A 56,882-nucleotide genomic window follows, 5' to 3' on the forward strand; every position below is an offset into this window, starting at 1 on the left:
TTCTCCACCGTCGCGCGCTTTGGTGGCGTCTCGCGCGCGGCGGAAGCGCTGCACCTCACGCAAAGTGCTGTGAGCAAGCAGATCCAGGAGCTGGAGAAGTGGGTGGGCGTGGGTTTGTTTGAGCGCAGCCGCAAGCGTCTGACCCTCACACCGGCGGGGGAGCGCTACGAGAAAGCCGTGCGCACACTACTGTCGCAACTGGAATCAGCCACGCTGGAGTTGATCACCAGCACCGACGGCGGCGGCGCCTTGCACCTGTCCAGCTTGCCCACCTTTGGCGCCAGCTGGCTCATTCCGCGCTTGCCGCAGTTCCAGCAGCAGCACCCCCAAGTCACGCTGCACTTTGAACCTTACAGCTACGACCCCGAAAGCCCCAACCTGGATTGCTCCATCCAATTTGGCGAAGGTCACTGGCCGGGCACCCGGGCGCACTATCTGGATGGCCAGGACGTCGCCCTGATTGCCCCGCCCGCCAGTTTGGGGGGGCCCGCCATTCACACCCCTGCCGACGTGGCCCAGTACACACGGCTGCGCCACCTGACCATTCCGCACGCTTGGATGACTTGGGCACAGGCGTGGGAGGTGCAAAACATTGACCCCTTGGCGGGCCTGCAGTTTGACCAGTTTCAAACCATCATCCAGGCCGTGATGGCAGGCATGGGCGTGGCCTTGGTGCCGCGCTGCCTGGTGGAAGGGCAAATTGCCAAGGGCTTGGTCCGTGAACCGCTGCCCGACCACGGGCTGGTGAGCAATCTGGGCTACTGGCTGTGCTACCCCGAATCGCGGGCCAATATTGCGCCGCTGGTGGCCTTTCGCAACTGGCTGCTGCAGCAGGCGCGCCCGTACAAAGAACCCACCTCCAACAACCTGGCAACACAACAAAAGCGTAGCAGGCAGCGCTCTATCAGCAACGAATAGCCCATCTATTCATTCTGAAAGCCTTATTTAATCTGCGCTAGCTGCTTGCGATGAGATAGCAGAGCGCATGGCAAGAAAGCGCACCGTAAACAGCGCGCCGGGTGGGTGGCGCTGCGGTTGGGCATCTTCCAGCACCACCTCGGCGCCGTGCTGGCGCGCAATTTCCTGCACGATGGGCAGCCCCAGCCCGGAGCCGTCCGCCTCCGAGCCCAGTGCGCGGTAAAACGGCTGAAACACCAGGTCGCGCTCGTCTTGGGGCACGCCCGGGCCGGTGTCCTCCACCTGCAGCAATACCACGCGCGCCAGCAAATCGGGCAGCACGCGCACCGTCACCACGGCGGGTTTTTCAGCGCTGGACGGGCTGTAGTTGATGGCGTTGGAGATCAAATTGCGCACCATTTCCTTGAGCAGCGTGGCATTGCCTTGCAGCCACACGCCAGCCGCTCCCGGCTCCGCCCCCTCATAGCCCATATCCACATGCTTATCCAGGGCCAGCGGCAGCAAGTCCTGCATCACCTCAATCACCAGCGCTGCCAAATCACAGGGTGTGCGCTGCAGCCCAGTGCCAGCCCCTTCGGCGCGCGCCAGCGACAGCAGTTGGTTGACGGTGTGTGTCGCCCGCATGCTGGAGCGCCCAATTTGCTCCAAGGAGCGCTTGAGCTCACCCGTGCTGGTGCCTTCGCGCTGCGCCAGATCAGCCTGCATGCGCAGCCCCGCCAGCGGGGTTTTGAGCTGGTGCGCCGCATCGGCCAAAAAACGCTTTTGCGTGGCCAGCGACTCATTGAGGCGGCGCAGCAAATCATTCACCGCATCCACCAGTGGCACCACTTCCATCGGCACCCCCCGGTGGTTCAAGGGCGACAAATCTTCGGGCTTGCGCGCACGAATGCGCTCTTCCAGGCGGCTGAGCGGCTTGATGCCGCGCGCCAGTGCCAGCCACACCAGTAGCACCGCCAGCGGCAAGATGACGAACTGCGGCAGCATCACCCCCTTGATGATTTCCGCTGCCAGCACGCTGCGCTTTTCGCGCGTTTCGGCCACCTGCACCAGCGCCAGGGCGTTGTCCGTGCTCAACGGCAGACGCACCCACATGGCCGCCACGCGAATGTCAATGCCGCGCAACTCATCATCGCGCAGCACCACCTCGCCAGCAGGCATGTTGTAGCGCGGGTGCGCAGCGGGAAAGTCGCGGTCACCCGCCAGGAATTCGCCCTGCGGGTCCAGCACCTGGTAGAACACCATGTCGGATTCGTCGGCGCGCAAAATCTCCGAGGCAGGCTGCGGCAGGTTGAACTGGATGCGCCCATCCGGCTCCACGATGATGAGCTGGGCCAGCGCATGCACGTTGTACTCCAGCGCGCGGTCAAAGGGCTTGTTGGCCAGCGACTGCGCCACCAGCCAGGTCAGCGCCAGGCTCACAGGCCACAGCAGCAGCAAGGGCGTGAGCATCCAGTCCAGAATTTCTCCGAACAAGGAACGCTGTTCACGCTGGAATATCTTCACAGTGCCGGCCCGTCTTTCAAGGCTTTTGGGCCTCTAGCGCTTACAGCACCAGCGCAGAAAGCTATGTTTTCAGAACCGCCAGCCCCCAGCAACTCGCCGGTTTGAGCCCCAAACGCAGCGCAACGCCGCAGGCAACCCCAGCGGTACGACAAGGCAAAGCTACGGTGCATCAGGGATGGGGAAAACGGCGCTCAGGACGGTATTTTTTCGAGGCAATACCCCAGCCCCCGCACCGTGGCGATGCGAATCGGGCCGCGTTCGATTTTTTTGCGCAGGCGGTGGATATACACCTCAATCGCATTGTTGCTCACCTCTTCGCCCCACTCGCACAGGCGCTCCACCAACTGGTCTTTGCTCACCAGCCGGCCAGCGCGCTGCAGCAGCACCTCCAGCAGGCCGAGTTCGCGCGCGCTCAACTCCACCATCTTGCCGTCAATGGTGGCCACCCGTCCGGCCTGGTCGTACACCAACGGGCCGTGTTTGATGGAGCTGCTCGTGCCCCCCATGCCACGGCGCGTCAAGGCGCGCACGCGCGCTTCCAGCTCTTGCAGGCTGAAAGGCTTGGCCATGTAGTCGTCGGCCCCAAAGTCCAGCCCTTGCACGCGCTCGTCCACGCTGTCTGCCGCCGTCAAAATCAGCACCGGCAAGCTGTCACCCCGGCCCCGCATGCGTTTGAGCACTTCCAGCCCGTGCATACGCGGCAGGCCTAAATCCAAAATCAGCAAATCAAACTGGTTGTTGGTGACAAGGGCGGTGTCGGCCTCAATGCCGTTGGCCACATGGTCCACCACGGCTCCGGCACCGCGCAGACTGCGCAGCAAACCATCGGCCAGTACTTGATCATCTTCTGCAATGAGGATGCGCATTGCTTGTCTCCTTGCTGCACCGCGCTCTGGGGTCGCTGGCTGCAGCGTGCCTGCCACTTCACACCGGATGCCCGTTCAGAGGCACCACCTGTCACCCAATTCTAGAAGTCGGTACGCACGCGCCCTACAGGTGTTTACGCGGGTGCTGCGCTGCAACACAAAGCGCAGCGACTGCCCGGAAAGAGGGCTGCTGGCCAAGCGCTGAAGCGCCGATGATCCCACCCGGCACATCGAAGAGGTGCGTTGGAAGCAAGGTGCGAAACCGCAGACTGCCTCAGCGTACGACAAGGCGCAGCAACGACGTATCACGGGCGGGATTGGCGGGTCTAAGCCACGCCACCTACCTCACTGCCGTAAGCCTCCAGACCAATGCGCACCACCGTGGCCACGTCTTGGCCCACCGCTTCCACAAACTCGGCCTCGGCCTGCTGCACCGCGCGCTGAAAGGCCGCATGCCACTCGCGCCCGGCGTCGGTATAGCGCACGCGCTTGGCACGGCGGTCATGTGGATCGGCCTCGCGAAGCACCAGCCCCCAGGCCTCACACTGGTCCACCACATCCATCATGGCCTGCTTGCTCATGCCCGCGCGCTCGGCCAGGTCGGTGATGCGGTCGCCCTGCAACGACAGGTGCCGCGTGATGTGAATGTGCGCCGCGCCCACCTTGTCGCGCACCGCCAGATTGGACAGCGCCAGCGGCGTTTCATCGTCTTGCGCCATCAAGCTGCGCACCCGTGCATCGAACTTGCGCAGGGCATGGCCCAGCAAGCGCCCGAAATGCGTTTGCCGCCACGCTTCATCGGCCTGCAAAGAAAGAGATTTAACAGACATAGTCAGTTTTACGAACAGTCATGTAACTTGACTATATATATTTTCAAAACCCCCTACACTACTGTTCAAGCATCCAGCCTGTGAACAACCACAGGGGGTGCACTTGTGAAGTCCACCCTCTCTTTCTTCAAGGAACCACCATGAACGCCGTCGCACGCAACACCCCTGACGCCAACAGCGAAAAATCCAAAGCACTGGCCGCCGCGCTGGCCCAAATTGAAAAGCAATTTGGCAAAGGCACCATCATGAAGCTGGGCGAAGGCGAAGCGATTGAAGACATCCAGGTGGTGTCCACAGGTTCGCTGGGGCTGGACATTGCCTTGGGCGTGGGCGGCCTGCCCCGTGGCCGTGTGATTGAAATCTACGGCCCAGAATCTTCGGGCAAGACCACGCTGACCCTGCAAGTGATTGCCGAGATGCAAAAGCTGGCCGGCACTTGCGCCTTCATCGACGCCGAGCACGCGCTGGACACCGGCTACGCCCAAAAGCTGGGCGTGAACCTGAACGACTTGCTGATCAGCCAGCCCGACACCGGCGAACAAGCGCTCGAAATTTGCGACAGCCTGGTGCGCTCGGGCGCGGTCGATCTGATCGTCATCGACTCGGTGGCCGCTTTGGTACCCAAGGCCGAAATTGAAGGCGACATGGGCGACAGCCTGCCCGGTTTGCAAGCGCGCTTGATGAGTCAAGCCCTGCGCAAGCTGACGGCCACCATCAAGAAGACCAATTGCACGGTCATCTTCATCAACCAAATCCGTATGAAGATTGGCGTGATGTTCGGCTCGCCCGAAACCACCACCGGCGGTAACGCGCTGAAGTTCTACGCCTCGGTGCGTCTGGACATTCGCCGCACCGGCACCATCAAAAAGGGTGACAACGCCATTGGTAACGAAACCAAGGTCAAGGTCGTCAAGAACAAGGTCTCGCCACCCTTCAAGACCGCCGAGTTCGACATTCTGTTTGGTGAAGGCATCAGCCGCGAAGGTGAAATTTTGGACATGGCCGTCGAAGCCAAGCTGCTGGAGAAATCTGGCGCCTGGTACGCCTACAACGGCGAAAAGATTGGCCAAGGCCGTGACAACGCCCGCGAGTTCCTCAAAGAAAACCGTGCGCTGGCCATCGAAATTGAAAACAAGGTGCGCGAAAGCCTGGGAATCAGCTTGGTAGCCACGGGTGAAGGCGATGCACCCAACAAACCAGCCAAGGGCAAAAAGGCCGACAAGACAGCCGCCAGCGCTGCCGACGAAGACGGCGTGATCGGCTAATCAAGTTCAGCATCAAAAAGGCTGCTGGCGCTTACCTATCAAGCACCAGCAGCTATTTTTTTAATACCATGGGTTTTCACAAGCTATCACTGACGGGCAGAGCCCTCAAACTCCTCTCACAGCGCGAACACTCGCGGCTGGAGTTGGAGCGCAAGCTGGCACCGCACGTGGAAGAAGGGGAAGACCTGGGTGCCGTACTGGACGCGCTGGAAGCCAAAAACTTCATCAACCCCGAGCGCGTAGCGCAATCCGTGCTGTACCGGCGCAGCAGCAAGCTGGGCACCAGCCGCGTGCTGCACGAACTGCGCAGCAAAGGGCTGGACGACGACACCGTGCGCGCTGCGGCCGAACAACTCAAAGACACCGAGCACGCCCGCGCCTGGGAGGTCTGGCAGCGCAAGTTTGGCGAGGTGCCCGCCACGCCGCAGGAACGCATGAAGCAGATGCGCTTCCTGGCCAGCCGAGGCTTTGGCGGCGAGGTGGTCAACAAGGTGGTGCGCGGCCAAGCGCCGCAAGCCGACTAAACGCCGCAGCCTCCCAAGCACCACTGCACACTCAGCCAGCCAGCAAACCCAGGCTGCCGCAGGCCACCATCACCAGCAAACCACAGGCCACCCAACCGCCATAGCGCCAGCCCCCGCTCACCAAGGCAAAAACGCCTTTGCTGATGCAACTGGCCGCCAGCACGGCCCCAATGCCCCAGCGCGCCACCTCCACTTGCATGCTGCCGTTGACAAACAATTGCGCCACCCCTGCGGCAGCGGCATGCACTTCGGCCAGCGCCACCATCACCGCCGCCGCCAGTGCGCCGGTCTGCCCAAACCTGTGCCCCAGCCACGCTGCCAGCAACGACACGCCGGCAATCAAGCTGGCAATGAGCAAGGCATGCGTCAGTTTGAAAGCCCCGGATTTTTCGGACGCCTGCACATACGAGGCATCGGCATGGGGATGGGAATGCGCCTTGGTCAGCAGCACCGCCGTCACCGCCAGCAAGCCCAGCACGGCCCCGGCAAAGCCCCATTGCACCGCTTGCAACAAGGCGGGCGACACCGTGGCAACCACGGCCACAAACAGCAGCAGTGAGGCCAAATTGGCCAGCAGTGCCGCAGCCGCGCACGGCAGGGTCAGGCGCTGGTCCGCTTGGGCTTGCTGCCCCAAGCTGGTGACCGCCGCTGTCGAAGACGCAAAACCCGCACAAAACCCGGCAATCGCCAGCCCCCAGCGCGCACCCAGAATGCGCTGGGCAAAGTGGCCCACCATGCCCACCGCCATCACCAGCACCACAATGCGCCACACCATCATGGGGCTCACGGCGCCCCAGGGGTCGATGGCTTCGCTGGGGAGCAAAGGCATCACCACCAGCGCGGCAGCGCCCAGCAGCAGGGCGTCTTGAATTTCTTTTTCACTGATCCATTCGCGGCTGATTTTTTGCAGCGGCGCCTTGGCCTGCAACAAAATCGCCACCACCACGCCCAAGGTGGCAGCCAGAGCGGGCTCTTTGGCCGCCAAGCCACCCAACACCATCACCATGAGCACGGCCACCTCTCCGGTCATGCCGGGGTCGTCCTTGGCGCTGAGCAGATAGGCAGCCAGCGTCAGCGCCGCCATCGCCACCAGTGCGGCAATGAACACCGGCACGCCCAGCTGCCAGCTGATACAGCCCAGCAACGCCACCAGCGCGTGCGTGCGTGTCCCCGCAGGCAACAGATGGGGCGGCTGGGTGCGCTCGCGCACCACACCAATCATCAAGCCCATGCCCAAGGCGGTCAGCAAGGCGGTGCTGGTGTGGCTCCAGTCCAAATCCATCACGTTTTTCAGATCCATGCAGACAGCCCCCGTGCGACCATGTAGCGCAGATTATGAGCGGCTGCGCGTTGCGGCCCAGCAGACCAAAGAACCCGACGTGACCAAGACCACGCCCTGCCAAAACGGCAGGCCCGGCTGCACCGCCAGCCACACGCTGGCCCACAGCGAAGACAGCACGGGCGTGAAATACGAGCCCGCTGCCATCACCGCCAAATTGCCGCGCTGAATGCCGTGCTCCCAGCAGCCGTAGCCCAGCGCGGTCAGCGCACCAATGGCCAGCACCTGCGCTGCGGTGCCCCAGCTCCAGCGCATGGGCACGGTGTCCAGCGCCAGCCACTGCACCCACAGCAGCGCCGCCGTGAGCAGCAAAAACAAACCCACGCCGTTGAACCCGCCGCCGTGCATGCGCGCCAGCACCGAATAAGTGGGCCACATCAGTGCCGCGCCAAAGGCCAGGGCGTAGGCCAGCGGGTTGGCGGCCATGTGCGCGACAAAGCTGTACCACCACGGCGCAGCAGCCCCCGCCGCCGCATTGCCATCAGCGCCCACCACCAGCACCAGGCCCCACAGGCACAGTGCCACGCCGGGCCACAGCCACCAGCGTGCGTGCTGCTGGCGGCACAACACGGCCAGCACAATCGTCAGGCAGGGCCAGAGGTAGTTGATCATGCCCAGCTCCATGGACTGGGGGCGGTCATGCGCCAGCCCAATCGCGACCGACAGGCAGATCTCATAGCACGCAAACAGCAGCCCGCACACCACCAGATACACGCGCGAGATGCTGCGCAGCTGCGCACGCGTGGGCAGCCCTTGGACCAGCAGCACTAAAACCGCGCTGACGCTGTAGAGCACCGCCGCGCCACCCAGGGCACCCAGCGCCTCAGCCACCGAGCGCATCAGGCCGACGGTGGCACTCCAGCACAGCACGGCCACCAACCCCACCAAGGTGGCGCGCTGTACGGCAGCCGGTGTGGCTGAAATGGGCGCCGCCGAAGCAGCGCCAGCAGAAGCAGGGATGGGGTCAGACATGCATTCAACCAAAGTAGTAAAAAAAGTAGCTGCCCGCGCTGGATAAACAACGGCTTCAATGCGTTATCCACCCATAAACCAAGCCACACAAGCGCAGCCAGCTATGTTTTTTCAAGGCGCACATTCGTAAAAAAGCGGCCCGCAGGCCGCTTTGCACACAGGGCAGACGCGCAGTTTACAAACCCAGCATCAGCTGCAAATTCTGTACTGCGGCGCCGCTGGCGCCCTTGCCCAGATTGTCCAGACGCGCAATCAGCACGGCCTGGCGGTATTGCTCATTGGCAAACACGCGCAGCTCCAGCTGGTTGGTGCCCGCCAGCGTGTCGGCGGCCAACTTGTTGTCGGCCGTGGGCGGCAGCACCTTGACCCAGTTGGCCGGGGTGTTGGTCTGGGCGTAGTGGCTGGCCAGGGCGTCGTGCAGGTCGGCGGCCTTGGGCGCGCCGGGCAGCAAATCCAAATGCAGGGGCAACTGCACCAGCATGCCCTGGGCGTAATTGCCCACGGCGGGGATAAACACGGGGCGGCGGGTCAGGCCGGTGTAGCGCAGGATTTCGGGGATGTGCTTGTGTGACAGGCCCAGCGCGTAGGCTTCGTAGGGCGCAGCGCCGCCCGCCTCATAGGCCTCAATCATGCTGCGGCCACCACCGCTGTAGCCGGACACGGAAGGCAGACTCAGGCCGTAGTCCGCCGGGATCAAGCCCGCATCCACCAGCGGGCGCAGCAGCGCAATCGCGCCCGTGGCGTAGCAGCCGGGGTTGGACACGCGGGTGGCCGTTTTCACGGCGTCCAGCTGGCCTTGGCACAGCTCGGGGAAACCATAGACCCAGCCCGGGGCCACGCGGTGCGCGGTCGAAGCGTCGATGATCTTGATGGCGCGGCCGGTCTCGGCGGTGATGCTGTCCACCAGGGCGGCCGTTTCCTGGGCCGCATCGTCGTGCAGACACAGAATCACCAAGTCCACGTCGGCGATTAGCGCGCGCTTGGCGGCCGGGTCTTTGCGCAGCTCGGGCGCAATGCTGACCAGCTCCACGCCAGCCATACCCTGCAAGCGGTCACGAATCTGCAGACCCGTGGTGCCGGCTTCGCCATCAATAAAGACTTTGGACATTACTCAATGCTCCCGCGCCCCTTGGCGCATATCTGTATCTGTGCCGCGTGCTGCGGCGCCATCAAAAAAACGGATTGTCGCTGCTGCGCCGACACTGCAGGCAAAAAAAATTCTTTGCGCCGGGAATATGCGGGTTAACCCTGATTTTTCACTGTTGACGAGCCCTGCTTTCTACGTGATGACTTACGTACAAACATACGTAGATCCCACTGGACAAAGCACTTTTTGGTTGCATTGCACCATGGTACATTCTTCGATTGCCATGTCATACGAGCCCGGCTCCGCATGTTTAGGCAGCAGGAAAACGGGCATTTCTCCCTCCGTTTCAGAGAGACAAGACTCATGAAGATTCATGAATACCAAGGCAAGGAAATCTTGCGTCAATTCGGCGTGCCCGTCCCCCGTGGCATTCCGGCATTCACCGTCCAAGAAGCTGTAGAGGCAGCACAAAAGCTTGGCGGCCCCGTGTGGGTGGTGAAGGCGCAAATCCATGCTGGTGGCCGCGGCAAGGGCGGCGGCGTGAAGGTGGCCAAGTCCATCGACGACGTCAAAGCACTGGCCGAACAAATTCTGGGCATGCAGCTGGTCACACACCAGACTGGCCCCGAAGGCCAAAAAGTGCGCCGCCTGTACATCGAAGACGGCGCCGACATCAAGAACGAACTGTATGTGTCCCTGGTGACCGACCGCGCTACCCAGAAGGTGGCCCTGATCGCTTCGAGCGAAGGCGGCATGGACATCGAGGAAGTGGCCCATTCCACCCCCGAGAAGATCATCACCGAGATGATCGACCCGCTGACCGGCATCACCGAAGCGCAATCGCGCAAGGTGGCCGCGGCCATCGGTCTGGAAGGCAAGTCCATCGACCAAGCCGTAGACATCTTCGCCAAGATCTACAAGTGCTACATGGACACCGACGCGTCGCTGGTGGAAATCAACCCCCTGAACTGCGACTCCAAGGGCGACCTGATGGCGCTGGACGCGAAGTTCAACTTTGACCCGAACGCCCTGTTCCGTCACCCAGAAATCGTGGCCTTCCGCGATCTGGACGAAGAAGACGCTGCAGAAGTGGAAGCCTCCAAGTTCGATCTGGCCTACATTTCGCTGGACGGCAACATTGGCTGCCTGGTCAACGGTGCTGGCTTGGCCATGGCCACCATGGACACCATCAAGCTGTTCGGCGGCGAGCCTGCCAACTTCTTGGACGTGGGCGGCGGCGCAACGGCCGAGAAGGTCACTGAAGCCTTCAAGATCATGCTCAAGAACCCTGAAGTCAAGGGCATCTTGGTCAACATCTTCGGCGGCATCATGAAGTGCGACACCATCGCCAACGGCGTGGTCACCGCTTGCAAGGCCGTGAACCTGAGCGTGCCACTGGTCGTGCGCATGAAGGGCACCAACGAAGAACTGGGCAAACAAATCCTCAAGGATTCTGGTCTGCCCATCATCGCTGCCGACACCATGGCCGAAGCAGCGGAAAAAATCGTTGCCGCCGTTAAGTAATACGCCCCGGAGATAAAAACATGTCGATCTTTATCAACAAAGACACCAAGGTCATCACCCAGGGCATTACCGGCAAGACCGGTCAGTTCCACACTGAAAAGTGCCAGGAATACGCGAACGGCAAGAACTGCTTCGTGGCCGGCGTGAACCCCAAGAAGGCGGGCGAGCGCATTTTTGACATCCCAATTTTTGGTTCCGTCAAAGACGCCGCCAAAGAAACCGGCGCCACCGTTTCCGTGATCTACGTGCCCCCAGCAGGCGCTGCTGCCGCCATCTGGGAAGCCGTAGAAGCCGACCTGGATCTGGCGATTTGCATCACCGAAGGCATCCCAGTGCGCGACATGCTGGAAGTGCGCAACAAGATGAAGGCCAAGGAAGCCGCTGGCGGCAAGAAGACTTTGCTGCTGGGCCCCAACTGCCCCGGCTTGATCACGCCTGACGAAATCAAGATCGGCATCATGCCCGGTCACATCCACAAAAAGGGCCGCATCGGCGTGGTCTCGCGCTCCGGCACGCTGACTTACGAAGCCGTGGCTCAGCTGACCGAACTGGGCATTGGCCAGTCGTCGGCTGTCGGTATTGGTGGTGACCCCATCAATGGCCTGAAGCACATCGATGTGATGCGCGCTTTCAACGACGACCCAGACACCGACGCAGTCATCATGATCGGTGAAATCGGCGGCCCCGACGAAGCCGAAGCTGCCATGTGGTGCAAGGCCAATATGACCAAGCCTATCGTCGGCTTCATCGCTGGCGTGACTGCGCCTCCCGGCAAGCGCATGGGCCACGCCGGCGCGCTGATCTCCGGCGGCGCCGACACGGCCGACGCCAAGCTGGCCATCATGGAAGAGTGCGGTTTCACCATCACCCGCAACCCCTCCGAAATGGGCCGCCTGCTGCAAGGTTTGCTGAAGAAGTAAGCCCGCAGCACACGCTGACCTGACCGCCAAGAGGCCGCACCGATCCGCTCGGGGCGGCCTTTTTCTTTGGGGCTTGCGTCTGCGCGCTTTACGTCGTTACGCAAAATTACGCACGCTCTGGTCAATCGCCAGGCGTAAACTGCCCACTCCCCAAAAAAGGATGCGCCAGCCTGTGCGAACCGGCTGGCGTTTTCCATTCATAACAGTGGAGTAAATATGGAGTTTTTGAACAGTGCCGATTTCTGGATCGGCTTGGTGAAGATCGTCTGGATCAACATCATTCTCTCTGGCGACAACGCCGTCGTCATCGCCCTCGCAGCGCGCTCGCTGCCCCCCGCGCAGCAAAAGCAAGCCATCATGTTTGGCTCTGGCGCTGCGGTGGTGCTACGCATTGTGTTGACGATTGTGGCCGCCAAGCTGCTGGAGCTGTCGTTCCTGCAAGTCGTGGGCGGCTGCCTGCTGCTGTGGATCGGCTACCAGTTGCTGACCGGTGAAGAAGACGGCGAAGGTGAATCCAAGGGCCATGGCTCCATGTTCGCCGCCATTCGCACCATCTTGATTGCCGACCTCGTCATGAGCCTGGACAACGTGATTGCCGTAGCCGCGACCGCCCAAGGCAATATGGTGCTGCTGATCCTCGGGCTGGCCATCAGCATTCCACTGGTGATCTTTGGCTCCACCCTGATGATCAAGCTCATGGAGCGCTTCCCGGTCATCATCACCCTGGGCGCGGCGCTGATCGGCTGGGTCGGCGGTGAAACCATCGTCAACGACAACCTGCTGCACGGCTACACCATGGCCCACCCTTGGCTGCATTACGCTGCCGCCGCTGCAGGTGCCACGCTGGTGGTGGCCGTTGGCAAGTGGATGCAAACCCGCCAATCGCACGCCAGCGCCTAAGCGCTGGGAACACCACCCAGGGCGCCGTTGGCGCCCTTTTGCTACAGCATTCGCGAACCGCGTGCTTCTCGCTCCCCCCGACTACCTCGCGCACCAAGCTGAGTAGCCCCCAGCCACAGCGCGAACGTTGCTCTTTAAAAACAAGAGCAGCTTGCGTTGGATAGAGAACGTTTTCGCCAAATTTTTGCGCTAAATCACCGGCAAATCCAGCGCGCAAAGCTACACTTTATGCAGCAAAACCTAGCCGCCGCACTGCAGATGACAAAAACGTCACCTTTTGACACGCAGCACGGCGGCAAAAGTGACATTCATCGTCAATTTGCAAGCAAATTTTGCAGACTTTGACGTTTGCGCTGTAGGACGGGGCTGGCACGCCGATTGCTCTCTAGAAGGCGTAATTTTCTTTTTCTTCACTCCAAGGAGCTTTTTTATGAAGCGTACGATGCAAAAGGGTTTTACCCTGATCGAACTGATGATCGTGGTGGCGATTATTGGTATTTTGGCTGCGGTGGCGTTGCCTGCTTATCAGGACTACACCGTGCGTGCACGTGTGACTGAAGGTCTGAGTCTGGCAACTGCGGCGAAGACTGCCGTTGCTGAAACTTTTGCAAACACTGCCTCTGGCGCTGTTGCACCTTATGCTGGTGTTGGCGCGCAGGCCGCTGTAGCTGCTAATACTGCGGCTTATGGGTATGAATACACCGCGGGCACCAATGTCACCCGTATTTCAATTGTTGGAATTGCAAACGTTGCGGCGCCTGTCGCTGGTGAAGGTGTCATTGGTATTACCTATGCTGGTCAAGTCGCAGGTGCATTTCAAGCTGCTGCTGCAGGTACCGCCCCAGTTTTGGTTCTTACTCCTGGCTCTGGTACTGTAACTAACACTGCAACACCTAGTGGCCTTCTCCTTCCTGGGTCTCCTGTGGTATGGGGCTGCGGTGTTCGCGCGACTGCTGTCTTTAAGTTTGTTCCTGCTAACTGCCGTTTTGTAACAGCCGCTGCGATTGCAGGCGCGTAATAATACGATTCCCCAAAAAAAGGTGCTATGCACCTTTTTTTAATTTATGCAAGTGATTTTTAATCAAATTGGTAGTCGTATAAGTACAGCACTCATTCATCTATTTTTTTCCATAGTTTCCATCGCTTTTATTATTTTATTTGTTGCGTACTTTTGGTTTCCATCGCCATTCTTTGATTTGCTAGAAATATCTGGCTTATTAATATTGATTATTGCAACTTACCTTCTTTCCGGGCCTTTTTTAACCCTTGTTGTTTGGAACAAGAATAAATCCTTCAAGGAGAGGCTGTTGGATGCAAGCATCGTCACTATTATTCAGTTCGCTGCGCTAGGCTATGGCTTGTGGATTTTGGCCCAAGTTCGACCAGTTTTCATCGTTTACGAAGTAGACCGTTTTAGAGTGATTACGCCAAATGAAATTGCGATTAATTTGTTGTCAAAAGAAAATAAAGCATGGCGTCATTCATTCTTCACCAAACCACAGTTTATTTCTATCCGCGAACCAATTAATAATACTGAATACTTAAACAGCATTGAATTATCTTTGTCTGGATTCGAACCTTCTACACGCCCTGACTGGTGGCAAAGCTACGAAAAAGGCAGAAGAATCCTCCAACAACGGATGCATCCAGCTGGCAAATTGCATCAACGCTCTAGCGTAAAAGTTAAGAGGAAACTTGAGCAATCACTCCAAGAAGTTGGTATGCCCATGGACAATGTTTTCTTTGTTCCTCTGGTCAGCGCACGTAATTTGGATAGCTGGGTAGTTCTGTTGGATGCGCAAGCCAATGTTATTGGTTATGCACCGGTCGGTGGATTTGAATAAAAAATTCAGATAACCAGCCACCAGATACAGCTCGTTATTTCAGAGGTGTTTGGGAGTCTCAATACTCCAGAACCCTGATTTGCCACCCTGTTTCTCCACAACTTTAACTCCCTCCATCACCATCCCCTTATCTACCGCCTTGCACATGTCATAAATGGTCAAAAGGCTGATCTGGACTGCGGTGAGCGCTTCCATTTCCACACCGGTCTTGCCATGCAGCTCCACGGTAGCTTCACAGCGCACGGCGTTCTCAGCGGGAAGCACTTCAAAATTCACCGCCACACGCGTTAATGCCAGGGGGTGGCACAGCGGGATCAGGTTACTGGTTTGCTTGGCGGCCAAGATGCCGGCGATGCGCGCCACGCCCAGCACATCGCCTTTTTTGGCGGTTCCCTTTTTAATGATTTCCAGCGTGGCTGGCTGCATAACGATGCGGCCTTCTGCCACGGCCACGCGGTGTGTTGGCGCCTTGCCGCCCACATCCACCATATGGGCCTGGCCGTGGGCGTCAAAGTGGGTCAGGCCGTCATTGGGGAGGTGGTTTTCGCTCATGGTCTTCGACATATTCAGGGCTAAAGGGTCTGCCATATCCTGGCCGATGCGGTTAGATGCATGTAAAGCTGGGAACACTGGCGCAATGCAGGCATCATAAGAGGCTCCTCTTGCCTCAGACGGCCTTGTGCCTTTTGCTTGCCCATGACTTCTGCACTGCTGCGCCTTGCTGCCCCTGTTCTTCGCTCCAGCGTACTGGTGCTGGCCTTGGGTGTTCCTATGTGGCACGCAGCGCCTGCGCAAGCGCAAATTGCGCTGCCCAGCATGGGGGATGGGGCCGATCTGACCACCAGCGAAGAGCGCCGCTTGGGCGACCGCATCATTCGCTCGCTGTACCGCGACCCAGACTACATTGACGACCCACAGCTGCACGCCTATGTGATGGGTATCTGGCAACCCCTGGTCCAGGCCTCCAAGGCGCGCGGTGATTTGTCTGCGGAGCTGCAAGAGCGCTTTGCCTGGCAGGTACTGCTGGGGCGCGATAAAAGCATCAACGCGTTTGCGCTGCCCGGTGGTTATCTGGGCGTGCATCTGGGGCTGATCGGTGCGGTATCCAGCAGCGATGAGTTAGCCACCGTCATGGCTCACGAGTTGACCCACGTCACGCAGCGCCACATTGCGCGCATGTTTGGTGAAGAGAAAAAGAACATGCCGCTCTTGATTGCAGGTATGGTGCTGGGCGCATTGGCAGCCAGCAAAAGCCCGGACGCGGCGAACGCAATGATCGTTGGCGGGCAAGCGGCGGCCATTCAAAACCAGCTGGGCTTTTCACGCAGCATGGAGCGCGAGGCCGACCGCATCGGCTACAGCCTGCTGGCGCCAGCAGGGTTCGCACCCCAAGGGGCCGTGAGCATGTTTGAAAAGCTGCAACACGCCAGCCGCCTGAATGACAACGGCAGCTGGCCCTACCTGCGCAGCCACCCGCTGACCACAGAGCGTATGGCCGACATGCAAACCCGCGTGCCGCACGGCCACACACAGCCCCCGGTACCCACCATGGAGCACGCCATGATGGCGGGCCGCGCTCGTGTGCTGAGCCGCCCCGGGATTGACACGCTGCGCCAGTGGACGCAACTGCCCCAAGCACCGGGGTTTGCCCAGCTCAACGCCAATGACCAGGCGGCACAACTCTATGTGGCCACGTTGAGCCAGATGGAGCTGAAAAACCTGGCCGATGCGCGCAAGGTATGGAACCAGCTGTCTACCCACGTACAGGCGCAGGGCGATGCAGCCGCCAAGCAGCAAGTGCGCTGGTTGGGTGCGGAGCTAGAGCTGGCCGCCCAGCAGCCGCAAGCCGCGCTGCAGTTGCTCGGCATTGCCGATTTGCGCGGCCCGCAGCCACGGCCCACGCTGGTGCTGGGTAGCCAAGCGTTGATTGCCACGGGCCAAGCCAGCAAAGTCTCCGACCGCCTGCAGTCGTGGGTGGTGGACCAGCCCAACGATGCCACGGCATGGCGCCTGCTGGCACAGGCGTGGCAGGTACAGAACCAGGGCTTGCGCGCCGTGCGCGCAGAAGCAGAAGCCCATGTGGCGCATTACGACTATGCCGCTGCCATCGATCGCTTTAAAGCCGCGCAAGACTTGGCGCGCCGTGGCCAAGGCGACCACATTGAAGCCTCGATTGTGGATACGCGCCTGCGCGCGGTAGAGGCGTTGTTACGGGAACAGGCGCGCGAGAAGTGACTCGATCGCCATGCCCAGCAGCGAATAAAGGATAGCGCCCCACACTGCGGCCCAAAAGCCGCTCACATGCAAGCCGCCCAACAGCCCTGAGGCGGCCCAGAGCATCAATCCATTGATCACAAAGAGGAACAGGCCCACGGTGACCACGGTGACCGGCAAGGTCAGCACCACCAAGAGGGGGCGCACCAGGGTGTTGAGCAAACTGATGACCACCACCGCCAGCAAGGCAGAGCCATAGCTTTGCACCTGGACACCACTGAACACGGCGGCGACCAGCAGCAAGGCACCCGCACTCAGCAACCATTTCAGTAAGAGTTTCATGGCAGCCAGCATAGCAGGCAGCCAAGGCACCGAAGCCACTGGATCACACTGCCACTAGTACCGCCCACGCACCCAGCATAGGTTCATGCAACAAAAAAAGGGAGCTTAAAGCTCCCTTTTATCTAGCAATCAGCGCTCTACCCATAAGGCTTAGGCGGCTAAAGTTTCACCAATCAGCACTGTCCACAGCGCGCCAATACCGGCCAGGGTGCCAGCCAGCTTGTGCAGCGGGGATGGCGCCACGGGCGCCGCAGCGTCTGGGGTCTGCAGTTTGGGGCGGCGCATATCCACCACTTGGGATTGCGCACCGTACTGCGCTTGCAAGGTCTGCAGCAGCTCAGGCAGCGGGCCACGCGCCAACACGGTGGTAACTTGCACGCCATGCGCATGCAGCACAGGTACGCAGTCTTGAAACAAGCGATCGGCCCATTTGTTGCGCCAATTCTCACGCGAGCGATTGCTCACAAACCGACTGACGCGATGGGTGATGCGCGGGGCGCAGCCGACCAACACCCAGTGCGCTTGGCTGGCATGGGGCGCCTGCACGGCGGTTTGCAGCAGCAATTGGGCGTAATCGGCGTCGTCCACGTACACGATGATGGTTTCCACGGCGTCTTTCCTAGATAGTCGAACAGATGGAGCGCAATGCCCACCCCTCAATACCCTGCTGAGACTGGCAACAAGAACGGTTAGTTCCTGCGCCTATCCAGCAGCAGGGCCAAGCATTGGCACACCAGGTGCCAATGCCTGCTTAGTGGGCAGTTTCCGGCTTTTTCTGCTTGGCAGCTGCCAGCTTGCCAATCGCCAGCACCAGCAACGCACCGCCGACGTGGGCCACCCAGTAGATAGGCATCGACGCATTGAAGATGGCCATCTTGGTTTCTGCGTCATAGGCCAGCAGCTTGGGTGCCCAGGTCCACTGGTCGGGGTTCACGAACAGCGGGTCGGTGATGAGCATGCCGCCAGCAATCCAGCCCAGCAGCATGCCGCCGGCCACAATGATCATCGGGAAGCGCTCCATCAGCTTGATCACCAGCTGTGAGCCCCAGACGATGATCGGGATGGAGATCAACAAGCCCAAAATGATCAGCAGCAGCTGGTGCTCGCCCGAGCTTTGGGCTGCGCCAGCGATGGCAATCACGTTGTCCACCGACATCACCAAGTCCGCCACGATGATGGTCTTGATGGCCGCAAACAGCTTGTCGCTGCCCTGGATGTTGTCGTGGCTCTCTTCTTCCGGCGCGATCAGCTTCATACCGATCCACACCAGCAGCAGCGCGCCCACGATCTTCAGGAACGGCAGCTGCAGCAGCACCATGGCGAACGCAATCAAAATCACGCGCAGCACGATGGCACCGGCGGTGCCGTAGATGATGCCCTTGGCACGCTGCGCAGGCGGCAGCTTGCGGCAGGCCAGCGCGATCACGACCGCGTTATCGCCACCCAGCAAGATGTCGATGATGATGATTTGCCCCAGTGCAATCCAGAACGGGGCATGGGTCAGGAAATCCAAATCCATATAAAAACCTCAGTAGAAGAGAACACACGCGCAACTGCGCGCCATGCAGCGGTTATTGACCAATGGGCACCGGGGGGAAGTCGTTCAGTGATGCAGGGCAAGCCTGCATACTTTGGGAGCTTCTTTGGGTGACCACCTGTAATCAGTCGCCCAAAGGTCTTGCCCGCAAGATTCATATTGAATCTCACCTGACAAGCCGGAAACCATGGTTTCGTACTGACGACTTGCCAATCCGCCTGGGTATGGCCGAATTGCGTACCCAGACGGGGAGCTACTCCCCTTTGAAGGATGCGATTTAAACACAAGTCAAAGTCCCGTGGGCACAAATGTGCATGTGGATTTTGCGGATGCCGCCAGCGGCCGACCTGTGCCTGGCGTACGCTGTAGCCGTCATGCAAAGCATTCACATCACGGATCTGGAGGCCGCCATCAACTACTGGCGGGATCGCAGCCCTGCGGGCGCAGGTGGGACGTTGGCGCCGGCCACGGCCCACCTGGCCGAGGTGTATGCCCACATGATTATGGAGCAGCGCACCCACATCGCCGCGCACGCCCTGCCCGATGCTGCGCTGCAAGCCTGGCTGCGCTGGTACGACACCACGCCCGATACGCCGTGTATTGCGATTTGTTCGACCAGCCAAGGTGACAGTCACTGCAAAGGCTGTGGCCGCACCTTTGCCGAAGTGCAGCAATGGCTGAGCCTGAGCCCGTATGCCAAACGTGCCGTCTGGCGGCGCATTCGCGAAGAAGGCCGGGCCCTGCGCTTTACGCGCTATGCCGAGCGGGCCGCCGAAAAGAATTCCTGAAAAAATAGCAGCTTGCGCTCGTTTTACCAACGTTTTAGCTGTAAAACATACCAAAACCATTGCAGGACAAGCGCGAGCTGCTTCTGTTTTTTACAGGTTTACCAGCCCAGTCCAATGTGCAGCGGCAAATACACCAGCATGCCGACCACGATGGTGCCCAAAATGCCGCGCTTGCAAAAGTAATACAGCGTGGCACAGAGTGCGGCGGGCAGGCGCGCATCGGCCAGCGAGGTAATCAGGGCTCCGTGGCTCATCAGCACCTCCGGTGCGATCACCGCGGCCAGCGCAGCCAACGGCGCGTACTTGAGGCCCCGCTTGAACCATTCAGGCATGGGGACTTCGCGCTCGGGAATCATGAAAAATGAGCGGGTAATCAGCGTCACGATCGCCAGCCCCACGCTGGCCACCCACGGCCAGATACCGGCGAGGTCTGCAGTCATGAGGTCTCCTTCTCGTTGGCGCGCTCTGGCAAGGGCAGTACCGGGTGCTTTTCACCCTTGCTCGGGTCGGGCGGGCGAATGACAGGCTGGGGCCGCAAGCGCGCGGCGCGTTGCTCGGCCGCTTCCATCAGCAGGCCCACCGTCACCGCAGCCGCAATCGCCACCAAAATATTCATCTTCAGCGGCAGCGCAAACGTGGCAATGGCCGCGCCGCTGGCCACCGCACAAGCCACCCAGGTGGCCCTGTCTTTGAGCATGGCGTACAGCACACCGAGCAAGGCCAGCACCCCCGCAAAGCCCAGCCCCCATTCCAGCGGGATCACGTTGGCCAGCAAAATACCGGCAATCGATGCCACTTGCCAAAACACCCAGTTGGCCAGGGCCGCGCCCCAGAAATAGGGCAGTTGCTCTGGCTTTTTCTCCGCCGTGGGAAAGCGCTGCATGAACGCGACAAAGATGATGTCGCCGCTGAAGTAGCCCAGCGTCATGCGGTGCGCCAGGCGCAAGTGGCCAAAGTAGGCGCGCCACATGCTGCTCAAAATCACAAAGCGCAGGTTCACGCAGGCGGCGGTAAACCACACCACCCACAGCGGCGCGCCCACCATCAGCAGCGGCAAGATAGCCAGTTGTGCGCTGCCGGCATACACAGTGAGCGACATGAAAATGGCCAGCGGCACCGACATGCCCGCTTTGACCATGGCCACACCGGTCACCAGCCCCCAGGCGCCCACGCCCAGCATGGGGGCCAGCAAGGCCCGGATACCTTCTTTGAAGGCAGGTTCTTGCGCAATGCCCAAGGCACGGCGCTGCAAAGCGCGAGCGTTCATGCCTCAGCCCTGCGTAGGGGATGCCAGGACCGCACCTGCCGGCAGCTCAAACCCGCGCAAGAAATCCCCTGCTGCCAGGCGTTTGCCGCCTGCACGCTGCAGTTGGGTCAAGCGCAGCGCCCCCTCTCCACACGCCACCAGCACGCCCTCGGCATCTGCGGCCAGCACCGTGCCAGGCTGGGCGGTGCCGGTGTACGCCAGGGGCACTGCCGTCCACAGCTTGATGACTTCGTCGCCCAGCTGCGTGGCGCCGCCGGGGAAGGGGTTGAACGCGCGTAGGCGGCGATCCAGCTGCTCGGCCCTCAGCGACCAATCCATCCAGCTCTCGGCTTTTTCAATTTTGTGCGCATAGGTGACGCCTTCAGCAGGCTGGGGCGTGCGCGGCAAGCCTGTGCCCGCGCTCATCTCCAGCGCTTGCACAATCATGCGGCCGCCCAAATCGGCCAGCTTGTCGTGCAGGCTGGCCGTGGTGTCGGCAGCGGTAATGGGCAGGCGCTCCAACAGGCACATATCGCCGGTGTCTAGGCCCGCATCCATCTGCATGATGGTGACGCCGGTTTCGGCATCACCGGCCTCAATCGCACGGTGAATCGGCGCCGCGCCGCGCCAGCGCGGCAAGAGCGAGGCATGGATGTTCAAGCAGCCCTTGGGGGGCACATCCAGCACCCACTGCGGCAGGATCAAGCCATACGCGGCCACCACCATCACGTCGGCACGCGCATCTCGCAGCGCCTGGCGGGCCGCCGCGGCATCTTCGGGGTATTTGCCATCCAGGCGCAGGCTCAAAGGCTGCTCCACACGAATGCCGTGCTCCAGGGCACATTGCTTGACCGGGGAGGCCTGCAGTTTCATGCCACGGCCCGCAGGGCGGTCTGGCTGGGTCAGCACCAGCGGTACTTCAAAACCTGCTTGCAGCAGACGTTCCAAGGCTACACGCGCAAAGTCGGGCGTGCCCGCAAAAATAACTCTCATGGTTTCCATCCGAGGGAAAGACTGCCATTGGCTGGGCAGTGACAGCTTCGGCCTACGCAGCGCAGTGCGCTGCAGCCAGATGCGCTATCGTCGCATCAACGGCCCCGATCGTCGTCCAGCCGAGGCTCGTCAGTAAACATGATGCGCTGCACCACCCCTTGCGGGTCGATAAAAACGTGGGCTTGCCGATCGATGCCATTTTGCTGGATACGGTAGGTCCAGATATCGCCTTTGAAGTTGCCCACGCCCTCCACCAGCGCAGGCTTGCCAAAGTAACGATGCACGCTTTCGCGGTTGTCATGCCCCGGGCGCAGGCGCTGGAAATGCGCTTCATCCAGCACTTGCTCGACGGATTGCAAGCGCTGCTGCGCATCGAACACCATGTGATAAACCTGCTGGCCCGCTGGCTGGCGGCTGTATACCCAGCGCTCACCGCCCCCTTCGAGTGGCACTTTGACATGCGGCTGCCCAATGCCTGCAACAATGGCCGACACGGGGGTGCCGGGCTTTTGCCACTGCGGCACCATGCAAGCCGTCAAAGCCAGAGACGCCGCAGCCACGGCTGCCCAGCGCCCCCACACTGCAAGCACTGGGCGGCGCAACATCAGCGTGCGGCCTCTTTTTGCATCTTGATCATCTTGGTCTTGATGCGGTTGCGCTTGAGGGGCGAGAGGTATTCCACAAACACCTTGCCCAGCAGGTGGTCCATCTCGTGCTGAATGCAAACCGCCAGCAAGCCTTCTGCCTCAATTTCACGGCTGTTGCCGTTTTCATCCAGGGCCCTGACTTTGACGGACGTCGAGCGCTCCACACCGTCATAAATGCCGGGTACGGACAAGCAGCCCTCTTCACCCACCTGCTTTTCCTCGCTGGCCCAGAGGATTTCTGGATTGATCAACACCAGCTTTTGATCGCGGTCTTGCGACACATCAATGACGATCAGGCGTTCATGGAAGTCCACTTGCGTGGCAGCCAGTCCGATGCCCTGGGCGTCGTACATGGTCTCGAACATATCCTCAATCTGCTGGCGAATGCGGTCATCCACCTGTTCCACAGGCTTGGCCACCTTGTGCAGGCGAGGGTCGGGAAAGCAAAGAATAGGAAGTAAGGCCATGGCAAATTTTGGGAAATATGTCGCTATTTTCGCCACTTTCACCCATTGGCGCAGCCTAAGTTAGCGATACGCATTGCCCAATCAAGGCCTTGGAATCAGAATCCACAGAGTTTTATCGACACAAGACAGCGCACCGAGCCTGTATCAGAGAGGGAAAAACATGAAGGGAAACGCCACCACTTGTGCATGGGCTATAGGCGCTTTGCTGTGCGGAGTTGTCAGCACAGCACACGCCCAAAACTATCCCATCACCGCTGGGCAGCGTGCGACAGCCCAGCAAGTCGCGCAACAAGGGGTGCCGCTGTCTGCGCTGAGCGCAACCGCGCCTGACAGCTACACAGTGCAGCGCGGGGATACCTTGTGGCGCATTTCAGGGCTTTTTCTGCGTCAACCCTGGCGCTGGCCGGAGTTGTGGGGCATGAATCTGCAGGCGATTGCCAACCCGCACCTGATTTATCCCGGCCAAGTGCTGTACCTGGAAAAAAGCGGGGGCTTTGCACGCCTGCGCACGGCCCGCCACGGCGGTACGCCCACGGTCAAACTATCCCCGCAGGTGCGCAGCGAAAGCCTGTCTGACCAGGCCTTGCCGACCTTGCAAATGCACATCATTGAGGCTTTTCTGAGCGAGCCTTTGGTGGTAGACAACAACACGCTGGCCAACGCTCCACGCATTATTGCGGGCGATGATGACCGCATGCTGCGCGCACCCGGTGACCGTGCCTATGTGCGCGCACCCGCTGCGGCACCGCTGCTGCGGCAGGCCGACGCATCGCGTGACTACCGCGTGTTCCGCCAGGCCGTGGCACTGCACGACCCCATCACCCGCGAAGTGCTGGGCTACGAAGCCCAATACCTGGGCCAAGCGACGCTGGAGCGCGGCGAAACGCCGGCAGCACCTAGCGCCGACAACCCCAATCCCATCAATTTACCCGCCACCATCACGATCACCAAGACCAAAGAGGAGCTGCAACCCGGCGACCGACTGGTGCCAGAGCCCCCCCGGCAATATGTCAACTTTGTGCCCCATGCGCCGCAAACAGACGTCACGGCCCATGTGGTGTCGATATACGGCAGCACCGCCGTACGCTACGGCACCCAGCACCAGATCGTGTCCATCAACCGAGGCAGCAAAGATGGCATGGCGCCAGGCATGGTGTTGTCCTTGATGACCCAAGGCCGGACGATCAAGGACAAAACAGACCCGCGGCGCCCCACCGTGAAGTTGCCGGACGAAGAGAACGGGCTGGCCATGGTGTTCCGCAGCTTTGATCGCGTTTCCTATGCACTGATCATGGACATTCAGCGGGGCGTCCAGGTAGGCGATCGGTTGAGCAACCCTCGCTAAGCCACCATGCGTGCAGCTATTGCGCCTTGGGAACGCGCAGAACTGCAGGCATGGTTGCGCCTGTCCCTCACGCCCAGCATAGGGAATGCGGCTGCTCGGCGCCTGCTGGCGCACTTTGGTTCGGCTTCCGCGATTTTTGAAGCCTGCGCCACCGAACTACTGGCCTGTGTCAGCGGGGCCCAAGCCGCCCAGCTGCGCCATCCCCCCGAAGGCTTTGAACAGGCCTTCGAGACCACGTGGCAGTGGCTGAACGCCGGCACACAAGAAGTCGCCCATGCACTGGTCACACTGGGCGATCCACGCTATCCCGAGGGCTTGCTGCATACCCCAGATCCACCCCTCATGCTGTATGTGCTGGGGGCTCCACGCTGGCTGAACCAAGCCTGTGCGTTGCTCGACTGGCAACGCAGTCTGGCCATCGTGGGCTCGCGCAATCCCACCCCGCAAGGCGCGGACAACGCCTTTGAATTCGCCCGGCACCTTGCCTGCCAAGGCTGGACCGTGGTATCTGGCATGGCGCTGGGCATTGATGCTGCGGCCCATGAAGGTGGTTTGGCGGCCGGCAGTTCGGTATTACCCACCGTTGCGGTCATCGGCACAGGCGTGGATCGTGTCTACCCACGCGCGCACAAGCAACTGGCGCACCGACTGGCCCAGCAAGGCTTGGTGATCAGTGAATTCCCCCTGGGCACCCCGCCAATTGCCAGCAACTTCCCCAAACGCAACCGCATCATCTCAGGCCTCACGCGTGGCACGCTGGTGGTCGAGGCAGCATTGGCTTCCGGATCACTGATTACGGCGCGCACCGCTTCAGAGCAAGGGCGCGAAGTCTTTGCCATTCCTGGCTCTATCCACAGCCCCCAGGCGCGTGGCTGCCATGCGCTCATTCGGCAAGGCGCCAAGCTGGTGGAGTCTGCCCAAGACATCTTGGAAGAGTTCAGTGACTACACGCCGGATGCACAGAGTGCGGGCGGTGAATCGACAGCAGGGCTAGCAGAACACCCGCTGCTGCAAGCCATGGGCTATGACCCGGTGCACGTGGAAATATTGAGCGACCGCACCGGCTGGAGTGCTGCCGATGTGCAAGCCCAACTGCTGGAGTTGGAGCTGGAAGGCCATGTCGGGCGCCTGCCCGGAGGGCTATACCAGCGCACGGGGCAAGCCTGATATTTTTAGGCAACCATGAAAAAAAGACACCTTGTGGTGCCTTTTTTTTTCATAGCAGCGAAGGTTTACACCACAGCGCCTGAGTTCGGATCGTTCGGGTCATGCTCCGTTTTGTTCGGAGCCTTGACCAAATCCTCGCGCTTGACGCCCAGCCACATCACAATGGCCGCGCCCACGAAGATGGACGAGTAAATACCAAACACGATGCCAATCGTGAGCGCCAGCGAGAAGTAATGCAAGCTAGGGCCACCAAAGAAGAACATGGCCAGCACCATCGCTTCCGTAGATGCATGGGTAATGATCGTGCGGCTCATCGTGGAAGTGATGGCGTGGTTGATGACGGTTTTGGTATCCATCTTGCGCTGCTTGCGGAAGGTTTCGCGGATACGGTCAAACACCACCACCGATTCGTTCACCGAATAGCCCAGCACTGCCAGCACCCCGGCCAGGACGGGCAGCGAGAACTCCCACTGGAAGAATGCGAAGAAACCCAGAATGATGACCACGTCGTGGAAGTTGGCAAAAGCTGCGGCCACGCCGAACTTCCATTCAAAGCGAAATGCCAAGTAGATGATGATGCCAGCCATCACCACGGCCAGTGCCAGCAAACCATTGGTCACCAACTCTTCACCCACGGAAGGGCCGACGAACTCGGTACGGCGCAAGGTCACTTCAGGGTCCGCCGCCTTCAGTGCCTGCAGCACATTCTCGCTTTGCTGTGCCGAGGTCACGCCTTGCTGCACGGGCATGCGAATCATCACATCGCGGGCGGTGCCAAAGTTTTGCACCGTCACATCGCTGTAGCCCTTGTCCTGGATGGTTTTACGCACCTTCTCCAAGTCTGCAGGCTGGCTATAGGCCACTTCCATGACCGTGCCACCCGTGAACTCCACCGACAGGTGCAAGCCCTTGGTGACAAGGAAGAACACGGCCAGCACAAAAGTGATGATGGAAATCGCGTTGAGAATCAACGCATATTTCATGAACGGAATATCTTTACGGATGCGGAAGAGTTCCATGTCTTCCTCCTTTACTTCGCTTCTTCAACGGCAGTGCCGTCGGGGCGCCAAATGGTGCCAATTGCCACGCTCTTGAGCTTCTTTTGGCGGCCGTACCACAGGTTCACCAGACCGCGCGAAAAGAACACGGCCGAGAACATGCTGGTTGCAATACCAATGCAGTGCACCACTGCAAAGCCACGCACCGCGCCCGAACCAAAAGCCAGCAGCGCCAAGCCAACGATCAGGGTGGTCAGGTTCGAGTCCAGAATCGTTGCCCATGCACGGTCATAGCCAGCATGGATGGCCGCTTGGGGCGACAGGCCCGCACGCAGCTCTTCGCGGATACGCTCATTGATCAGCACGTTGGAGTCAATCGCCACACCAATCGCCAAGGCCATCGCCGCAATACCCGGCAAGGTCAGCGTGGCTTGCAACATCGACAAGACCGCCATCAGCAGCAGCACATTCACCCCCAGCGCGATCGACGAGAACACGCCGAACAGGTGGTAGTAAATGCACATAAAGATGACGATGACGATGAAGCCCCACAGCACGGAGTCAATACCACGCTCGATGTTGTCGGCACCCAGGCTGGGGCCAATGGTGTATTCCTCGATGATTTCCATCGGGGCTGCCAGCGAGCCAGCGCGCAGCAGCAGCGAGGTGTCATTGGCTTCCACCGTGGTCATGCGACCGGAAATTTGCACGCGACCGCCACCAATTTCGGACCGGATCACCGGCGCAGTGACCACCTCACCCTTGCCCTTTTCGAACAAGATGATGGCCATGCGCTTGTTGATGTTCTCACGCGTGATGTCCTTGAAGATGCGGGCGCCCTTGGCGTCCAGCACCAGGTTCACGGTGGGCTCCTGCGTCTGGCTGTCAAAGCCGGGCTGGGCATCGGTCAGATTTTCACCGGTCAAGATCACTTGTTTTTTGACGATGACGGCGTTGCCATTGCGATCCAGATAACGCTCAGAACCGAAAGGCACGTTGGCAGTCCCCATCTCGGCCGCGCGACCTTCGGAGCTTTCGTCCACCAGACGCAGCTCCAGCGTGGCGGTACGGCCCAGAATGTCCTTGGCCTTGGCGGTATCTTGAACGCCAGGCAACTGCACCACAATGCGATCCAGCCCTTGCTGCTGAATCACAGGTTCTGCCACGCCCAGTTCGTTGATCCGGTTGTGCAGCGTGGTGATGTTTTGCTTGAGAGCCTGCTCCTGCACCTTGCGCAACGCTTCGGGCTTGATCGACGCGCGCAAGCGGCCATCGGCACCCGTGCCCGCTTCAGTCACTTGCAAATCAGGGAACTGGTCTGCAATCAGGTTGCGCGCCGCAGCCATCGCAGCTTCGTCGCGCAGACGAATCTCAATGGCCTGGCCATCGCGGTTGATACCACCGTGGCGAATGTTTTTGTCACGCATCATGGTGCGCAAGTCACCCGCCAGCGAGTCCGCACGTTTGGTCAGCGCAGCCTCCATATCCACCTGCAGCATGAAGTGCACGCCGCCGCGCAAGTCCAGGCCAAGGTACATGGGATGAGCGCCCAGCGCCGACAGCCACTGGGGCGAGCGCGACACCAAATTCAGCGCCACGATGTAGGTGGGATCGGCTGCGTCGGTGATCAGCGCGCGCTCGATCACGTCTTTGGCTTTGAGCTGCTCGTCGGGCGTGTTAAAGCGCGCACGCACCGAGTTGCCTTCCAGGCTCAGAATGTCCGGCGTCAGCGAAGCGGCTTGCAGCGCGCTTTCGACACGGGCCAATGTGCCCTCATCCACCTTCACAGAAGATTTGGCCGAGGACACTTGCACCGCAGGTGCCTCACCAAAGAAATTAGGCAGGGTGTAAATCACCCCAATGAGTAGCGCGACCACAAGGATCGCGTACTTCCAGACCGGGTATCGGTTCATGATCGCGCTCTATCTCTCACGCTAGAAACAGGGCGCGGTATGCCTTGAAAGCCCACCGGCCCGCTCAACCAGAAGAAAGTCTGGTCTTACTTAACGGTGCCCTTGGGCAGCACTTGGACAACGGCAGAACGCTGGATCTGCACTTTCACGCCGGCAGCGATTTCGATGAACAGGAACTGCTCGTCCAGATCCACCACACGACCCAAAATACCGCCTGCGGTAGCCACGTCGTCACCCTTGGTCAGCGCTTCCACCATGGCACGGTGCTCTTTTTGACGCTTCATCTGGGGACGAATCATCACAAAGTACAGCACCACGAACATCAGCACCAGCGGCAGCATGCCGGTGAGGGAGGACATCATGCCGCCTTCAGCAGCAGCGGCTGCGGGCGCGGTTTGGGCAAAGGCAGAAGAAATAAACACGGACGAACTCCAAACTGGAATGGGTCAAAAAAGGAACAGGCCACACGGCCTGCAAGCGCTACAGCATAGCTGAGCGCAAGTCAACGAAGCATTGTATGCGTGTGCTTTGTGATGTGCCGCAGCTAAACCTGAGTACCTGCCAGTGTTTGCCACACCATGTTTTTTAAAAGAAATACGCTGCTAGCGCTTATGCATCAAGCGCTAGCAGCTATCTTTATTGATTTTTGCAGGGTTCAAAAATCTCTACGCCCATCGCCTCGCATGGGGTTACGCCCGGTGCTGCGCGCCAGCAGGGGCGGTTTGCCACTGCTGCATCAGTCCCTGCCATTTGGCGCGGGCCGCTTGCAAATGCCGCTCTTTGACATGGCCGTAACCGCGAATGTCTTCGGGAATGCGGGCAATCTGCACCGCCAGATCCAGCTTGTCGGCAGTCAGCTGGGGCAGCAGGCCTTCGATGCAGGTGCGGTACTCGGCAATCAGAGCGCGCTCGGTCTGGCGCTCGGGGTTGCGCCCAAACACATCCAGCATGCTGCCACGCAGCCCTTTCAGGCCCGCCAGCAGCTTGAACAGACTGCGCACACGCGGTGCATAGGCTTTTTTCACCAGATGCCCTTGGGCGTCCTTGCGGGCTGTCAACGGTGGCGCCAGGTGGTGCACCAGCTTGTAGTCGCCCTCAAACATGTCGGCAATCTTTTGGGTGAATGCGGGGTCCAGGTGCAGGCGCGCCACTTCGTACTCGTCCTTGTACGCCATCAGTTTGAACAGATAACGCGCGACCGCCTCGGTCAGCTTGGTGGTGCGGCCCAACTGCCCCTCGGCAGCCTGCACTTTTTCCACAAAAGCCCGGTACTGCGCTGCATAAGCCGCATTTTGGTAGCCCGTCAGAAACGCTTCGCGCTGCGCGATCAATTCCGCCACCCCTGGCTTTTTCACAAATTGGATCACTTGCGCCGTGCGGTAGATGGCTTGCACTTGCGCCCAGTCGTGCGCGCAGCGGCGGCCCCATTCAAACGCGGCCTGGTTGTTGGCGACCTGCACGCCGTTGAGCTCCATGGCGCGCAGCAAGGTAGCGCGCGACAAAGGAATGCGTCCTTTTTGCCAGGCATAGCCCAGCATCAGAGGGTTGGTGTAAATGCTGTCGCCCAGCAGTTGCACGGCCACCTCATCGGCATCAAACACGCCCACATGCTCAGGGCCGCCCACCGCTTGTGCCAGCGCTGTGCTGCACTGCGCAGCAGGTGACTGCCAGTCGGGGTTGTGCACCAGCGCCGCCGTGGGGGTGCTGTGGCTGTTGAGGGCCACAAAAGTGCGCCCCGCCTGCATCACAGCCAAGGTGGCTTTGTTGGCCGCCACAATCGCATCGCAGCCCAGCACCAGATCGGCTTTGCCGATATCTACTTTGGTGGTGTGGATGGCGCTGGGCGTATTGGCAATTTGGATATGGCTCCATGTGGCGCCGCCTTTTTGCGCCAAACCGGCGGCATCTTGCGTGATCACGGCTTTGCCTTCCAGGTGCGCGGCCATGCCAAGCAAAGAACCAATGGTGATGACGCCGGTGCCGCCCACACCCGCCACCACGATGCCCCAGGCTTGGGATGCATCCGGTAGCACCGGTTCAGGCAGCGCTGGCAACTGCGAGACATCGCCCTTTTTCTCCCGCTTCGGTTTTTTCAGCTGCCCACCTTCGACGGTGACAAAGCTGGGGCAAAAGCCTTTGACGCAGGAAAAATCCTTGTTGCAGCTGCTCTGGTTGATGCGGCGTTTGCGGCCAAATTCGGTTTCCACCGGCTCCACCGAGAGGCAATTGGACTGCACCGAGCAATCGCCGCACCCCTCGCACACCAACTCATTGATGACCACGGTTTTGGCCGGTGTCTGCAGCGTGCCGCGCTTGCGGCGGCGGCGCTTTTCCGTCGCGCAGGTTTGGTCGTAAATGATGACGGTGCAGCCGCTGATCTCGCGGAATTCACGCTGAATGCCGTCCAGCTCATCGCGGTGGTGCACCGTCACCCCAGGGGACAGTGCCACACCTTGGTATTTCTCGGGCTCATCCGTGACGATGACCAGCTTTTTCACCCCTTCGGCCAGCAAACTCTGCATGATTTGCAGCACGCTGTGGCCCTCGGGGCGCTCACCCACACGCTGCCCGCCGGTCATGGCCACGGCATCGTTGTACAGCAGCTTGTAGGTGATGTTGACGCCCGCCGCAATGCTCTGGCGGATGGCCAGCAAGCCGCTGTGAAAGTAGGTGCCATCGCCCAAATTGGCAAACACGTGATGGTCTTTGGTGAACGGTGCCTGCCCCACCCAGGTCACGCCTTCCCCACCCATCTGCGTGAAGGTGCTGGTGGAGCGATCCATCCACACCGTCATGTAGTGGCAGCCAATCCCAGCCACCGCACGGCTGCCTTCGGGCACACGGGTGCTGGTGTTGTGCGGGCAACCGCTGCAAAACCAGGGGGTGCGTTCTGCGCCGGGCGCACCGGCTTGGGCTTGTTGTTGCTCACAGGCATCCAGCAAGGCCAGATGCTGGTTGATGCGCGCCTGCACATCCTCGGGCACACCCAGCTTGATCAGGCGCTTGGCAATGGCGCGGGCAATCAGTGCAGGCGTGAGATCGGCGTTGGCACGCAGCAGCCAGTCGCTGCCCGCATGGAAGGGGCGGCCCCACTCATCGCTGGTACTGTCCTCAAACTTGCCCACCACCGTGGGGCGCACATCGTCACGCCAGTTGTACAGCTCTTCCTTGACCTGGTATTCAATGATCTGGCGCTTTTCTTCCACCACCAAAATCTCTTGCAACCCGCGCGCAAATTCGCGCGTGATGGTGGCTTCAAGCGGCCACACCACATTCACCTTGTGTACGCGGATGCCAATACGCTGGCAGGTGGCGTCATCCAGCCCCAGATCCACCAAAGCCTGGCGCGTGTCGTTGTAAGCCTTGCCGCTGGCCATGATGCCAAAGCGGTCCTGCGGGCCTTGCACCACGTTGTAGTTCAGCTTGTTGGCACGCACATACGCCAGGGCGGCATACCACTTATGGTGCATCAAACGGGCTTCTTGCTCCAGCGGTGCATCGGGCCAGCGAATGTGCAGCCCACCGGGTGGCATGGCAAAGTCTTCGGGCAACACGATGCGGACGCGGTCGGGGTCCACCCAGACGCTGCTGGAGGATTCCACCACCTCCTGAATCGTTTTCACGCCGGACCACAGCCCGCTAAAGCGGCTCATGGCAAAGGCGTGCAGGCCCATGTCCAGAATTTCTTGCACGCTGGACGGAAAAAACACCGGCGTGCCGCACGCTTTGAAGATGTGGTCGCTTTGGTGGGCCGCCGTCGAGGATTTGCTGATGTGGTCATCACCCGCCAGCGCAATCACTCCGCCATGCTGGGCAGTGCCTGCCATATTGGCATGCTTGAACACGTCCGAGCAGCGGTCGACCCCCGGCCCCTTGCCATACCAGATGCCAAACACACCATCGAACTGCTTGGCCTCGGGGTACAAATCCAGCTGCTGCGTGCCCCACAGCGCCGTGGCAGCCAGCTCTTCATTCACACCGGGCTGAAACACGATGTGCTGCGCTTCCAGATATTTTTTGGCGGCCCACAGCGACTGGTCATAGCTGCCCAGGGGCGAGCCACGGTAGCCGCTGATAAAGCCTGCCGTGTTCAGCCCTTGCTGGGCATCACGCAGGCGCTGCAGCATGGGCAGGCGCACCAGCGCCTGCACGCCGCTCATGAAGGCGCGGCCGCGCTCCAGGGTGTATTTGTCATCCAGCGTGACGTTTTCCAGCGCTTTGCGCACGGCATCGTTTAGCGGAGCATTCATCACACACCTCCTTGCGCGAAGGGCTGGATGCCCCTCCCACCCTGTGCTGCTGCGCAGCCCAGCGTGTATTTGTGAACCAAGCCGCATTGCGGCTTGTCATCCAGCGTGACGTTTTCCAGCGCTTGGCGCACGGCATCGTTCAGTGGGGCGTTCATCGTTGTCTCCTTGTCTATGCACCATGCGTGTGGCTGGTGGCTTTGTATGTGGGCGATGACCTGAATCAAGTGTAGAAGTGGGCGTCAGATAGGTGATTGCTTTTTTTGCCCGTCCAGACCACGATTGAGCAAGATCCTTTCTCAAACAAGGGAAAACGTGAATACTTTGGACAAGTTTGACCTCGCCATCCTCGCCCTCTTGCAAGCCGATGGGCGCCTGACCAATGCCGAGCTGGCCCAGCGGGTGGGGTTGTCTGCGGCCCCGTGCTGGCGCCGCGTGCGTACGCTGGAAAAAGAGGGCTATATCCGCGGCTACCACGCAGAAATTGACCGCCAAAAAATTGGACTGGGGGTGCTGGCCTTTGTGCGCATTGATGCCGAAATCAGCACGGGTGCCCGCACCCGTGCCATGGAAGAGGCCATCCGCGCCATTCCGGAGGTAATTTCTTGCCACTACATCAGCGGCAAAGGCATGTTTGAGCTGCAGGTGGTGGCCAAAGACCTGGAAAGCTTTTCGCAGTTCACGCGCAGCGTGCTGCTGAATTTGCCCAATGTGAAAGACATGCACACCAGTTTTTCGCTGGGCGAGGTGAAGTCCAGCATGCCGCCCGTGCCCAAAGCGCCCTGAGCGCCGGCATAGACGCCCACGATGGCAGCATCGCCACCCGACGATGGCCTGCAAAAAAATGGTACAGCCCTGACAATCCGCGGTGATGTCCGATCCCCACGCCCCCATTTCCCCCTCGCCCTCCGGGCGCCTGCTTGAAGAGCCGGGTGTCACACCGGCAGCACAGCCCACCAAAACGGCCTCCACTTGGGCGCCCTTGCGCACCCCCACCTTCCGGCTGCTGTGGAGCGTGACGCTGGTGGCCAATATCTGTGTCTGGATGAACGATGTGGCCGCCGCGTGGATGATGACCTCGCTCACCACCTCTCCGGTGCTGGTGGCGCTGGTGCAAACTGCTTCCACGCTACCCGTGTTTTTGCTGGGCCTGCCCAGTGGGGCGTTGGCAGACATTCTGGATCGACGCCGCTATTTCATATTCACGCAGTTTTGGGTGGCGGTGGTGGCGCTGCTGCTGTGCGCCGCCTTGGCCTTGGATGTGATGAGCGCACCGCTGCTGCTGGCGCTGACATTTGCCAACGGCATTGGCATGGCCATGCGCTGGCCCGTGTTCTCGGCCTTGATGCCGGAGGTGGTCAGCAAGCCGTTGTTGCCTTCGGCCATGGCGCTGAGCGGCGTGGCCATGAACGCCTCCCGCATCGTGGGCCCGCTGGTAGCGGGCGCCATCATTGCCAGTGCGGGCACGCTGTGGGTGTTTGTGCTGAACGCGCTGTTGTCCGTGGTGGCCGGCCTGATCTTGCTGCGCTGGCAGCGCACGCCACCCACCACCAGCCCCCTGGGGCGCGAGCGCCTGCCCAGCGCCATGCGCGTGGGGCTGCAGTTCATCAAAGAGTCGCCGCGCATGCGTGCCGTGATTGCGCGCACGGTGGCTTTTTTCTTCATGTCCACCGCCATCCTGGCCTTGCTGCCGCTGACTGCCAAGCGCTTTGACGGCATTGGCTTCATCAGCGGAGCGGGTGTGTTCACGGTGCTGCTGGCTTCGATGGGCACGGGCGCCATCATTGGTGCGGCTTTCTTACCGCGCATTCGCCAAGCCTTGGCCGGCGAAGCTTTGGTGCTGACAGGCTCGTGCCTTCAAGCGTCAGCCACCGTGGGGGTGGCGCTTGCGCCCAATTTGCCCCTGGCTATTTTTTGCATGATGGTGGCGGGCTTGTCGCTGCTGTCCACGGCGAATGCGCTGGCTGTCAAAGCCCAGATGGCCTTGCCCAACTGGGTGCGCGCACGCGGTATGGCAGCCTACCAAATGTCTATCATGGGTGGCACCGCCTTGGGTGCGGCTCTGTGGGGCAAGGTTGCGTCGCTCACCTCGGTGCCCACCAGCCTGATGGCCGCTGCGGCCACTGGCGTGCTGTGCATGCTGACCGTGCAGCGCGTGTTCACCGACCGCCAGGTGCTGGAAGACCTCAGTCCCTCCCAAGCCTGGACACCGCCGCGCCACAGCCAGCCGGAAGAAGGGCGGGTGGTGGTGCACATTGAATTCATCATCAACCCCGCCAAGGCCAAGCGCTTTCGCACCCTGATGCAAGCCAGCCGCAGCAGCCGCCTGCGCCAAGGTGCTTTGCAGTGGCGGCTGCTGCACAGCATGGAGCGGCCCGAGCGCTACGTCGAAGAAATTGTGGATACCTCGTGGGTGGAGCACCTGCGCCGCTTTGACCGCGTGACCGCTGCCGACGTGGCGCTGCGCGAGCGCAAGCTGTCCTTCCACGTGCTGGATGCGCCGCCGCGCGTGACGCGTTATTTTGAGAGCGATTGAGCGCGGGTTGCCTTGCTGTCCTGCCGCAAAAAAGGCTGCCTCAGGCAGCCTTTTTTGTGAGGCAACTCACTAAAAAGAGAGCTGCTAGCGCTTATACAGCCATGTTTTCATAATAGAAAGCATCTGAAACTATGGATTAATAAGCGCCAGCCGCTCTTTTTATTGCGGCACCGGCAGCCCCTTGGGCCACAGTGCCCACAGGCGCAGCGGCTGCTTGATGCGGCCCGCCAAGTCGCCCGCCTCTTTGCCCCAGCCCATGAAATAGTCGGCACGCACGGCGCCCACAATTGCGCTGCCCGTGTCTTGCGCCACCACCAGGCGCTTGTACTCCACCTCCATGCCCTTGGAGTACATCCACACCGGCGTGCCATAGGGAATGCTGCCGCGGTCCACCGCAATCGAGCGGCCCGGCGTCAGCGGCACACCTTGCGCACCCTTGGGGCCGAACTGCACGTCAATCCCCTCCAGCGGCTCTTCCTTGAAGAACACATAGCGCGGGTTGCTCCACAGCATCTCCTGCACACGCTGTGGATTGCTGGCAATCCACGCGCTGATGCCGGGCCAGCTGGCGTCGGTAATCAGGTTGCGATCCAGCAGCCAGCGGCCCACGCTCTTGTAGGGCTGGTCGTTGGTGCCCGCATAGGCCAGGCGAATCAGGCGCACGCTGCCATCGGCCTCGGTAATGCGCAGGCGGCCCGAGCCCTGGATGTGCAGCACTAGGGCTTCAATCGGATCGCTCAGCCATGCAATCTCACGCCCAGCCAAGGCGGCCTGCGCCTCGGGCAAGGTATCAATCTGCTGGCGCGTGTACCACGGCTTTTTCACACCAAAACCCGCCGGCAGCTTGTACAGCGGAATGTTGAACGCTTCGGTGCGCACGCGCGAGCCCACCATTTCGGGCTCGTAGTACGAAGTGAGCATGCCTTGCGACTTGCCATCCAGCGACTCAATGCGATACGGCTGTAAATGCTGTTGCAGCCAGTAACTGCGTTCGGCCTCGCTGGCAATGCTCAGGCGGCGCACATCGTTGCACAGCGCCGCCAAAGCGGCAGGCGGGCGCTCGCAACTGCGCAGCCACGCATTCCAGGCTTCGTGCAAGGCATCGGCCTGAAAACCCGGCAACTCCGCCCAACGCACGGGCAACCAGCGGCTTTTGGGACGGTAGCTGGCAGGGCCCAAAGGGGCGGTGTCCACCACTTCCCCGGTGGGAAAGCGCGTTTCAGGGCCTTCGTGCGAGGCGGAGGGCGGGGTGCGAGGGCCAGTCGAACACGCGGCGAGGGTGCCTACAATCAGCGCCATCGACACACGGAGCAGGAGAGATGCGGTCATGGGGCTGATTTTGCTTGAAGCTTTGCTGGCTTTGCTCATTCTGGTGGGGATTGTTTGGTGGACCATGTTCCACGGCCGCTCCAAAGGGGAACTTGATGCTTGCGACGATGTCCAAGACAAGGACTAATTCATCAGCGGCCGCCGTCCTACGGCAGCCGTCATGCGCGACTGATACGGCCTGGGCCCCGGCTTTCCACAATGGAAGGCCTGACTCGCTACCGCTTAGCGCTCACATCGCAAAGGAAAAAACCATGCGCAAAAATCTCACTATTACTGCTGTTGTGGCTGCTGCACTGCTGATTACCGGCTGTGCTGCCACCGATGGCATGTCCTCCACCCAAAAGCAAACCGCGATTGGCACCGGCGTCGGCGCCTTAGCGGGCGCAGCCATCAGCGCTGCCACTGGGGGCAAAGCGGGCGTGGGTGCCGTCGCTGGCGCGGCCGTGGGCGGATTGGGCACCTATATCTGGTCGCAAAATCAGGAAAAGCGCAAACGTGAAATGGAAGCTGCCACCCAAGGCACGGGCATCAACGTGGTGCAAACCCAGGACAACCAGCTGAAGCTGGAAATTCCGAGCGACATCTCGTTCGACACCGGCCGCTACGACATCAAAGGCAACTTTGCACCAATCCTGGATCGCTTTGCCGAAGGCCTGCGCAGCAGCCCCAACGCCGAAGTACGCATTGTGGGCCACACGGACAGCACCGGCTCGGATGCCATCAACAACCCCTTGTCGCTCAACCGTGCCAACAGCACCCGTGACTACCTGATGCAGCGTGGCGTCAGTGGCAGCCGCATCTTCACGGAAGGCCGAGGCTCCTACCAGCCTATTGCCTCCAATAGCACTGCGGATGGCCGTGCCAAGAACCGCCGCGTCGAAATCTTTGTGGGTGAGCGCGCCCCCCAATAATGCAACAAAGATAGCTACCAGCGCTTGTCTGGCAAGTGCTAGAAGGCAAAAAGGCTCTGAATCACTTCAGAGCCTTTTTGCATGAAGCCATGTGCTGGTGGGCTACAGCTGACCATGGGTGCGCAACACATTGGCCAGCTCCACCGCAGATTTCACCTGCATCTTGTCAAACACCCGGGCGCGGTGCACTTCCACCGTGCGCACGCTGATGTCCAACTGGTCAGCGATCAATTTGTTGGGTACTCCCTCCACCACCAGCTTCATCACGCCGCGCTCGCGCTCGGTCAAATCGGCCAATCGGCTGAGCAAGGCATGGCGCAGCGCCGTCTCTGCCAGGTACTGGGTCGATTGCTGCAGGGCTTGCTCAATGCGATCGACCAGCACATTGTCTGAAAATGGTTTTTCGCAAAAATCAAATGCGCCTTGCTTGACCGTTTGGACCGCGGTGGGCACGTCGGCGTGGCCCGTCAAGAAAATGACGGGAATGGTCTCAATCACACCCTCACGCTGCTTCAGCAGCTCGAACAAGGACAGGCCCGTCATGCCCGTCATGCGCACATCCAGCAGCAGGCACTGGGGGTGGCGGGGCACGGGGCGTTGGTCGAGCATTTGCAAAAAAGCTTCTGCGCTGGCAAAGCTTTCGCTATAGAGACGACGCGAACGCAGCAGCCACGCCAAAGCGTCGCGCACATCCGCATCGTCGTCCACGATATACACCGTGGCATTGGTCACAGGTTCCATGATCTCAGCTTAACTTTTCTCAGGTTTCAGCCACCGGCAGGCTGAAGGTAAACACCGTGCCCCGAGGGACATTGGCTTGGTAGCGCAATTCTCCACCATGCTGCTCCAGCACCGTGCGGCACATGCTCAAGCCCAGCCCCATGCCCTCGTGCTTGGTGGTGAAGAAGGGCGTAAACAGTTGCTCGGCCACTTCCGGGGGAATGCCGCAGCCTTGGTCTTTAACAACAAACACAACGCGCTGGGACGATTCGCTCCACAGCGCTTTGATCGTGAGCTTGCGCTGCTGCGCCTCCATCCCTTCCATGGCCTGCATGGCATTGCGCGCCAGATTCAGCAGCACCTGCTCAATCATCGTGGTGTCGCACAGGACCGGCGGCAAACGGGGCTCCACCTCTACCTGTACCTGCACCCCCAACTTGCTGGCCTGCAATCGCACCAGGGGCATCACGGCTTCCAGCAAATCATGGGCACTGATGACTTCGTGCGTCTGGCTGCGCCGGCGCACAAAATCACGCACGCTTTTAATGACCTTGCCTGCGCGATCTGCTTGGAATGCAATGCGCTGCATGGCCGATTCCACATCTTGCAAACGCTGCACCAGCCTGGCGTGATCCAGCTGCGCCAAATCGCCGTCATTGCGCAGCATATTCAGCGAGCCGTTGGCGTAGCTGGACATTGCCATCAAGGGCTGCGTCAGCTCATGGCTGAGCAAGGAGGCCATTTCACCCACCGTGGCCAAACGCGCGGTGGCTTGCAGGCGCTCGTGGGAGGCGCGGGACAGCTCTTCCATGCGCCGCTGCTCGGTGATGTCGATAAAAGCGCTCATCCAGCCGGTTTGCTGGCCTTGCGCATTGATCAGTGGCGCTTCAAAAATCAACACCGGAAAGCGGGTGCCATCTTTGCGCATGAAGACCGATTCATGCCCTTCCCGCGCGGCAGGAATGGCGCCGGCCAGACGCCGCGCCTGACGGCGCACATATTCCTCGGCCAGCTCTGGCGGCCAATACGGTGCAAAGCTTTGCCCCAGCAGCTCTTCGGCACTAAAGCCCACCATGGCACAAAACGCCGGGTTGACGTAGCTGATACGGCCCTGCAGATCCCGTGCGCGCAGCCCCGTGATGAGCGAGTCTTCCATGGCCTTGCGAAACGCAAACGCATCACCCAAGTCACGCTCTGCACGCAAGCGCCGCCGGTTATCGCGCACCAGAATCACCACCACCGAGGCCAGCGCAATCGCCATGCCCGTGACGGTAGCGGTCATCACGTTCGGAAACACACTGGGCGCGCGGTGCCAGCTGTCCATGCGCAGCACCATGGTGTTGCCGGGCAAGTCCAAAAGCTGCTGCGAGGTAAACACGCGCGATCCGCGCCAGGCAGCGCCAACTAGCGCCAAACGTGTGCCATCAGGCTCTGTAAAGGAGACTTCCTGGCTTTGCGTGAGGTTCTTGCTCAGCTGCGTCAACAAAATGTTTTGCAACGAATACGTCCCCACCATAAAGCCCTTGAGCTGCCCGTCCTCCATCTGGGGCAGGCACACCTCCATCAACTCTGCGCCCATGGCTTCGCCCAGAATTTGGAAGTAACTGGAAGAGTAGGTGGAGCTGCTGGTGCGCTTGGCGTTGGCACAGGCCGTCACCACGTTGCTGAAGGATTCTTCCCGCGAGCCACTCTCCCACTCAATCGCGCGGTATGGCGTTTCTGCAAAACGCAGAATGTGCATGTCGGCATCCCGCCACTCCACGCGCAAGAGTTCGCGACGCACCTGCAGCATCTCTGCCACATGCACGCTCCACTGCTCCGGCGTGGTGTGCAATGCATTCACTGCCTGCAAGTCCTGCAAATTGCGATTCAAGCTGGCACGGATTTCCACCACGGCCTGCGCCGCATCGCGATCGAGCTTGTCCTGCACCTGCGAGGCTTCATAGCGCCCGGCCAGCCACACCATCATGATGAGCATGCCCGCCACCAGAACGACGAGCATCGTCCAGAGCGACCACCTGCGCCATGCGCTGTGCCAACGCTGCCAGGGCCAAGGCTGCTGAAGAGGATTTACAAACAACGATGTTCCAACGCAGGCAAGCGCTGGCGCACTTGCTGCAAAAGTGCTGCATCCAGCACGGCATAACTCACGCCCACGCCCGCAGCACACTGCTGCGCCAGCACCTGCCCCCAAGGGTCGACCACCATGCTGTGCCCCCAGGTTTGACGGCCATTCACGTGCTGTCCACCTTGGGCAGCAGCCAGCATCCAGCATTGGTTTTCCACCGCGCGAGCGCGCAGCAGCAACTCCCAGTGCGCTTGGCCGGTGGTATAGGTAAAAGCCGCAGGCGCCAACAAAATATGAGCCCCTTGCGCAACGTGCTGGCGGTACAACTCCGGAAAACGCAGGTCATAACAGATGCTCAAGCCCAACTTCCAGACGGCGCCGCTGCGGTCTACCAGCTGCGCCACCACGGGTTGATGCCCTGCTTCAATCACGGCGGATTCATCGTAGTGCTCGGTCTCTGTGGCAAACCGAAAGAGGTGAATTTTGTCGTAATACGTGACCCGCTCCCCCTGGGGGTTAAACAGCATGCAGGTGTTGCGCACGCGCGCTGGCTGCGCCCCGCGGATGGGTACAGTACCGCCTACCAGCCACACTGCATTGCGCTGCGCCCATGCCGCCATGGCCTGCTGCACGGGCCCATCGCCCAGCGCCTCCGCCCAGGCCAGCTTGTCTGTATCTTGCATGCCCATGCCGCAAAAATACTCGGGCAGCACCACCAGCTCGGCACCGTGTGCACTCGCTTGCTCGACCAATTGCTGCGCGCATTCCAGGTTCTGGGCCACGTCGGGCGTGGAAACCATTTGCACCACGGCTACTTTCATGGGACAACTCCTTGCTGAGGACTGGGTGGCGGCAACGCTTTCTTGCTAACGGGCTCGACCACCGGATCTGCCCATGTGCCGCGCACGTGGAAAGTGCGTGTCGCAGCCTCCATCAGCGGGCCGCGCAAGAACATTTGCGCCAAGAAACTGCCCAGACCCACCACAGGGTTGATCGCTGTTGCTGCCAGCGATGCGGTCATCGCGTTAATTTCTGGCACCACCACCACTTTCAGGTCTTGGGTTTCATCCACCAGGCTCGCTTTCCCCTCCATCAACACCGCCGCGTTGAGCCCCTTCATCTGCAAATTGTTGGTGCGTGCCAGCCCCTGCTCCACACTGATGTCGCCCCGGATGTAGTCGAACGCAAAGCCTTGGCTAAACACATCCCGAAAATCCAGCGTCATGCGCCGTGTGATGGACTGCAAACTCAGCACGCTCAACAGCTTGCCCATGCCTGGCTCCACCTTCAAAAACTGACCCTTTTCCACCTGCATGTGCACACCGCCATCCATGCTGGGCCAGTGTGGCGTGATCGGCGCGCCTCGCCATGCGATGTTGCCACTCAAGCGCCCCTGCCCATCGCGAATCACCCCGGGCATGCCAAACCGCTCCAGCAACTTGCCCGAGCTGCCCATCTCTAACAAAAAACTCAGGTGGGTGGTGCGCGGAGCACCACGGACAGCCGCCCCCCAGTAGCCATTGGCGCGCCACTTTGCCTCTGGCGTGGTCAAGTCAAACTGCTCAAGCATCCACTCCCGCCCTACCGGGCCGATGCTATTGCGCGCTTTCAATTGCAGCTTGCCCAACGACTTGTCTGCAATTTCAAGACGCTCCACCTCAATGTCCAAAGCGGGCAAAGATTCCACCTCACCCTGCCCAGCATCAGTAGGCTCTTGATTGAGACGCTGCACTTCCGTCTTCGGGATGGAAAGATGGGAAAGCCGCGCAAACAGCCTTCCAGATGTCTCCGGGCTCTCAGCGGCACGATATTCCAATGTGCCCGCAAAATGCTTGGCATTCAAACGCCCTCGCCACACGCCTTGGGCCTGGGAAAAGTCGGCCTTCACCGCTTCCAACTCCCTGCCCTGCAGCAGCAGGCGATCGACATTCAAGTTAATACGCTGCGGTAGCCAATCTTGTTGGGGTGCGGTATGCGGTGCACTGGCATTGCCACTGGCTGCATCGCTCCAGACCCTCTGCCAAGCATCCACATCCAGCACAGGCAGCTGCACGGTAGCAATCACGCCTTCTGCCCCAGCATCACTGCCGGGCAATGCATCGCCCACCACAATGCGCCCCCGCAAGACTTTGGCTGGCTGCACAGACATATCCTGCACATAACTCACCGAGCCACGCCCTGCCACTTCCACGCGCAACTCTTGGGTCTTGGCATCGAGCGTCTGCGTCACAGTCAGCGCCTGTGTGTCATCGGCAGCTTTGTGCAAAGGTGCCGGCAAATCCAGGGCCATGCCACGTAAGTCTGAGCGCACCAGCACTTTTTGCACGCCCTCATGGGCGGTCACCTCCACCGTATAGGCGGCCTGCCCCTGTGCTGCCCGCGCGATCGGCGCCATCCAGGGCAGATTGCCGTCATTTTGCAGACCAGCGGCTGTCGCCAAGCCTCGCGCCTGTAGCCGCACACCTTGCTGCAAGCTGGGCATGCCGCCTTCTATTTTGAAGGTCCCGCCCAAGGCTTGCCCTTGCACATTCAGCAATTCAAACCCTTGGTCATGAAACTGCACCACCCCTTGCAATTGCTGCAGCGGTGGCACATCTGCATTCAATTGCAAGACATTTTTCTGAAACCCCACACGACCGCGCACTTTGGTCTTTTCCAAATGATCAATCGGCAAATCCAAATCAAAGGCAATCTGTGCATTGCCTTGTGCTTTGGCGTTATCCAGCGCGTGGCCGGTAAATACGGCCAACGGTGACTGTTGAGCCAGCCCCAGCGCGGCATTCAAATCCGTAACTCCTGAGGCTTGCACCGTCAAATGGGGGTGTTGAAGGTCCGGAATTTGCGCTTCCACCGCGCCCATGCGTAACTTAGGGTGACCTGCAAAGCCCGTATCCGCTTGCTGCACTTGCATGCCCGCACCTTCAAACACCAAGGTACCGTGCAACTGCGTCAGCGCAGGCCATGCAGGGGTACCAGCTGCGCGCAATGCGGGAGGCACGAATTCGTAGATGACATCCTTTACCGGTGCTTTGATCCAGAAGCGCCCAGTATTCGGCTTGTCAAAAGGCATATCTTGCAAATTGCCTCGGACTTCAAACTCCACGTGACTGCCTTGGCCCTGCTTCACGCTATCGCGCACGTAATGGCGGGCGGTTTCTGGCACCTCCAAAGGCAAGTAGCGATGTACACGCGCCCCATTGGCGCGCTCCAGCACACCTTGCAGCTGCAAATAACCCGGCAAGCGATCGTGTGCCTGCTCTCCCATATGCCATGCCGCATGCAGCGAGCCTTGTGCGTCGGCATTGGCAAACTGCGCTTGCGGCACCTCCACTTTGACGCGGCCATTTTTCACTGTCCAGCGCAGCTGTGCCTGTAGCGTATCCAGCGGAATTTCCGGCTCTTCAAACACCCCGGGGAAGTTCAGCGCTCCGCCGTGCATGTCCAGCGAGGCTTTGCCGCCGTCCGCATTCAGGTCAAACGTGGCATTCAGCCCTTGCACCCCCGGCACCCCAACGCCCTGCAGCGCTGGCTGTGGCTGCAACATCAGCTTGGTGGCCCGGCCACGGGCTTGGTACAGGCCTGATGCCTGCCACTGCAGTTGCAGCTGCCGCACCTCGCCTTGGGGAGCCCAGTTGGTGATGGCTTCGAGCCAAGGCGCAGGAAGCGGCAAAGCTTGGGCCACCTTGCTGGCCATGCTCAAGTCCGCAAAATCCAGCTCTACCCGCGTACTGGTCGGGGCGGCATGCGGCCCTGTTGCGCTTACCGCCCAATTGCTACTGGGCCACACGCTACCGTCTGCATGGCGAAAGCTAAAATCCTCCCCCTCCAATCTCCAGCTGCGATTTTGCCAATGGCCTGTGAAGCGACCATAGATTTGCTGCAGCGTCAAATCTGTCGCTTGGCGAGCGCGCCACAGCACTTGTGCCTGCGCAAGCGCAAGGTCTGCGGTGAATCCCGTGACGCGCCCATGCTGCACATCCACCCAGCCACGGGCCTCCCCGTTGCCCTGGATGGCTTGCACCCCCCACATCTCAGGCCACGGCAGTTGGGGGACTTGCTGCAAGTGTGCAGATGCATACCATTGTCCGCTCCAGCGAGTCCAGGGTGCTTTGGCCGAGGGGAGTAATGGCTGACGGAATGCACCCACCAACTGCATCCGTTCCCTATCGCCTGCCGCCGGTATGGCATCCACACGCAGCACATGGCTCCAGCGTCGGTTGCGCAACACCACATCAACATCCAGCAACTGGATCGTTGGAACCGCACGCTGCTCGTCTGTGAAATGCACCTGGCCTTTGCGAATCACAAGTTCTGGCTGCTCCAGCAGCCAGTCCAGCCCGGCACTTTCCGTGGCGTCGCTTTGCACCACATCCAACCCTGCAACCTGCCACCGGCCATCACGAAGATGCCGGATATCCAATTGGGGGGCATCGATATACAGCTGCTCCAGCCCCAGGCGCAGCAAGGAGCGCGCAGAAACCGTCGCCACCACACGCTGTAGCTTGAGGGCCTCACGCCCTTGCGCATCCAGCACGCGCACACCATCGAGGTGTATGGTTGGAAACAGTCCTCGGGATTGCGCAGACAGGGCATCGATGCGCACTGGCGCTCCGAGCGTTTGCGTGGCCAAGCGCTCCACTTCAGCACGCCACTCCCCAATTCGCGGCACAATGAATCCATGGAGAGTCCCCCAGGCTGCCGCAAGCAATAACCAAAAAGCCAGCACCAAGCCCAATGACCAACGGGCAATGCAGGCAAAAATGCGTAACTGGCGCGATGGGTTGGGGCTCGGATCGATCATTCGTGGGTTCACAGATGGCTGGAATTATCGCCCGCTTGCTCTCACCAGAGCATGAGACCAGGGGTAACGGCCTCAAGGATCTGTGAACTCGCACCAACCAGTGCCTAGCATGCAGATCGCAGACCAGATTCCGACACCTATTGCGAGCCCAGCTGCCGCCCACTCGCGCTTTTGGCAGCGGCTGCATCGCCGTTACACCGATGTGATGGGCGCCCTGCCTCCAGGCCCTCCGGACCGCGCTGCTCTCGAACAAGCCCTGCAGCAACTGCAAACCGAGCACCGCATGGAACTGTCTCCAGCCCTGCGGGTATTGCGTCAGCTGGTCATGGAGCGCTTGATGACCCTGGACTGCGCGCAGCAAGCCGATTTATCCGCCATCACCAGGGGTGTGACCACTTTGGCAGAGCTGGCACTCGACCGCGCCTGCCTGCAGGCTCGCCAAGAGCTGGACGCACGCTATGGCCCGCCGCTCGGCCCGGAAGGCCTGCCCGTTCCGCTGTGGATTATTGGCATGGGCAAATTGGGGGCTCGCGAGCTGAATGTCTCCAGCGACATTGACCTCATTTACGTCTACGAGCACGAAGGGGAAACCCAGGGGCTGCCCGATGGTCGCGGAAAAATCAGCAACCACGAATACTTTGGCAAAGCCGTCAAAGCCATCTACACCCTGATTGGCGACACCACCGAACACGGCTTTGTGTTTCGCGTGGACTTGGCTTTGCGGCCCCACGGTAACTCGGGGCCCGCAGCAATCAGCCTGTCCACATTGGAAGACTACCTGCAAGTGCATGGCCGTGAATGGGAGCGCTTTGCCTGGCTGAAAAGCCGCGTCGTAGCGCCTTTTGCCGAGGTGCAAGCCCCGAATGTGCAAGCACTACGCTCCGTGGTACTGCCTTTTGTGTTCCGCAAATACCTCGACTACAACGTTTTTGACTCCTTGCGCACCTTGCACCGTCAGATTCGGGAGCATGCAGCACGCCGCAGTGCAGGCCACCCCGAGCGCGCCAATGATGTGAAACTGTCTCGCGGCGGCATTCGTGAAATTGAATTCACCGTACAACTGCTGCAAGTGGTGCGTGGCGGGCAATTTCCGGAGCTACGCTGCCGCCCCACCCTGGAGGCATTGCAGCGCCTTGCACGATCCAACCTGATGCCGCAAGAGACGGCTCAGCAACTGGCGCAGGCCTATACCTTTTTGCGCAACGTGGAACACCGCGTTCAGTACCTGGATGACCAGCAGACCCATGTGCTGCCCACACGGGACGACGATTTGGCATGGATTGCCCACACCATGGGCTACGCTGACGCCTGCAGCTTCTTGCACCAACTCGACGCACACCGAGAACTGGTGGCTCAAGAGTTCGACACCTTGCTCGGCGGCAACCAAGCGGGGCAGTGTCAAAGTGGCTTATGCAACGGCCCACGTTCTGTACAAAGCAGCACGCCCAACGCCCCGGATCTTGAAACACTGATCGAGCAATTACCGCCCCAAATGGGCGCTCGCATCGCCGAATGGCGTGACCATATCAAGGTGCGTGGCTTGCGCGACGAAGCACGTGCACGCTTGTTCAGGCTGGTGCAGCAAACCGCACAGCGCGTGGCCAGCGGCACCCTGGAAGAGGTGGCGGCCATCCGCTTTATCAACTGGCTCGAGCCACTGCTGCGACGGGAAAGCTATTTGGCACTGCTACTGGAGCGTCCCGCTGTGCATGAGCGTTTGCTGGATTTGCTCGGCGCCGCCAAATGGCCTGCGCGTTACTTGCAGCAACACCCCGGGGTGATTGACGAGCTCGCCAGCGACCAACTTTTTACCGAGCGCTTTAGCGCGACGGATTTCGAACATGAGATGGCGCTGCGTCTCAAAGCCCTCGAAAGTACGGGCGAAGACGACGATGAAAATCTCCTGAACTTGCTGCGCAGAGCCCAGCACGCTGAAATTTTCCGCACGCTGGCGCGCGATGTGGAGCGCGCCATCACGGTTGAGCAAGTTGCCGATGATTTAAGCGCCTTGGCAGACAGCGTCTTGCGTGTCACGGCCCAGTGGTGCTGGGCAAGGCTCAAGCAACGCCACCGGGAAGATCCGCAGTTCGGCATCATTGGTTACGGCAAGCTGGGCGGCAAAGAGCTGGGTTATGGCAGTGACCTGGACATCGTTTTTATTTTTGACGACGCCGACGACAACGCACCAGAGATCTACACCGCGTGGGTGCGCAAACTCATCAACTGGCTGACCGTCAAAACCGGCGAAGGCGACCTGTACGAGATTGATACTGCGCTGCGCCCCAACGGCAACTCGGGGCTGCTGGTGACCAGTTTCAAGTCGTACGCCGACTACCAGCAGCAACGCGGCAGTAACACGGCATGGACCTGGGAACATCAGGCAATGACGCGGGCACGTTTTGTCCTGGGCAGCGAGAGCCTGCGCCAGCGGTTTGATGAAGTACGCACTGCGGTCATCACGGCCCCCCGTGATGCCGCCGCCCTGAAAGAAGAAATCGTGAGCATGCGCGAACGCGTGCGCTCAGCCCATCCAGTCCGGGGTGCGCTGTTTGACGTCAAGCACAGTCCTGGCGGCATGGTGGATGCGGAATTTGCCGTGCAGTACTTGGTGCTGTCCCAGTCCGCACAACACACGGAGCTCACCGGCAATGTGGGCAATATTGCTTTGCTGCAGCGCGCAGAGGCGGCGGGGCTTCTTCCCCCCGGGGTGGGGCAGGCTGCCGCCACGGCATACCGTGAACTGCGGCGTATCCAACACACCTCGCGCCTGGATGAAGGAAACGGACTCGTCTCCCCCGACCTCATCACCGCGCACCGTGATGCCATCTTGGCGCTTTGGCTAGCAGTTTTTGGACATTAATGCCTAGATACACCCACTTCGCCACGCACATTCAGACTGCGGACCGTAGTTCAAATGTAAAAATATGTTCAACCGTGCTTGAACTGTAATGAACCTCGTTGAATTAAATCTCTCGACCATCCCTTATGGTCAACCCATCCCTTTTGCCTTGCGAGGCGTTGGGGGGGGGCTGCTGGCCAACAAAGGGTTTGTCATTCGCTCCGCTGACGACTTGCGAGCTCTGCTGGCCCGTGGTCAAGCCTTGTATGTAGACACCGATGAGTCCGAAGAGAGCTACCGCGCCTTTTTGTCCCAGATTCAGTCCTTGTTGCTCTCTAACAAGCCTCTGAATCAGATTGCCTCCATGACGCTGCAGACCACCACAGCGCCTGCGGCAGCCACGCAAGACAACAGCCCTCCCGCATGGCGCGAGTGGCAACTGGGCCTCACGCAACTGCTGCGCACCCCTGGCGTTGCCGACTTCGCTCAGCGCTTTGAGGATTTGTTCTCGGCATTGAACGCCTATCTGCTCAAAAACCCCGACGGCGCCTTGCTGGCGCTGATGCAGATGTCTGCCGAAGAAACCCGCTACTACAGCGCCACCCACGCCATGCTGTCGTCCGTCATCTGTATGACCGTGGCACGCGAGACTTTGCGCTGGCCAGAAAACCGCGTGCTGCCGCTGGGCCGCGCGGCGTTGAGCATGAACGTGGGCATGGCCCAGTTGCAAGATGAACTGGCACAACAAAGTACCCCGCTGACCCCTCAGCAAGCCCAGCAAGTGGATCAGCACTCCGATGCCTCTGTCAGCATCTTGCGCGCCATGGGCATCACCGACCCTTTGTGGCTGGACGCCGTGCGCACGCACCACCACCGGGCACCGGGCAAGCTGTCGGAAAAAACACTGGCCCAGCAAATGGCCCGATTGATCCAGCGCTCCGACATTTTTGGCGCGCGGATTGCGCCACGCATCAACCGAGAGCCCATGTCCGTCACCTCGGCGATGCAAGCGAGCTATTACGACGAAACCAAGTCCATGGATGAAGCCGGCGCCGCGCTGGTCAAAGCCTTGGGCATTTATCCGCCGGGCGCCTGGGTCAAGCTGGCCAGCGCAGAAATCGGCGTTGTGGTGCGCCGTGGTGCCTCGGCCGCTACCCCCCGCGTGGCAGTGCTGCTCAACAAGTCTGGCATGCCCACTGGCGAGCCCATTCCTCGCGATACAGCGCAGGCTGCCTGGAAAATTGTCAGCCCTGTCGCACACAAAGAGGTGCGAGTTCGCCTACCGCTGGAAAAATTGCTGGCTCTATGATGCGTTGCAGCAGCTTCCAAAGCGTGGCAAAAAATTTGGGAACTAATCCAAAAACTTCCACTCAGACAGCTCTGTAAGGGGGAATCTAGTCCAGTTTTAGTGTTGCGAAGCCGACCTTTGGGTTTGTCCGTCTTGGGGTGCATCTCCTCCCTCCCTCTCTTAATTCACTTCAAGACGCTTCGCAACCTTTTTATTCCAGCCAGGGCGCCATAAGGTGCCCTGGCTTTTTTGTGCGCTCTGCTTGGTTGTATCGGGTTGCACCATGCATACAGAAGCAGGGGCCCCTACAATCTTGCCCCATGAGCCTGTCTTCCATCTCCGCCCTCTCCCCGCTCGACGGCCGCTATGCCGCCAAGCTTTCCGCCCTGCGCCCCATCATGAGCGAACAGGGGTATATGCACCGCCGCGTTCAAGTGGAAATCACTTGGTTTATCGCGCTGTCGGACGCTGGATTTGCTGAATTTGCGCCACTTTCCGAAGGTGCGCGCACTTACTTGCACAGCCTGGTGAGCAACTTCAGCGAAGCCGATGCAGCAGCGATCAAGGAGATCGAGAAGACCACCAACCACGACGTCAAGGCCGTGGAATACTGGATCAAGGGCAAGTTCGATGGCCGCCCTGAGCTGCAAAAAGCGGCGGAGTTTGTGCACTTTGCATGCACCAGCGAAGACATCAACAACACCAGCCACGCCCTGCAAATCCGCGTGGGCCGCGACATGGTGGTGTTGCCCGCACTGGACCGCATCACGCTGAAGCTGCGCGAAATGGCGCACCAGTTTGCCGATGTGCCCATGCTCAGCCGCACGCACGGCCAAACTGCTTCCCCCACCACCGTGGGCAAGGAAATCGCCAACGTGCTGGTGCGCCTGCAAAAGGCGGCCGAGAACATCGCCAACGTGAAGGTACTGGGCAAGATGAACGGCGCTGTGGGCAACTACAACGCCCACCTGTCGGCCTGGCCCGATTTCGACTGGGAAGCGTTTGCCAAGAACGTGATCGAGTCGCCCGAGCCCAAGGGCCTGGGCCTGACGTTCCAGCCCTACTCGATCCAGATCGAGCCGCACGACTACATGGCCGAGTTTTTCGACGCCGTGGCGCGTGCCAACACCATCTTGATCGACTTCTCGCGCGATATCTGGGGCTACGTCTCGCTGGGCTACTTCAAGCAGCGCCTCAAAGCTGGTGAAATTGGTTCCTCCACCATGCCGCACAAGGTCAACCCGATTGACTTTGAAAACGCCGAAGGCAATCTGGGCCTGGCCAACGCGCTGCTCAAGCACCTGTCGGAAAAGCTGCCCGTCTCGCGCTGGCAGCGTGACCTGACGGATTCCACCGTGCTGCGCAACATTGGCGTGGCGCTGGGTTACGCCACACTGGCCTACACCTCGCTGATGACCGGCCTGAACAAGCTGGAGCTGAACGAAGAGCGCCTGCAAGAAGACCTGGACCACGCCTGGGAAGTGCTGGCCGAGCCCATCCAGACAGTGATGCGCCGCTACGGCGTGGCGGGTGCTTACGAAAAGCTCAAGGAAGTCACGCGCGGCAAGACCGTGCTGGCAGCCGATTTGCACAACTTGATCAATGGCTTGGAAATCCCCCAGGCCGACAAGGACCGTCTGCTGGCCATGACGCCTGCGTCGTACATCGGCAAGGCGGCAGAACTGGCCCGCCGCGTGTAAGCACCCAACACGCAAAATCCATAGCTGGTAGCGCTTGATTAACAAGCACTTCAGCACCAAAGAGCTGCCAAAGCGAGGAAACACCAGCGCAGGCAGCTCTTACTTTTGAAACATTCTTTTCAGCCCGCCTGCGGGCGCGCACTGCGAGACACCCGCCATGGCCCTGAAATCCACGGTTTACAAAGCCAATCTGTCGATTGCCGACATTGACCACAGCTACTACGCCGACCACAACCTGACCTTGGCGCGCCACCCCAGCGAGACCGATGACCGCATGATGATTCGCCTCGTCGCGCTGGCCATCAACGCCTGGCAACTGCAAGCCCTGTGCAACGGCGACGGCACCCTGGGCTTTGGCATTGGTTTGAGCGACCCCGACGACCCGGACGTGCACATCACCGACTACACCGGCCAAAAGCGCCTGTGGATTGAAGTGGGCCAGCCCGAGGAAAAGCCCATCAACAAGGCTTGCAACAAGTCGGACCACGTCATCGTCTACCCCTTTAACCACGCGGCCAACGTGTGGTGGAAGGGGCTGGAGGGCAAGGTCAACCGCCAAAGCAAGCTGCAGGTGCACTACATCCCCTCCGATGTGGCGCAAGAACTGGGCAACCTGGCCGAGCGCAGCATGCAGCTGCAAGCCACCATCCAGGAAGGCCAGCTGACCCTGTCCAGCGACAAGGGCACCGTGTTTGTTGAGCCCGAGCGCTGGAAATAAGCCACGGCATCAGACTGCAGCAAGGGGCCGCCGCCTACAATGCGCCCCAGTTTGCATTCACTCCTCTATAAGACTTCAAGGCTGCCACCATGAACATCCTTCGCTTCTCCGACCTGTGCGCCCAAGGCAAAGTCCAAGGCCAGCGCGTGTTTATCCGTGCTGATTTGAACGTGCCGCTGAACGACGCTGGCGAAATCACCGAAGACACCCGCGTGCGCGCTTCTGTGCCGGCCATCGAAATGGCACTGAAAGCCGGCGCCGCCGTGATGGTGACCAGCCACCTGGGCCGCCCCACTGAAGGCGAATTCAAGCCCTCCGACTCGCTGGCCCCTGTCGCCCAGCGCCTGTCGGAACTGCTGGGCCGCGAAGTGCCGCTGGTCGCCAACTGGGTGGACGGCGTGGAGGTGCAGCACGGCCAGGTCGTGCTGCTGGAGAACTGCCGCGTGAACGTGGGTGAAAAGAAGAACAAGCCCGAGCTGGCACAAAAAATGGCCCAGCTGTGCGACATCTTCGTGAACGACGCATTCGGCACCGCCCACCGCGCCGAAGGCACAACCTACGGCATTGCCCAATTTGCGCCCATCGCGTGTGCCGGCCCGCTGCTGTCGGCCGAAATTGATGCACTGAACAAGGCGCTGGCTGCACCTGCACGCCCTCTGGCCGCTATCGTTGCAGGCTCCAAGGTATCGACCAAGCTGACCATTTTGAAGAGCCTGGCCGACAAAGTGGACCAGCTGATCGTGGGCGGCGGCATTGCCAACACCTTCATGCTGGCTGCGGGCCTGAAGATCGGCAAGAGCCTGGCCGAGCCCGATCTGGTGGCTGAAGCCAAGGCCGTGATCGACGCCATGGCTGCCCGCGGTGCCAACGTGCCTGTGCCCACCGATGTGGTCTGCGCCAAGGCGTTTGCGCCCGACGCCGTGGCTACCGTCAAGCCAGCCACCGAGGTGGAAGACGATGACATGATTCTGGACATCGGCCCCGAAACCGCTGCCAAGCTGGCTGAGCAGCTGAAGCAGGCGGGCACCATCGTCTGGAACGGCCCTGTGGGCGTGTTTGAGTTTGACCAGTTTGCCAACGGCACCAAGGTCATCGCGCAGGCGATTGCGGACTCCAAAGCCTTCAGCATTGCGGGTGGTGGCGACACCCTGGCCGCCATTGCTAAGTACGGCATCGAAGACAAAGTGGGCTATATCTCTACCGGCGGTGGCGCATTCCTGGAAGTGCTGGAAGGCAAGACCTTGCCCGCCTTCGAGATCTTGGCCCAGCGCGCCAACGGCTGATCTATTTTTTAGCCAAATTGGCCTCTAGCCCTTATCAATAAAGCGCTAGCAGCTATCAAAAAGCCACCTTGCGGTGGCTTTTTTTTGTGGGGTACTGGTGGTTTAGCTCAGCACGAAGGTGCCGCCCATCCACGCCAGGTAGGCCAGCACCCCAAAGTACACCACGGTGAGCATGTGGCCCAGGTAGCCCAGCAGCACGAATACGCCGTCGCGCTGCATCATGCCCACGGTCAGCAGCAAAATGCCCACGGCCGGCACGGTGTTGGAAAACGGGATCAGCCCCAGCGGCGCCATCAGCAGCAGGCCGCCGAACACCAGCACGGCGCTGTTAAAGCGCTGCATGGCTGCGGTGGTGAGCGCTGGCATGCGGGACTGCAACCAGCGCTCCAGCTTGCCCACGATATTCACGCCCTTGTGCAGCACGGGCTTGAGCTTGTTAGCGTCCATGCCCTTGTCCAGAATGCGCTGCGGCAGCCACGGCAAGCGGTCCAAAAATAGCGCAAATGCCAGCAGCACAATGGCCGCACCAAACACGGTGGACACGCCGGGGATCGACACGGGAATCAAAAACGGCAGGCAGGCAATGGCACAGACCATGAGCATGCCTTCGCGCCCACAGCGCTCCAGCAACTCGCGCAAGGTGATGGTGTCGCCGTGGATATCGTCAATGATGGAGGTGAGCAACTGGCTCAGCATGGTCTTCCTTGTGGGGGCCCGCCTGAGCAGGCCACGGTGTTCAAAATGACGCTTATTGTCGCTTGCCCGCAGGCCACAAGACCGAGGCAATCGCCAGCACCATCAGGCACACCGCCGTCCAGTCTTGCCAGTGCAGCACTTCGCCCAGCCACCAAGCGCCCGTAAACACGCCCAATACGGGGATGAACATCACGCTCAGCATCGAAGCCACCGGCGGCAAACTGCGCGCCAGCACAAACCACACCACCTGGGCAAAACCGACCACCAGCAGGCCGTTGAACAAGATGGTGCCCAGCGCCACCGCATCCGGGGCATGCCACAGCGCATGCTCCAGCGCCACGGCCGCCACCGTCAGCACCAGCGCGGTGATCAGCATCATCCAAAAGGCCATGACCAGCAGCGGCGTTTGCATTTGGGCGCGGCGCATCATTTGCGTGCCCACCGCCCAGCACAGTGCGGCCAGCAAAATCAGCAAAGGGCCAATCGGGTTGCTGCCCAGCGCCCCCAGCTCATGCCACAGCAGCAGCATGACACCGACAAAGGCCGCGCCCACGCCGCCCCATGCACGCAGGCTTAGCCGGTCGTGCCAGATCAGGCTGCCCAGCACCGCTGAAAAAATAGGCATGGTGTAGCCCAAAATGGCAGCGCGCCCACTGGAAACCAGAGGAATCGCCACGATCACCAGGCTGTTCCAGATCACCATGTTGAAAAACGCCAGCAGCCCCAGTGTCCGCCACTCGCCGCGCGGCACCCGCAGGGGCTGCCGCTGCACCCGCAGCACCACCCACACCACCAACACGCCCAGCCACATGGCCAGCGCACGAAAACTCAGCGGGGGGAAATGCGTCACCCCCAGCTTCATGACGGGCCAGTTCACCCCCCATATCAGCGTCAGGAGCACCAGAAGAACCAATTGTCGGGGGGTAAAGGCAGGCATAGGGCGTAGATTGTGCCCGCCACCTACAATTGCCGCTCATGACTTTTCTCGACATGCTGCGCGACGCGTCCACGCGCAACAACTCCATGCTCTGCGTGGGACTGGACCCTGAGCCTTCCAAGTTCCCCGCAGCCATGCGTGGCGACGCTACCAAAATCTACGACTTCTGCGCCGCCATTGTCGATGCCACCCACGATCTGGTGAACAGCTTCAAGCCGCAAATCGCCTACTTTGCAGCCCACCGCGCGGAAGATCAGCTGGAAAAACTGATGGCGCACATGCGCCGTGTCGCACCCCATGTGCCCGTGATCCTGGATGCCAAGCGCGGCGACATCGGCTCGACCGCCGAGCAGTACGCCAAGGAAGCCTTTGAGCGCTATGGCGCCGATGCCGTGACCTTGTCGCCCTTCATGGGCTTTGACTCCATCACGCCTTACCTCAAGTACGAAGGCAAAGGCGCCTTCCTGCTGTGCCGCACCTCCAACCCCGGTGGGGACGACCTGCAGGCCCAGCATTTGGCCGATCTGCCAGGCCAGCCCGCCATGTTTGAGCATGTTGCCAAGCTGGCTCAGGGCCCCTGGAACACCAACGGCCAGCTGGGTCTGGTGGTGGGCGCCACGCGCCCCCACGAGATTGAGCGCGTGCGTGCCGTAGCGCCGACACTGCCGCTGCTGATCCCCGGCGTGGGGGCGCAAGGCGGTGACGCCGTGGCCACCGTGAAAGCCGCGCGCATGGGCGGCGGCCCCATCATCATCAACTCTTCGCGGGCCGTGCTGTACGCCTCGCAAGGGGAAGACTTTGCGGCGGCAGCACGCCAGGCAGCGCTGGATACCCGGGATACGCTCAACCAAGCCGCCCAAGTCGCTTAACTTAAGCCACCGCTATCCCCTTACCCACCCACACGGCCCAAGCCCTGTGGGTTTTTTGTTGCACGCGGCGCTAGACCTTCATCAAAGCGATATCAACAAAATCGCACAATCGTTCTTTTTTTCACAAGAAAGCGCCTTTCAAGTAGCTTTACCTAGGGTTTGCACAGAGGCGTCTCCCTCACCCTCCCACCACAATCCTCGCAAAGGGCACAGACCCTGGGCATGGGGAGGTGTGCCATCTACCGCCATGTCTGTCACTTTTCAACGTCACAAAGACAATTGCGCGGAGACAACATATGAGTGAGCGTCCATGGTTAGCGGCCTACCCTGAAGGGGTTCCAGCAGACATTGATCCCAGCAGCTATCACTCATTGGTGGCCTTGATGGAGCAGGCGTTTAAGGCCTATGCACCACGTTCGGCTTACTCCTATATGGGCAAAGACATCAGCTTCGGCGATGTGGACAGCCAAAGCCAAGCGTTTGCCGCGTACTTCCAGTCTCTCGGCATGCAACCAGGCGACCGCGTCGCCATCATGATGCCCAATGTTCCCCAATACCCGATTGCCGTGGCCGCCATCTTGCGCGCGGGCTTTGTGGTGGTGAACGTCAACCCGCTGTACACCGCCCGCGAGTTGGAGCACCAGCTCAAAGACTCAGGCGCGCGCGCCATTGTCATTATTGAAAACTTTGCCCACACGCTGGAGCAATGCATTACCAGCACCTCGGTGGAACACGTGGTGCTGTGCGCCATGGGCGATATGCTGGGCACGCTCAAAGGCTGCTTGGTGAACTATGTGGTGCGCAACGTCAAAAAGATGGTGCCCGCCTTTCATTTGCCCAAGGCGGTGCGCTACAAAGATGCCATCCGCCGCGGCAGCAGTGCCACCTTCACCAAGGCCAATGTCGGCCCCAACGATATTGCCGTGCTGCAGTACACCGGAGGCACCACAGGCGTCAGCAAAGGCGCGGTGCTCTTGCACCGCCACATCATTGCCAACACCTTGCAGTGTGAAGCATGGTTCAACCCCGTGGTGAATAACCTGCGCAAGAGCGGCGAGCAGGTCACCAGCGTGTGTGCGCTGCCGCTCTATCACATCTTCGCGTTCACGGTGAACATGATGCTGTCCATGCACACCGGGGGCAAAAACATTCTGATTCCCAATCCGCGTGACATCAAAGCCACGCTCAAGGAACTGTCCAATCACAAGTTTCACAGCTTTCCGGCAGTGAACACGCTGTTCAACGGCCTGGCGCACCACGCAGACTTTAATTCTGTGGACTGGAGCCACCTGAAGGTGTCCGTCGGTGGCGGCATGGCCGTGCAGGGCGCGGTTGCCAAGCTCTGGCTGGAAAAAACCGGTTGCCCGATTGTGGAAGGCTATGGCTTGTCAGAAACCAGCCCGGTCGTGAGCTGCAACCCCGTCACCGCCAAGGAATTCACCGGCACCATTGGTGTGCCGCTTCCCAGCACCTACGTGAAACTGGTGGGCGAAGACGGCCACACCGTGACCGAGCCCGGCAAGACCGGTGAAATCGCCGTCAAGGGCCCCCAAGTCATGGCCGGTTACTGGCAGCGCCCGGATGAAACCGCCAAGGTGATGACAGCCGACGGTTACTTCCTCACTGGCGACATTGGCGCCATAGACGAGCGCAGCTTCATCAAAATTGTGGATCGCAAGAAAGACATGGTGCTGGTCAGCGGCTTTAACGTTTATCCGAACGAAGTCGAAGAAGTGGTGGCCATGTGCCCCGGCGTGCTGGAGTGCGCGGTGGTTGGCGTGCCCGATGAAA

Annotated in this window: 50 protein-coding genes (2 of these 50 cut by a window edge); 23 read left to right on the forward strand and 27 right to left on the reverse strand. The window is 60.4% G+C overall.

The window, feature by feature from the left end; all coding sequences use genetic code 11:
• Positions 1 to 918, forward strand: the 3' portion of a protein-coding gene (locus B3R00_RS08300; protein WP_286998606.1) for a LysR substrate-binding domain-containing protein. It extends 60 nt beyond the left edge of the window; the window shows 918 of its 978 coding nt (coding positions 61-978); the start codon falls outside the window, past its left edge; it ends in the stop codon at positions 916 to 918.
• Between the two features lie 27 nt (positions 919 to 945).
• On the opposite strand, the gene B3R00_RS08305 is transcribed toward B3R00_RS08300, so the two are convergent.
• The 3 genes from B3R00_RS08305 to B3R00_RS08315 form a co-directional block, all read right to left on the reverse strand.
• On the reverse strand, positions 946 to 2,421 hold the full coding sequence (locus tag B3R00_RS08305; RefSeq protein WP_286998607.1) for a sensor histidine kinase: 1,476 nt from the start codon (positions 2,419 to 2,421) through the stop codon (positions 946 to 948).
• A gap of 191 nt (positions 2,422 to 2,612) precedes the next feature.
• The gene (locus B3R00_RS08310; protein ID WP_219163211.1) at positions 2,613 to 3,287 is read right to left on the reverse strand and encodes a response regulator; all 675 of its coding nucleotides are present in this window, start codon (positions 3,285 to 3,287) and stop codon (positions 2,613 to 2,615) included.
• 326 nt (positions 3,288 to 3,613) lie between these two features.
• Positions 3,614 to 4,117 (reverse strand): MarR family winged helix-turn-helix transcriptional regulator, encoded by a 504-nt coding sequence (locus tag B3R00_RS08315; RefSeq protein ID WP_286998609.1) that lies wholly within the window; start codon positions 4,115 to 4,117, stop codon positions 3,614 to 3,616.
• 140 nt (positions 4,118 to 4,257) lie between these two features.
• Here B3R00_RS08315 and recA point away from each other — a divergent pair, with 140 nt between their 5' ends.
• Together recA and recX are read left to right on the forward strand one after the other, a co-directional pair.
• Positions 4,258 to 5,382 carry a recombinase RecA gene (gene recA / locus B3R00_RS08320; protein WP_219163214.1) on the forward strand — a complete coding sequence of 375 codons (1,125 nt, stop codon included), beginning with the start codon at positions 4,258 to 4,260 and terminating at the stop codon, positions 5,380 to 5,382.
• Between the two features lie 68 nt (positions 5,383 to 5,450).
• Positions 5,451 to 5,906 carry a recombination regulator RecX gene (recX, locus tag B3R00_RS08325; RefSeq protein ID WP_286998610.1) on the forward strand — a complete coding sequence of 152 codons (456 nt, stop codon included), beginning with the start codon at positions 5,451 to 5,453 and terminating at the stop codon, positions 5,904 to 5,906.
• 31 nt (positions 5,907 to 5,937) lie between these two features.
• Here the strand turns inward: recX and B3R00_RS08330 are convergent, their stop codons facing one another.
• The 3 genes from B3R00_RS08330 to argC form a co-directional block, all read right to left on the reverse strand.
• Entirely contained in the window at positions 5,938 to 7,206 is a 1,269-nt protein-coding gene (locus B3R00_RS08330) for an MgtC/SapB family protein (protein WP_286998611.1), read from the reverse strand.
• A 33-nt stretch (positions 7,207 to 7,239) separates the two neighbouring features.
• Positions 7,240 to 8,217, reverse strand: a complete 978-nt coding sequence (gene yddG / locus B3R00_RS08335) for an aromatic amino acid DMT transporter YddG (protein ID WP_286998612.1) — start codon at positions 8,215 to 8,217, stop codon at positions 7,240 to 7,242.
• Positions 8,218 to 8,392: 175 nt separating this feature from the next.
• Complete coding sequence (gene argC / locus B3R00_RS08340) at positions 8,393 to 9,325, reverse strand: N-acetyl-gamma-glutamyl-phosphate reductase (protein WP_286998613.1); 933 nt, start codon at positions 9,323 to 9,325, stop codon at positions 8,393 to 8,395.
• 342 nt (positions 9,326 to 9,667) lie between these two features.
• On the opposite strand from argC, the gene sucC reads away from it, so the two are divergent.
• The 5 genes from sucC (at position 9,668) to B3R00_RS08365 (ending at position 14,492) form a co-directional block, all read left to right on the forward strand.
• Positions 9,668 to 10,828: an ADP-forming succinate--CoA ligase subunit beta gene (gene sucC, locus B3R00_RS08345; RefSeq protein ID WP_219163223.1), complete on the forward strand. Its 1,161-nt coding sequence runs from the start codon at positions 9,668 to 9,670 to the stop codon at positions 10,826 to 10,828.
• Between the two features lie 20 nt (positions 10,829 to 10,848).
• Positions 10,849 to 11,748, forward strand: a complete 900-nt coding sequence (gene sucD, locus B3R00_RS08350; protein ID WP_174863286.1) for a succinate--CoA ligase subunit alpha — start codon at positions 10,849 to 10,851, stop codon at positions 11,746 to 11,748.
• A 216-nt stretch (positions 11,749 to 11,964) separates the two neighbouring features.
• Positions 11,965 to 12,648, forward strand: a complete 684-nt coding sequence (locus B3R00_RS08355) for a TerC family protein (RefSeq protein WP_286998615.1) — start codon at positions 11,965 to 11,967, stop codon at positions 12,646 to 12,648.
• Positions 12,649 to 12,949: 301 nt separating this feature from the next.
• Positions 12,950 to 13,666 carry a pilin gene (locus tag B3R00_RS08360; RefSeq protein ID WP_376747650.1) on the forward strand — a complete coding sequence of 239 codons (717 nt, stop codon included), beginning with the start codon at positions 12,950 to 12,952 and terminating at the stop codon, positions 13,664 to 13,666.
• Between the two features lie 46 nt (positions 13,667 to 13,712).
• Positions 13,713 to 14,492 carry a hypothetical protein gene (locus B3R00_RS08365; RefSeq protein WP_286998617.1) on the forward strand — a complete coding sequence of 260 codons (780 nt, stop codon included), beginning with the start codon at positions 13,713 to 13,715 and terminating at the stop codon, positions 14,490 to 14,492.
• Between the two features lie 39 nt (positions 14,493 to 14,531).
• On the opposite strand, the gene moaC is transcribed toward B3R00_RS08365, so the two are convergent.
• Positions 14,532 to 15,044 (reverse strand): cyclic pyranopterin monophosphate synthase MoaC, encoded by a 513-nt coding sequence (moaC, locus tag B3R00_RS08370; RefSeq protein ID WP_286998618.1) that lies wholly within the window; start codon positions 15,042 to 15,044, stop codon positions 14,532 to 14,534.
• Between the two features lie 144 nt (positions 15,045 to 15,188).
• On the opposite strand from moaC, the gene B3R00_RS08375 reads away from it, so the two are divergent.
• On the forward strand, positions 15,189 to 16,727 hold the full coding sequence (locus B3R00_RS08375; protein WP_376747649.1) for a M48 family metalloprotease: 1,539 nt from the start codon (positions 15,189 to 15,191) through the stop codon (positions 16,725 to 16,727).
• On the opposite strand, the gene B3R00_RS08380 is transcribed toward B3R00_RS08375, so the two are convergent.
• The 3 genes from B3R00_RS08380 to B3R00_RS08390 form a co-directional block, all read right to left on the reverse strand.
• Complete coding sequence (locus B3R00_RS08380; protein WP_174863282.1) at positions 16,701 to 17,048, reverse strand: phage holin family protein; 348 nt, start codon at positions 17,046 to 17,048, stop codon at positions 16,701 to 16,703. The two genes, B3R00_RS08375 and B3R00_RS08380, sit on opposite strands and share 27 nt — an antisense overlap.
• A gap of 150 nt (positions 17,049 to 17,198) precedes the next feature.
• Positions 17,199 to 17,657 carry a universal stress protein gene (locus B3R00_RS08385; RefSeq protein ID WP_286998619.1) on the reverse strand — a complete coding sequence of 153 codons (459 nt, stop codon included), beginning with the start codon at positions 17,655 to 17,657 and terminating at the stop codon, positions 17,199 to 17,201.
• 142 nt (positions 17,658 to 17,799) lie between these two features.
• The gene (locus B3R00_RS08390) at positions 17,800 to 18,567 is read right to left on the reverse strand and encodes a TerC family protein (RefSeq protein WP_286998620.1); all 768 of its coding nucleotides are present in this window, start codon (positions 18,565 to 18,567) and stop codon (positions 17,800 to 17,802) included.
• Between the two features lie 392 nt (positions 18,568 to 18,959).
• Between B3R00_RS08390 and B3R00_RS08395 the strand changes: the two genes are divergently transcribed.
• Positions 18,960 to 19,373, forward strand: coding sequence for a DUF3717 domain-containing protein (locus B3R00_RS08395; RefSeq protein ID WP_286998621.1), 414 nt, complete (start codon positions 18,960 to 18,962; stop codon positions 19,371 to 19,373).
• A gap of 98 nt (positions 19,374 to 19,471) precedes the next feature.
• Here the strand turns inward: B3R00_RS08395 and B3R00_RS08400 are convergent, their stop codons facing one another.
• The 5 genes from B3R00_RS08400 to def form a co-directional block, all read right to left on the reverse strand.
• Positions 19,472 to 19,813: an AzlD domain-containing protein gene (locus tag B3R00_RS08400; RefSeq protein WP_286998622.1), complete on the reverse strand. Its 342-nt coding sequence runs from the start codon at positions 19,811 to 19,813 to the stop codon at positions 19,472 to 19,474.
• A complete protein-coding gene (locus B3R00_RS08405) occupies positions 19,810 to 20,640 on the reverse strand; it encodes an AzlC family ABC transporter permease (protein ID WP_286998623.1) in 831 nt (276 codons plus the stop codon). The genes B3R00_RS08400 and B3R00_RS08405 overlap by 4 nt, the downstream gene beginning before the upstream one ends.
• A 3-nt stretch (positions 20,641 to 20,643) precedes the next feature.
• Positions 20,644 to 21,612 carry a methionyl-tRNA formyltransferase gene (gene fmt / locus B3R00_RS08410; RefSeq protein ID WP_286998624.1) on the reverse strand — a complete coding sequence of 323 codons (969 nt, stop codon included), beginning with the start codon at positions 21,610 to 21,612 and terminating at the stop codon, positions 20,644 to 20,646.
• A gap of 95 nt (positions 21,613 to 21,707) precedes the next feature.
• Positions 21,708 to 22,217, reverse strand: coding sequence for a hypothetical protein (locus B3R00_RS08415; RefSeq protein ID WP_286998625.1), 510 nt, complete (start codon positions 22,215 to 22,217; stop codon positions 21,708 to 21,710).
• On the reverse strand, positions 22,217 to 22,726 hold the full coding sequence (gene def / locus B3R00_RS08420; RefSeq protein ID WP_286998626.1) for a peptide deformylase: 510 nt from the start codon (positions 22,724 to 22,726) through the stop codon (positions 22,217 to 22,219). Before def ends, B3R00_RS08415 begins: the two co-directional genes overlap by 1 nt.
• A 160-nt stretch (positions 22,727 to 22,886) precedes the next feature.
• Here def and B3R00_RS08425 point away from each other — a divergent pair, with 160 nt between their 5' ends.
• Both B3R00_RS08425 and dprA read left to right on the forward strand, forming a co-directional pair.
• Positions 22,887 to 24,071, forward strand: a complete 1,185-nt coding sequence (locus B3R00_RS08425) for a LysM peptidoglycan-binding domain-containing protein (protein WP_286998627.1) — start codon at positions 22,887 to 22,889, stop codon at positions 24,069 to 24,071.
• Positions 24,072 to 24,077: 6 nt separating this feature from the next.
• A complete protein-coding gene (gene dprA, locus B3R00_RS08430; protein WP_286998628.1) occupies positions 24,078 to 25,238 on the forward strand; it encodes a DNA-processing protein DprA in 1,161 nt (386 codons plus the stop codon).
• A 65-nt stretch (positions 25,239 to 25,303) separates the two neighbouring features.
• On the opposite strand, the gene secF is transcribed toward dprA, so the two are convergent.
• The 5 genes from secF to B3R00_RS08455 form a co-directional block, all read right to left on the reverse strand.
• Positions 25,304 to 26,257, reverse strand: coding sequence for a protein translocase subunit SecF (gene secF, locus B3R00_RS08435; protein ID WP_286998629.1), 954 nt, complete (start codon positions 26,255 to 26,257; stop codon positions 25,304 to 25,306).
• An 11-nt stretch (positions 26,258 to 26,268) separates the two neighbouring features.
• The gene (gene secD / locus B3R00_RS08440; RefSeq protein ID WP_286998630.1) at positions 26,269 to 28,149 is read right to left on the reverse strand and encodes a protein translocase subunit SecD; all 1,881 of its coding nucleotides are present in this window, start codon (positions 28,147 to 28,149) and stop codon (positions 26,269 to 26,271) included.
• An 86-nt stretch (positions 28,150 to 28,235) separates the two neighbouring features.
• Positions 28,236 to 28,571, reverse strand: coding sequence for a preprotein translocase subunit YajC (gene yajC, locus B3R00_RS08445; RefSeq protein WP_284213655.1), 336 nt, complete (start codon positions 28,569 to 28,571; stop codon positions 28,236 to 28,238).
• A 267-nt stretch (positions 28,572 to 28,838) separates the two neighbouring features.
• Positions 28,839 to 32,399 carry an indolepyruvate ferredoxin oxidoreductase family protein gene (locus B3R00_RS08450; protein WP_286998631.1) on the reverse strand — a complete coding sequence of 1,187 codons (3,561 nt, stop codon included), beginning with the start codon at positions 32,397 to 32,399 and terminating at the stop codon, positions 28,839 to 28,841.
• A complete protein-coding gene (locus tag B3R00_RS08455; RefSeq protein WP_174863312.1) occupies positions 32,399 to 32,554 on the reverse strand; it encodes a hypothetical protein in 156 nt (51 codons plus the stop codon). The genes B3R00_RS08450 and B3R00_RS08455 overlap by 1 nt, the downstream gene beginning before the upstream one ends.
• Positions 32,555 to 32,711: 157 nt before the next feature.
• Here B3R00_RS08455 and B3R00_RS08460 point away from each other — a divergent pair, with 157 nt between their 5' ends.
• Both B3R00_RS08460 and B3R00_RS08465 read left to right on the forward strand, forming a co-directional pair.
• Positions 32,712 to 33,182: an Lrp/AsnC family transcriptional regulator gene (locus B3R00_RS08460; protein ID WP_219163263.1), complete on the forward strand. Its 471-nt coding sequence runs from the start codon at positions 32,712 to 32,714 to the stop codon at positions 33,180 to 33,182.
• An 85-nt stretch (positions 33,183 to 33,267) separates the two neighbouring features.
• Positions 33,268 to 34,932, forward strand: a complete 1,665-nt coding sequence (locus B3R00_RS08465; protein ID WP_286998632.1) for an MFS transporter — start codon at positions 33,268 to 33,270, stop codon at positions 34,930 to 34,932.
• Between the two features lie 159 nt (positions 34,933 to 35,091).
• On the opposite strand, the gene B3R00_RS08470 is transcribed toward B3R00_RS08465, so the two are convergent.
• Positions 35,092 to 36,300 carry a murein transglycosylase A gene (locus B3R00_RS08470; protein WP_286998633.1) on the reverse strand — a complete coding sequence of 403 codons (1,209 nt, stop codon included), beginning with the start codon at positions 36,298 to 36,300 and terminating at the stop codon, positions 35,092 to 35,094.
• Between B3R00_RS08470 and B3R00_RS08475 the strand changes: the two genes are divergently transcribed.
• Positions 36,260 to 36,388 (forward strand): hypothetical protein, encoded by a 129-nt coding sequence (locus tag B3R00_RS08475; RefSeq protein WP_257469142.1) that lies wholly within the window; start codon positions 36,260 to 36,262, stop codon positions 36,386 to 36,388. The two genes, B3R00_RS08470 and B3R00_RS08475, sit on opposite strands and share 41 nt — an antisense overlap.
• A 124-nt stretch (positions 36,389 to 36,512) precedes the next feature.
• Entirely contained in the window at positions 36,513 to 37,172 is a 660-nt protein-coding gene (locus B3R00_RS08480) for an OmpA family protein (protein ID WP_284213651.1), read from the forward strand.
• A 102-nt stretch (positions 37,173 to 37,274) separates the two neighbouring features.
• On the opposite strand, the gene B3R00_RS08485 is transcribed toward B3R00_RS08480, so the two are convergent.
• From B3R00_RS08485 to B3R00_RS08500, 4 genes are all read right to left on the reverse strand, one after another.
• The gene (locus B3R00_RS08485; protein WP_286998634.1) at positions 37,275 to 37,913 is read right to left on the reverse strand and encodes a response regulator transcription factor; all 639 of its coding nucleotides are present in this window, start codon (positions 37,911 to 37,913) and stop codon (positions 37,275 to 37,277) included.
• 19 nt (positions 37,914 to 37,932) lie between these two features.
• Complete coding sequence (locus B3R00_RS08490; protein WP_286998635.1) at positions 37,933 to 39,894, reverse strand: two-component system sensor histidine kinase NtrB; 1,962 nt, start codon at positions 39,892 to 39,894, stop codon at positions 37,933 to 37,935.
• A gap of 68 nt (positions 39,895 to 39,962) precedes the next feature.
• Positions 39,963 to 40,781, reverse strand: coding sequence for a carbon-nitrogen hydrolase family protein (locus B3R00_RS08495; protein ID WP_286998636.1), 819 nt, complete (start codon positions 40,779 to 40,781; stop codon positions 39,963 to 39,965).
• Entirely contained in the window at positions 40,778 to 44,761 is a 3,984-nt protein-coding gene (locus B3R00_RS08500; RefSeq protein ID WP_286998637.1) for a YhdP family protein, read from the reverse strand. Before B3R00_RS08500 ends, B3R00_RS08495 begins: the two co-directional genes overlap by 4 nt.
• Positions 44,762 to 44,870: 109 nt before the next feature.
• Between B3R00_RS08500 and glnE the strand changes: the two genes are divergently transcribed.
• The 5 genes from glnE (at position 44,871) to B3R00_RS08525 (ending at position 52,589) form a co-directional block, all read left to right on the forward strand.
• Positions 44,871 to 47,621 (forward strand): bifunctional [glutamate--ammonia ligase]-adenylyl-L-tyrosine phosphorylase/[glutamate--ammonia-ligase] adenylyltransferase, encoded by a 2,751-nt coding sequence (gene glnE / locus B3R00_RS08505; protein WP_286998638.1) that lies wholly within the window; start codon positions 44,871 to 44,873, stop codon positions 47,619 to 47,621.
• Between the two features lie 88 nt (positions 47,622 to 47,709).
• A complete protein-coding gene (locus B3R00_RS08510) occupies positions 47,710 to 48,909 on the forward strand; it encodes an HD-GYP domain-containing protein (RefSeq protein WP_286998639.1) in 1,200 nt (399 codons plus the stop codon).
• A 299-nt stretch (positions 48,910 to 49,208) separates the two neighbouring features.
• Positions 49,209 to 50,588 carry an adenylosuccinate lyase gene (gene purB, locus B3R00_RS08515; protein WP_219163284.1) on the forward strand — a complete coding sequence of 460 codons (1,380 nt, stop codon included), beginning with the start codon at positions 49,209 to 49,211 and terminating at the stop codon, positions 50,586 to 50,588.
• A 157-nt stretch (positions 50,589 to 50,745) separates the two neighbouring features.
• A complete protein-coding gene (locus B3R00_RS08520) occupies positions 50,746 to 51,306 on the forward strand; it encodes a YaeQ family protein (protein ID WP_286998640.1) in 561 nt (186 codons plus the stop codon).
• An 89-nt stretch (positions 51,307 to 51,395) separates the two neighbouring features.
• A complete protein-coding gene (locus tag B3R00_RS08525) occupies positions 51,396 to 52,589 on the forward strand; it encodes a phosphoglycerate kinase (RefSeq protein WP_286998641.1) in 1,194 nt (397 codons plus the stop codon).
• A gap of 102 nt (positions 52,590 to 52,691) precedes the next feature.
• Here B3R00_RS08525 and B3R00_RS08530 read toward each other — a convergent pair whose 3' ends face one another.
• Positions 52,692 to 53,285, reverse strand: coding sequence for an exopolysaccharide biosynthesis protein (locus B3R00_RS08530; RefSeq protein ID WP_286998642.1), 594 nt, complete (start codon positions 53,283 to 53,285; stop codon positions 52,692 to 52,694).
• A 52-nt stretch (positions 53,286 to 53,337) separates the two neighbouring features.
• On the reverse strand, positions 53,338 to 54,222 hold the full coding sequence (locus B3R00_RS08535) for a DMT family transporter (RefSeq protein ID WP_286998643.1): 885 nt from the start codon (positions 54,220 to 54,222) through the stop codon (positions 53,338 to 53,340).
• 38 nt (positions 54,223 to 54,260) lie between these two features.
• On the opposite strand from B3R00_RS08535, the gene pyrF reads away from it, so the two are divergent.
• Together pyrF and B3R00_RS08545 are read left to right on the forward strand one after the other, a co-directional pair.
• Positions 54,261 to 55,091, forward strand: coding sequence for an orotidine-5'-phosphate decarboxylase (pyrF, locus tag B3R00_RS08540; protein WP_284213641.1), 831 nt, complete (start codon positions 54,261 to 54,263; stop codon positions 55,089 to 55,091).
• A gap of 296 nt (positions 55,092 to 55,387) precedes the next feature.
• Positions 55,388 to 56,882 carry the 5' portion of a long-chain-fatty-acid--CoA ligase gene (locus tag B3R00_RS08545; protein WP_286998644.1) on the forward strand. Its footprint extends 179 nt past the window's final position, so only the first 1,495 of its 1,674 coding nucleotides appear in the window; the start codon lies at positions 55,388 to 55,390; its stop codon lies beyond the right edge, outside the window.

This window comes from Comamonas sp. UBA7840 (genome assembly GCF_002501455.1).
Taxonomy (GTDB): Bacteria; Pseudomonadota; Gammaproteobacteria; order Burkholderiales; family Burkholderiaceae_C; genus Comamonas; species Comamonas jiangduensis.

Excerpts from the sequence above, each read along its gene's own strand:
- B3R00_RS08310 (WP_219163211.1), bottom strand. The coding sequence starts at position 3,287 with ATGCGCATCCTCATTGCAGAAGATGATCAAGTACTGGCCGATGGTTTG.
- B3R00_RS08315 (WP_286998609.1), bottom strand. The coding sequence starts at position 4,117 with ATGTCTGTTAAATCTCTTTCTTTGCAGGCCGATGAAGCGTGGCGGCAA.
- recA (WP_219163214.1), top strand. The coding sequence starts at position 4,258 with ATGAACGCCGTCGCACGCAACACCCCTGACGCCAACAGCGAAAAATCC.
- recX (WP_286998610.1), top strand. The coding sequence starts at position 5,451 with ATGGGTTTTCACAAGCTATCACTGACGGGCAGAGCCCTCAAACTCCTC.
- B3R00_RS08330 (WP_286998611.1), bottom strand. The coding sequence starts at position 7,206 with ATGGATCTGAAAAACGTGATGGATTTGGACTGGAGCCACACCAGCACC.
- yddG (WP_286998612.1), bottom strand. The coding sequence starts at position 8,217 with ATGTCTGACCCCATCCCTGCTTCTGCTGGCGCTGCTTCGGCGGCGCCC.
- argC (WP_286998613.1), bottom strand. The coding sequence starts at position 9,325 with ATGTCCAAAGTCTTTATTGATGGCGAAGCCGGCACCACGGGTCTGCAG.
- sucC (WP_219163223.1), top strand. The coding sequence starts at position 9,668 with ATGAAGATTCATGAATACCAAGGCAAGGAAATCTTGCGTCAATTCGGC.
- sucD (WP_174863286.1), top strand. The coding sequence starts at position 10,849 with ATGTCGATCTTTATCAACAAAGACACCAAGGTCATCACCCAGGGCATT.
- B3R00_RS08355 (WP_286998615.1), top strand. The coding sequence starts at position 11,965 with ATGGAGTTTTTGAACAGTGCCGATTTCTGGATCGGCTTGGTGAAGATC.
- B3R00_RS08365 (WP_286998617.1), top strand. The coding sequence starts at position 13,713 with ATGCAAGTGATTTTTAATCAAATTGGTAGTCGTATAAGTACAGCACTC.
- moaC (WP_286998618.1), bottom strand. The coding sequence starts at position 15,044 with ATGAGCGAAAACCACCTCCCCAATGACGGCCTGACCCACTTTGACGCC.
- B3R00_RS08375 (WP_376747649.1), top strand. The coding sequence starts at position 15,189 with ATGACTTCTGCACTGCTGCGCCTTGCTGCCCCTGTTCTTCGCTCCAGC.
- B3R00_RS08380 (WP_174863282.1), bottom strand. The coding sequence starts at position 17,048 with ATGAAACTCTTACTGAAATGGTTGCTGAGTGCGGGTGCCTTGCTGCTG.
- B3R00_RS08390 (WP_286998620.1), bottom strand. The coding sequence starts at position 18,567 with ATGGATTTGGATTTCCTGACCCATGCCCCGTTCTGGATTGCACTGGGG.
- B3R00_RS08395 (WP_286998621.1), top strand. The coding sequence starts at position 18,960 with ATGCAAAGCATTCACATCACGGATCTGGAGGCCGCCATCAACTACTGG.
- B3R00_RS08400 (WP_286998622.1), bottom strand. The coding sequence starts at position 19,813 with ATGACTGCAGACCTCGCCGGTATCTGGCCGTGGGTGGCCAGCGTGGGG.
- B3R00_RS08405 (WP_286998623.1), bottom strand. The coding sequence starts at position 20,640 with ATGAACGCTCGCGCTTTGCAGCGCCGTGCCTTGGGCATTGCGCAAGAA.
- fmt (WP_286998624.1), bottom strand. The coding sequence starts at position 21,612 with ATGAGAGTTATTTTTGCGGGCACGCCCGACTTTGCGCGTGTAGCCTTG.
- B3R00_RS08415 (WP_286998625.1), bottom strand. The coding sequence starts at position 22,217 with ATGTTGCGCCGCCCAGTGCTTGCAGTGTGGGGGCGCTGGGCAGCCGTG.
- def (WP_286998626.1), bottom strand. The coding sequence starts at position 22,726 with ATGGCCTTACTTCCTATTCTTTGCTTTCCCGACCCTCGCCTGCACAAG.
- B3R00_RS08425 (WP_286998627.1), top strand. The coding sequence starts at position 22,887 with ATGAAGGGAAACGCCACCACTTGTGCATGGGCTATAGGCGCTTTGCTG.
- dprA (WP_286998628.1), top strand. The coding sequence starts at position 24,078 with ATGCGTGCAGCTATTGCGCCTTGGGAACGCGCAGAACTGCAGGCATGG.
- secF (WP_286998629.1), bottom strand. The coding sequence starts at position 26,257 with ATGGAACTCTTCCGCATCCGTAAAGATATTCCGTTCATGAAATATGCG.
- secD (WP_286998630.1), bottom strand. The coding sequence starts at position 28,149 with ATGAACCGATACCCGGTCTGGAAGTACGCGATCCTTGTGGTCGCGCTA.
- B3R00_RS08450 (WP_286998631.1), bottom strand. The coding sequence starts at position 32,399 with ATGAATGCTCCGCTAAACGATGCCGTGCGCAAAGCGCTGGAAAACGTC.
- B3R00_RS08455 (WP_174863312.1), bottom strand. The coding sequence starts at position 32,554 with ATGAACGCCCCACTGAACGATGCCGTGCGCCAAGCGCTGGAAAACGTC.
- B3R00_RS08465 (WP_286998632.1), top strand. The coding sequence starts at position 33,268 with ATGTCCGATCCCCACGCCCCCATTTCCCCCTCGCCCTCCGGGCGCCTG.
- B3R00_RS08475 (WP_257469142.1), top strand. The coding sequence starts at position 36,260 with ATGGGGCTGATTTTGCTTGAAGCTTTGCTGGCTTTGCTCATTCTGGTG.
- B3R00_RS08470 (WP_286998633.1), bottom strand. The coding sequence starts at position 36,300 with ATGAGCAAAGCCAGCAAAGCTTCAAGCAAAATCAGCCCCATGACCGCA.
- B3R00_RS08480 (WP_284213651.1), top strand. The coding sequence starts at position 36,513 with ATGCGCAAAAATCTCACTATTACTGCTGTTGTGGCTGCTGCACTGCTG.
- B3R00_RS08485 (WP_286998634.1), bottom strand. The coding sequence starts at position 37,913 with ATGGAACCTGTGACCAATGCCACGGTGTATATCGTGGACGACGATGCG.
- B3R00_RS08490 (WP_286998635.1), bottom strand. The coding sequence starts at position 39,894 with ATGCTCGTCGTTCTGGTGGCGGGCATGCTCATCATGATGGTGTGGCTG.
- B3R00_RS08495 (WP_286998636.1), bottom strand. The coding sequence starts at position 40,781 with ATGAAAGTAGCCGTGGTGCAAATGGTTTCCACGCCCGACGTGGCCCAG.
- B3R00_RS08500 (WP_286998637.1), bottom strand. The coding sequence starts at position 44,761 with ATGATCGATCCGAGCCCCAACCCATCGCGCCAGTTACGCATTTTTGCC.
- glnE (WP_286998638.1), top strand. The coding sequence starts at position 44,871 with ATGCAGATCGCAGACCAGATTCCGACACCTATTGCGAGCCCAGCTGCC.
- B3R00_RS08510 (WP_286998639.1), top strand. The coding sequence starts at position 47,710 with ATGAACCTCGTTGAATTAAATCTCTCGACCATCCCTTATGGTCAACCC.
- purB (WP_219163284.1), top strand. The coding sequence starts at position 49,209 with ATGAGCCTGTCTTCCATCTCCGCCCTCTCCCCGCTCGACGGCCGCTAT.
- B3R00_RS08520 (WP_286998640.1), top strand. The coding sequence starts at position 50,746 with ATGGCCCTGAAATCCACGGTTTACAAAGCCAATCTGTCGATTGCCGAC.
- B3R00_RS08525 (WP_286998641.1), top strand. The coding sequence starts at position 51,396 with ATGAACATCCTTCGCTTCTCCGACCTGTGCGCCCAAGGCAAAGTCCAA.
- B3R00_RS08530 (WP_286998642.1), bottom strand. The coding sequence starts at position 53,285 with ATGCTGAGCCAGTTGCTCACCTCCATCATTGACGATATCCACGGCGAC.
- B3R00_RS08535 (WP_286998643.1), bottom strand. The coding sequence starts at position 54,222 with ATGCCTGCCTTTACCCCCCGACAATTGGTTCTTCTGGTGCTCCTGACG.
- pyrF (WP_284213641.1), top strand. The coding sequence starts at position 54,261 with ATGACTTTTCTCGACATGCTGCGCGACGCGTCCACGCGCAACAACTCC.